The following is a 55,762-nucleotide window of genomic DNA, read 5'->3' on the forward strand; positions in this document are numbered from 1 at the left end:
AACTCCCGCAGGCCACCGGCGGGAAGGTCGTCGGTACGGGCGCCTCGACGGCCGTCGCGCTCGGATCAAAGTGTGCGCACCCGGATGTTGCCGCTGCCTTTCTCGATTTCCTCGCCGGCCCGCAAACCGCGCAGTACGTCGTCGAGGCCGGGCTCCTCCCCTTGCTCAATGACGTCAAGGCGCCGGCGGACAACCCGGAATTCGGTACCGAGATCGCTGGTCAGCGGTCGCTCGACAAGGACAACGGATACGTCCCGTACTTCGACTGGTCGACGCCTTCGATGCTCGACACGCTCGGCGGCCAGGTGCAATTGCTGCTCGCCGGCCGGAGCACACCGGATGACCTGGTCAAGGCGGTGCAGGCCGACTACGACAAGTTCCAGGCCGCGCGATGAGTGTTCTGGCGATCGGTCGCACGAAAGCGCGAACCCGAACCGTCTCGCGGCAAACCCGCAAACGGCGCTGGATCGGTCTGCTCTTCCTCTCCCCCGCACTCCTGCTGTACGGCGTGATCGTGCTCGTGCCGCTCCTCCAAACGGTCAACTACTCGTTCTACAAATGGGATGGCGTCAGCGAACCGACCTGGGTCGGGCTGCGCAACTACCTTGAATTCGGCCGCGATCCACGGATGTACGCCGCCTTCGGCCACGTCCTGGTGCTGATTCTGATGTTCGGCCTGATCCCTCTCGGCCTCGGACTGATCAGCGCGGCGCTGTTGAGCAGAGCGAAGATCCGCGGCGAAGGCATCTACCGGTGGTTCCTGTTCCTGCCGCAGGTGCTCACGAGCGTCGTGGTGGCGATCATCTGGAAGCGCATCTACGCGCCGGACGGCCCGTTGAACAGCCTCTTGCGCGGAGTCGGCCTCGGCCACCTCACGCGCAACTGGCTCGGTGACTTCACCTGGGCGCTGCCGTCGCTCGGCATGATCGGTGTCTGGGGCGGTTTCGGGTTCACCATGGTGCTGTTCCTGGCCGGCATTCTCGCGATTCCGGACGAGCTGTACGAGGCCGCGCGGCTGGACGGTTCGACACGTTGGCAGGAGTTCTGGCTGATCACGCTCCCCAGCCTGCGCGGGCAAATGGCAATCGCCCTCACCCTGACGATCACCGGTGCGCTGAGGACCTTCGACATGGTCTACATCACCACACAAGGCGGGCCCGGAACGGCCACGACTACACCCGCGCTTCTCCTTTACCAGTTGGCCTTCGTCAATCCTGATGTCGGTAGGGCATCCGCAACTGGCGTCGTACTGGCCGTTCTGTGCCTTGGCATCGCGGTCGGTATCACGCGGATCATGGAGAACAAAGACCGATGATCTCCAGGTTCGAACGCGTCTCGAATTACGTCATCGTCATCGCGCTGACGGTCGGAGTGCTGTTCCCGGTCGCGTGGTTCGTCCTGACCTCGCTCAGCCCCAACACGTCGGGAGCGCTGGACTTCTCGAACATTGCCTGGAGCAACTTCACGGCTGCCTGGCACGACGGGAACCTCGCCCACTCGATGTATGCGTCGCTGGTCATCACGGTGTCAGCGGTGATCGGACAGACCATCCTCGCGATTCTTTCCGGGTACGCGTTCGGCGTCCTCGGGGTGGTCGGCGAACGTTTCCTCTTCCCGGTCATCCTGCTCGGAATGATGGTCTCGACCGAAGTCATCGTCATCCCGCTGTACTACGAGTTCCAGCGCATCGGGCTGACCAACTCGTGGCTCGGACTCGTCATCATTCAACTCGGAATGGGCGTGCCGTTCGGGACGTACTGGATGCGGGCCACATTCCGGGCACTCCCCCGCTCGGTGATGGATTCCGCCGCTGTCGACGGTGCGGGAGTGTGGAACACGTTGTGGCGCATCCTCGTCCCGATGGCGCGTCCTGCAGTACTCACACTGGTGCTGCTGTCGTTCATGTGGACCTGGAACGACTTCTTCCTTTCCCTTATTTTCTTGGGAGATCCGGACAAACAGACCGCTACCGTTGCCCTGGGCGCCTTCCAGGGACGGCATGTGCTGCAGGTCAATCTGATGGCGGCCGGATCGTTGATCGTGTCGCTTCCGGTCGTGGCTCTCTACCTGTTCTTCCAGCGCGAATTCATCAGTGGCGTCATGGCCGGCGCGGTCAAGGAGTGACGTGACAACGCCAATCACCGTGCTGCCCGACGCCTCCCAACTCGGTGAGACCGTAGCGCAACGGATTCTGGACCAACTGGCCACAGGCCGGGCGATCATCGGCTTTCCCGCCGGCCGCAGTGCCACTCCAGTCGCAGCAGCACTGAAGCAATCCGGAGCCCACCTGGACGGCCTGCAGATCGTGATGATGGACGAATACGTCACCAGGCACGGAAGCAGTTGGCGACTACTGGACCCGCACACACCCCACAGCTGCATCGGCTGGGCCCAACGGAACCTGCTCGGCCCGCTGGGCCTTGGTCCGACCAGTCTCCTCACCCCGGACCCGAACGAGCCCGAAGCCTTCAAGCAGGAGATCCTCGACCGCGGCGGAATCGACCTCTTCCTACTAGCCAGCGGTCAAGGCGACGGCCATGTCGCCCTCAACGGACCCGGTACGCCGCGGCACGCGCCCACGCGGGTCGTCGAGCTGCCCGAGTCGACCCGCCGCGACAACATGTCCACCTTCCCCCATCTGCAGTCCCCCGCCGACGTTCCGACGTACGGCGTCACTATCGGTACTGCGGAACTCGTCGAGCTCTCGCACTCCGCGGTGATGCTGCTCTGGGGCGAGAACAAGGCGCACGCCTTCGATCGCATCATTCAGGCCGACAGCTACGACCCGTTGTGGCCGGCAACCATCGTGCACGACTGCCGCAACGCCCTCATCTACGCGGACGAAGAAGCCGCACAAAAGTCAGAACGAGAAGGAGTCTCCTAGACATGGCTCGAATCAAGATGGCCTACATCGGCGGCGGATCCTCCCGGGCGGCCGGCACCATGGCGTCGTTCTTGTGGCACGGGCCGGAGTTCGCGGGCTCGGAAGTGGTGCTGATCGACAAGGATCCGGAGCGGCTGGAGGTCGTCCGCCGGATCGCGGAGAAGCTCGCGGCGCAGAGCGGCGACGACATCACGGTCACCGCGACGACGGACCAGCGCACTGGTCTGACCGACGTCGACGCCGTACTGACGAGCTTCCGGCCCGGCAACTTCGACGCGCGGGCACTCGATGAGCGCATTCCGATCAAGCACGGTGTGATCGGCCAGGAGACGCAGGGGCCCGGTGGGTTCTTCATGGCGCTGCGCTCGATCAACGACATGCGCGGCATCACCGACGACCTGCAGGCGGTCGCGCCGAACGCGGTGATCTTCAACTACACCAACCCGGTCAACATCGTCTCCCAGGCGGTCGCGAGCTATACGTCGGTCCCGATCTACTCGATGTGCGAAGGCCCGCTCGTGTTCCCGCCCGTCGTACTGCGGGCCGCCGGCCTCGACCCCGAACGGGCCAAGGTCACGATGGCCGGCGTGAACCACAACTGCTGGAGCTACGAGCATCTGTACGACGGCAAGGACGTCATGCCCCTGCTCGAGGCGGCGTGGGAAGAGCGCAAGAACGACCCGGCGCTCGACGACAACTCCAAGCGCGCGCTGCATCTGGCCGTCGTCATGCAGTCGATCCCGTCGGACTACTTCAACTACTACTACTTCCGGAACGAGGTGTTCCGAGCGCAACAGGCGGCGCCGCGGACCCGTTCGGAAGTGATCATGAACGAGGTTCCTGGGTACTGGGAGCACTATCGCGAGCAGGCCGAGTCCAGCCACCCCGAGCTCGATCCGGCCCGGTCGCGCGGCGGCATCCACGAACTGGAGTTGGCCATCGACGTGATGAGTGCCTACTACAACGACACGGGCGCGCGCCTGCCCGTCAACCTACCGAATGCCGACGGGGCGCTGCCCGGCTTCGATGCCGAGACTGTCGTCGAGGTGTACTGCAACGTGAACCGCAAGGGTTGCCACATCGAGCCGCAGCAGCCTCTGCCACTTGCGGTGAGAGGCATCACGCGCCAGCTCGCCGACTACCAGATGCTCGCGGCGAAGGCTGCGTGGGAGGGCAATCGGGCCGACGCGATCCGTGCTCTCGTCGCGAATCCGCTGGTGCCCGACCTGGCCATCGCCGAGCCGCTGTACGACGAGATGGCCGCGGCGCACTCGGCGTACCTGCCGGAGAGACTTCTGCGGTGAAGGACGTCTTCCTCGCTGTCGACGCCGGGAACACCAAGACCTGGGCTGGTCTGACCAGTGCCGATGGTGACCTGATCGCCCTTGCACGTGGCGGCGTCGGCGACATCTACGCGCCGGCGGGGCCTGAGGCGGCGAGATCGGTCGTGCTCAGCCTCGTCGACGAGGTACTGGCGTCGGCGGACCTACGCAAGTCCGACGTGAAGCATGCGGCGTTCCGGTTGGCGGGAGTGGACTGGCCAGTCGACGAGCAGTTCTGGAGCGCGACGCTGGAGCCGCGCTTCGGCAGTCTCAGCATCAAGAACGACGGGTTCGCGCTGATCCGGTGTGGGCGGTTGGACGGGCAAGGCATCTCGGTCGTACTCGGCACCGGTGCGGCGCTTGCGGGCCGCGGCCCGGATAAGGAGTGGGCGCTGTCGTGGTGGCTGCAGCACCCGCTCGGCGCGGCCGGGCTGGTGACCGAGGCGCTGCGGGCGGTGTACCTCGCTGAGCTCGGGATGGGCGAGGCGACGAAGCTTTCCGCCGTACTGCCGCCGTTGTTGGGGGCGTCCACGCCGGACGAGATGCTCGAGCTCACCACCGCGCGTGGCAACCAGTTCAACTTCGCGGCGCAGGCAGCTCATGCGCCGGCCGTCCTGGCGCTGATCGACGACGACCCGGTTGTGGCCGGGTTGGTCGATACGCAGGCGGAACGGCTGGCGCAGTACATCGGCAGTCTCGCGCGGACGTGTGGACTGGGTGGACCGGGTCGACCGGGTGGACTGGTCAGACCAGTAACCGTAGTTGTAGGAGGCGGCTTAGTACCGGAACCGGACGCGCCGATGTTCGTCGCGCTCCGTCGTACCTGCGATCCCCGGGAGATCGAGCTTCGGCACGCCCAGGCGCCGGCACTCGTGGGAGCGCTGCTCGACGCGATCGCCGAGGGCGGCGCGACACCGACGGAAACGGTTCGCGCCAGACTGACTCAGAAGCTCAGCTGATCACACTGTCCTGATTCTTTTGTTGGAAGAGTTGAGCCAGGCGAGCAAGGGTGGTGGGTATGGACTTCACTCATCTTGGGCGTACTGGGTTGTCGGTTAGTCGGATCGTGCTGGGGACGATGAACTTCGGTCCCCACACCGAGGTGGGGGACGCGCACGCGATCATGGACGCGGCGCATGACAAGGACATCAACTTCTTCGACACCGCGAACGGGTACGGGCGGGCCATCTACCCGGGGCGGACCGAGGAGATCATCGGCGAGTGGTTCGCCAAGGACCCGTCGAACCGGTACAAGACCGTGCTGGCGACCAAGGTGTACGGCGACATGGGCGACGGCTGGCCGAACGAGGGCAAGCTGTCCGCGCTCAACATCCGGCGCGCGCTGGACGCGTCGCTGAAGCGGCTGCAGACGGACTACATCGACCTGTACCAGTTCCACCACGTCGACCGCGCGACGCCGTGGGACGAGATCTGGCAGGCGATCGAGGTCGCGATCCAGCAGGGCAAGATCCTGTACGCCGGGTCGAGCAACTTCGCCGGCTGGCACATCGCGCAGGCTCAGGAGGCTGCGGCGCGGCGCAACTACATCGGCCTGGTCAGCGAGCAGTCGATCTACAACCTCCTCGTCCGCGACGTCGAGCGCGAGGTTCTGCCGGCCGCGCAGCACTACGGCCTCGGCGTGATCCCGTGGTCGCCGCTGCAGGGCGGTCTGCTCGGCGGCGTCGTACGCAAGGAGAACGAGGGCGTACGCCGGCTCGAGGGTCGGGCCAAGGAGACGCTGGAGCGTCTGCGCCCGCAGATCGAGCAGTACGAGGCCCTCGCGGACGAGCTCGGCCACGAGCCCGGTGAGCTTGCCCTCGCCTGGCTCCTCCACCAGCCCGCCGTCACCGGCCCGATCGTCGGCCCGCGCACGATGGAACAGCTCAACTCCGCCGTCCGCGCCGTAGACGTCAAGCTCGACGACAAGGCCCTCGCCCGCCTCGACGAAATCTTCCCCGGCTACAAGACCTCCCCCGAGGACTACGCCTGGTAAGACCGCTCCACACAGCCGGCCGCATGAACAAACGCGGCCGGCTGTTCTATGCGTGGACCGCGGTTGTCGGGAGCATGCCGATGAGGGCGTCGGCGGCTAGGGAGGCGGCGGGCCCGGTGGGGACGGCTACTGAGACTTGCCAGTCGGAGGCGGTGCCGGGGGCCAGGGGGACGGTGACATGGTCGCCGCGTTTGGCGGCGATGCGTTCGGGGACGAGGGCGACGCCGAGGTCGTAGGCGACGAGGGCCAGGAGGGTGTGTACGTCGTTGACCTCGATCGTCACCGGATGAGCGACCCCGGCCGTCGTGAACGCCCGGTCCGAGATCGCGCGGGCGCCCCAGGTCGGGTCGAAGTCGACGAAGGACTCGCCGATCAGGTCGTCGAGCGTGACGCGGGACGCCTTCGCGAGGCGGTGGTCCGGCGCGCAGACGAGCACCATCGACTCGCGGGACAGCGGTCGCAGATCGAGCCCGTCGACCGGATCCCCGGCGGTGGCGACGAACGCGACGTCGAGCCGGCCGGAGGCGAGCTCGTCGAGCATCGGCGTGGAGCCGGCCTGCCGGACCTCGATCTCGACGGACGGGTACGCCGACCGGAACTTCGCGAGCAGCGCCGGTACGTCGACCACCCCGAGGCACTGCTCGAGCCCGACGGTCAGGTGCCCGCGCAGCAACCCCTGGACCGCGGCGACCGCATCCTTGGCGGCTTCGGCGGCGGCGAGAGTACGACGGCCCTCGCACAGCAGCGCGCGCCCCGCCTCGGTGAGCTCCACGCTCCGGGTGTTCCGGACGAACAGCGACGCCCGGAGCTCACGCTCGAGTGCGCGGATCGAGGCGGACAACCCCGACTGCGAGATCGACATCGCCTCGGCGGCCCGCGTGAAGTGTTTCTGCTCAGCCACCGCCACGAAGTGTTCCAAGTGCCTCAGCTCCATGACTAAGAACTGTAGTCGATCGAAGGAAATCGATTCACCTGTCCCGCATGTTGACGCTGTCAGGCGGCCCTCGCAGCGGATCGCCAGGCCACCACAAAGCCCGCACCGAGGACATCCCAGGCGGAAGTCGGCTCCGAGGGCGCGATTGTGATGGCCTGGCGATCCGCGTCCGGCGGTACGGCTGAGCTGTGCGACTCATCAGCCCGACCGAGCGTCAGGCGTGGCAGACATGCTCAAGAGATATCCACAGCAGCAGATCGGGCCTCATTCCAGCGGGCTCCGCGCTGGAGCGGAGGTTGCGATCGGTAGGGTGGGCGGCATGGCGGATGAGGAGTTTCGGGTTGAGGTTGTGCTCAGTGACGAGGGGCACGGGTTGACGTTCTGGGATCGGTTGCGGGCGTTGGATCTGGATGACGACGCGCAGAAGCGGCTCGGGAGTCAGGTGACGGTGACCCGGGACGGGAACCGGATGCTGATGTACACGCATACGCTCGAGGACGCCCAGGAGGCTGAGCGGACCGCCAAGGAGCTGGTCGCCCACGACCGCCTCGACGCGACGTACACGGTGACGCGGTGGAATCCGGCCGAGCAGGACTGGGCCGACCCGAGCGTTCCGGTCGGCCCGCACGACGCGGCCAGCGACGAGGCGAAGAATGCCGGCATGGAGGTCCCCGACCCGCGGTACGTCGTGGTCCAGGCGTACAAGCCGGAGTTCCTGCGCGACCTCGGTCTCTAACATCTACGCAGGCGTGTAGCCGGAGCGTTCGAAGAACGCGTCGGCTGCCTGCTGGTGCGCGAGGGCCTCGGCCGGGCGGTTCATCGCCGTACATTGCCTGCAGCGCGATGCAGGTGTTGTAGCTGCTGTCGATCTCGCGGCTGATGCGCAGTACGTCGACCGCCACCTCGCGGGCGACCTCGTGATGCCGGAGCCGATTCTCCACACCGGCTTTCGCCAGGCCCCATTGCATTCTCGCGAACTCGCCGGCGGCCGGAAGACCTCGAGCTCTTCAGCGAAAGCCTCAGGGGCCTTTCGTAGCTGCCCTTGAGCGTTGTAGTTGACCGCGGGGTTGCAGCGCAAGGCACCCTCGCCCAGTGCGAAACCGCCTGCTCGGTAGAGGCCGGCTGCCTGCTCGTAGAGCGCGATCGACTCTTCGTTCCCGCCTGCCGTCCGGGCCAGCGCCGCGCGTGCATGCGTACGTAGGTGCACGCTACGAGTCGGATGCGGTGCCGTCAGGCCAGAGCCCGTCGATCAGCTCGCCCACCGGCACCGGCCGATGCGGATGCAGCAGCAGGATCGCAAGCAGCGAACACACCGCGGCGCCGGCGTGAGGACCGCACATCCGTCGACGACGATCTCGAGCGGACCGAGAATGCGGAACTCCATCGACCTCTAGTCTGGCAGGCATGGATGTCGTCCTGGGGCCTGTCGAAGAAGCAGATGTGGCGTTGCTCAAGCGGTTCGTGGTTGAGCCGGGGCTGATCGGGCTGGACTGGAACGGGTTCCGGGATGCGCAGGCGCCGGTGCGGCGGTTTGCGCAGGACGGGTTCCTCGGGGACGACGACGGACGGCTGATGGTCCGGACCGGCGCGGATCCAGGTGCAGAGACGGCGGGGCTGGTGAGCTGGCGGTCGGGGTCTTTCGACGGGCGGACGAAGTACTGGGAGATCGGGATCGCGCTGCTGCCGGAGTATCGCGGGCGTGGGATCGGGTGGCGGGCGCAGGCGACGCTGACGGCGTACCTGTTCGAACATACGCCGGTGCAGCGGATCCAGGCCGCGACGCATCCGGAGAACCTGGCCGAGCAGAAGTCGTTGGAGAAGGCGGGTTTCCGGCTCGAAGGGGTGATCCGCGGGTGCGAGTTCCGGGCCGGGCGATTGCGGGACGGGTACCTCTACAGCCGATTGCGGGACGACCCGGCGCCGGACCTCGGCAACGGTTCGGTGACGGCGAGCGGATTGAACCCTCTGGCGCACTAGTCTCGGCGGGTCGCTGCGCGCTTACTCGGCGTACTTCTGCGACATTGAAAAAAGCTGAGGGATAAGGGGTCGCCCGTGTCGCGTCGTCGTGGTCTGATTGCCGGTGCCATCGGTGCCGCAGTGCTGTCGTTCGTGCTTGCGGGCTGCTCGGACGTAGCCGCCAGCGAGACGACTCCTGCACCTTCGGCGACGACCGCTTCCTCGAGTGCAACCCCGACGGCGACTGCGACTGCGACTGCGAAGCCGACGGTCAAGCCAACGGTGACGCCGAAGCCCAAGGTGAAGCAGAAGCCGGCGTACTACGCGCTCCGCGTGGAACGGCAACTGGACAAACTCGGCTACCCGGTCGGCGACATCGACGGTGACATCACCGCGCGCGCCAAACAGGCGCTGTGCGCGTGGCGTGAGACGAACGGGCTTCCGGTGAGCCGCGCCGGCCTGACGCTGAACGACGCGTACTCGGTGCTCAACGCAACCAAGCGCCCCACGCCGACCCGCTCCCCCGGCATCTACGTCAACAAGACCTGCCAGATCCTGTACCAAATCGTCGGGAAGACCTATAAGCGGATCGTCTGGATCTCCACCGGCCAGCCCGGCTACGACACCCCGAACCGCACCGGCAAGGTCTGGCGCAAGTGGGCCGGCGCGCACGAGAGCAGCCTGTACGAGGACGCGTACATGTACGACTCCTTGTACTTCCTCAAGGACCGCCCCGGCATCGCGCTGCACGGCTCCCGGGTCAACTCCCTCATCAAGCCGTATCCCGCGAGCCACCGCTGCGTCCGCGTCATGCGCCCCGAGATCCACGAGATCTACGCCGACACCCCCATCGGCACCAAGGTCCAGATCTACGGCGAGTACTAGGCGAGTTCGGTCCTCGATACAAGACGGACCGCTCAAGCTTTGTCGCGTCGCACGAGACGGGCGGGGCATCACGCTGGCAAAGTCTTCTCTATGTCTCTCCCCCTCCAGGACGAGCAAGACCTGGCCTCGGTCACCGCGCTCGCGGCCACCGCGGTCGATCCCGGCGGCGTGCTGCGCATGAAGCTCGTGCCCCTCGACCGCATCGCGCAGGCAGCGTCGTCCGGGCTGGGCGCGGCGCCGAGCTGGCACGTCTTCTGCGTCGACAACGGGATCGCGTTCACCCCCGACGTCGGCGTACTCGGCGATCAGCGGCTGCGACCCGATCTGCACGCAGCGCGGGTGCTGGACGACGGGCTGGCGTGGGCTCCGGCGGAGTTCTACGAGCAGTCGGGCGAGCTCTCTGCGCTGTGCACGCGTGGCCGGTTGCGCGAGACGGTCCGTGATCTGGCAGCGCTCGGGGTCACCGCGACAGTCGGCTGCGAGGTCGAGTTCGTGCTCACGGCCGCCGATGGATCAGCGCTGGGCGAGCGGCCGTGGAACTGTTACGGGGTCACCGCGGCCTTGGATCGGGAGGAGTTCCTGCTGAGCCTGCTCGACGACTTCCGGGTCGCGCGCCTCGACGTCGACCAGTGCCACGCGGAGTACGGCGACAGCCAGTACGAGATCTCCTTTGCCCCCGCCGATCCGCTCGCGGCAGCCGACGCAACTGTGCTCGCCCGGATCGTGATCGGGCGTGCGGCCCGGCGCGCGGGGCTGGCCGCGTCCTTCTCGCCGGTGCCGTTCGCGGGCGGCAGCGGCAACGGCGCCCACGTGCACGTTTCGCTCGACCGCGACGGCGTACCACTGTTGTCCGGCGGGCACGGGCCGCACGGGCTGACCGCCGAGGGCGGGGCGGCGATCGGCGGCATCGTCGCCGGGCTGTCCGAGGTGATCGGTGTACTCGCCGGATCGGTGCTGTCCGGCGGACGGCTGCTTCCCGATCACTGGTCCGGCGCCTTTCCCTGCTGGGGCCTGGAGAACCGCGAGGCGGCGGTCCGGCTGTGCGCAGTCGAGGCGGGCAACGCGAACATCGAGGTCAAATGCGTCGACCCGTCCGCCAATCCCTATCTCGCGATCGCGACGGTGCTTGGCCTGATCGCGGACGGACTGCGGCGCGAGGCGCCGTTACCCGCCGAGGTGACGACACATCCCGCGGACGCCGGGCACCCGACGCTGCCTGCCGACCAATCCACCGCGCTCGACGCACTCCAGGATTCGGCGCTGGCCCGTCGGATCCTCGGCCCGGACCTGCTGTCCGCGCTGCTCGCCGTACGGCGCCACGAGGTCGCCGTCTTCGCCGACCGGGATCCGTCGGCAGTCGCCGACCGGTTGCGATTCTCGTGGTCGGCATGAGCGCCGAAGGAACCGCCACGGAATCGTTCGCGGAGTTCGTGGCCGGACTGCCGCTGGTCGACCATCACTGCCACGGCGTGCGGACCGGCACGACCACGGACGCCGATTTCGAACTGCTGGCCACCGAGTCGGACTGGCCCGCCCCGCCCGGCACATCGGTGTTCGATAACCCGTTCGGCATCGCCGTACGTGCGCTATGCGCCCCGCTGCTCGACCTGCCGCGACACTGCACGGCCGAGGACTATCTGAGGCGACGCGGCGAACTGGGCGACCAGGAGGTCAGCGCTCGTCTGCTGGCCGCGAGCGGCACCGAGAAATACCTGCTCGACACGGGTTTTCGCGCCTCAACCATCATGACGCCGCCCGAGATGGCGCAGTTGACCGGCGCCGCCACCCAGGAGATCGTGCGGCTGGAGGCGCTGGCCGAATCGATCGCGCCCGACTGCACCGCGGCCGGTTTCTCCAGTGCCTTCGAGGACGCGCTGGAACGAGCGCTCGAGCATGCCGTCGGCGTCAAGTCGATCATCGCCTACCGGTACGGACTCGACTTCGACCCGGCTCCGCCGACGAACGCCGAGGTGACGGCGGCCGCCGGCCGGTGGCTGGCAGGAATCGAGGCGGGTGGCCTGGTCCGACTCACCGATCTGGTGCTGCTGCGGCATCTCCTGTGGCGCGCGGTCGGGTTCGGCAAGCCCATCCAGCTGCACGTCGGCTTCGGCGATGCGGACATCGTGCTGCACCGCTGCGATCCCTCCCACCTCACCGAGTTCGCGCACGCGACCCGCGAGACCGGCGTACAGCTGATGCTGCTGCACTGCTACCCGTACATCCGGGAGGCGGGGATTCTCGCGCAGCTGTTCCCACACGTATGGATGGACACGTCGTGCGCGGTCTCGCACACCGGCCCGTCCAGCGAGACGCTGGTGCGGCAGTCACTGGAGAGCGCGCCGATGCACAAGGTGCTCTACGCCTCGGACGCGTTCGGCCTGCCCGAGCTGTACCTGTGCGGCGCTCAGCTGTGGCGCCGGGCCGTGGCCAGGATCCTCGGTGAGTGGGTGGCCGAGGGGTTCGCCGGCGAAACCGACGCCCGTCGCTATGCCGAGCTGCTGGGGCGCGGCAACGCGATCCGCGCGTACGGTCTGGAGTAGCCACGGACCTGGAAGAGGCACGGACCTGCGATCGCGGTGCTGAGCTGTCGAGCCACGACATTCGCGCTTTCCTCGGCGTACACCTGCAGCCGCGTCTCGCCGACGGCCAGTTCTCCGCAGCGCCTAGCCTCTGATCCGCGGCTGCCACATTTCGTAATTTCCGCATTCCGCGGTGATCTCGGCCGTTTCCTGAGCTGCGGCGAGAAAGTCGTCGACCATTCGCGAGCTGCGCGATTCCGCCACCGCGAGGTAAACCTGTTCAGGCGACAAGTCCGGGATCGGCACATAGCTGATATCGGGGCGTGAGTAGAACACGGTCTCCGACCGTCCGACGAACGAGATGCCCCGGCCTGCCGCGACGTGCTCGAGCTTCTCCTCCACCCCGCGCGCCCGGAGTCCGGAGTCGGGGTGCGGGCGCCTGGTGGGCTGCGTGCTCGGGTCGGCGTGCCAGACCACTGGCTCACCGTCCAGGTCAGCTTCGGAGACCTCCTCCTTGCCGGCCAACCGGTGGTCGCCGGGCAGCGCCACCATGAGCGGCTCGGTGTAGAGCGGAGTCAGGCGCAGCCCGGTCTCATCGACAGGCAGCCGCACGTAGCCGACGTCGACGCGACCGTCCAGCAGCATCAGGGCCTGGTCGTCCCATTCCATCCGCTGCACGTCCACGACCACGTCCGGATTCCGGGCCTCGAACGCCCGCGCCGCCGGGATGACCGGGATTCCGGTCCGGAAGCCGATCACCAGCCGCCGGCTCCCGCGGCCGGCCACGGACACCCGGCGCTGGATCGCGCGCACCGAGGCCAGCAGCGGACCAGCGTCGTCCAGCAACTGTCGACCCGCGTCGGTCAGCTCCACGCCGTGGCTGTCCCTGGCGAACAGCGAGGCACCGAGATCCTTTTCCAGAGCACGGATCTGCCGGCTGAGCACCGGTTGCGCGATGTGCAGCTCCTCGGCGGCGCGACCGAAGTGCAGCCTGTCCGCGACAGCGACGAAGTAGCGCAGCTTGCGCAGGTCCAGATCCATCGAGCCTCCCGGTCCGGCGATGCCTTCAAGGTATCACCACGGCTGAAAGAGGTCTTGGACACGCGCTCCGGCCAGTGGCATTGTCAATGGGGCACGAGCGAATTCGATCGAGGAATTCCGCACCGGATTCTTACCGGGAATGGGCGGGAATGCCGTGCTGTCCAGCTCCAGAAAGCAGGAACACCATGAGCAGCGTCAGTTTTATCGGCCTGGGCGGAATGGCCCGCGCAATAGCGGCTCGCGCGATCGCGGGCGGCAATTCGGTCGAGCTCGTCGGCCGCGATGCCGCCAAGGCTAAGGACCTGGCTGCGGAGTTCGGCGGCGGGGCCACGGTGGGGACGTTCGGCACGGTCCCTGCGGGCGACATCGTCGTACTCGCTGTGCCGTACACCAGCGCTGTCGCGGTCGTCACCCAGTACGGCGATGCGCTGGCCGGCAAGGTCATCATCGACATCTCCAATACCTTCGACGCCGACGCAACCGGACTCATCACGCCCGACGGCACGTCCGGAGCACAGGAGATCGCCAAGGCCGCACCGGCAAGCGCGCACGTCGTGAAGGCGTTCAACACCGTCTTCGGCCACGTCCTGGCCAAGAACCGTCCGTTGGACGTGCTCTTCGCCGGGGACGACGCGCGGGCCAAGGCCGAAGCGTCGACGTTCATCGAGAGCCTCGGGCTGCGTCCGCTCGACGTCGGCGGCCTGCAGATGGCCCGCTGGCTGGAAGGCGTCGGGCCGCTCCTGATGGGCCTGGCCCGCCACGGCGCGGGCACCTTCGACATCGCCCTCGGCGTCAACGTTCTCGGCTGAGCCCACCACCTACCCGCACAAGGACACACCATGCGCGTTTTCGTCGCCGGCGGGACCGGCCATTCCGGTTCGTACATCATTCCTGAGCTCCTCGCCACTGGGCACGAGGTCACTGCCCTGGCCCGGTCTGACACGGCCGCGGCGGCACTGTCCGCGCTCGGCACGAAGGTACGTCTCGGCGACCTCCAGGATCTCGACGGGCTGAAGGAGGCGGCCGCGGACGCCGACGGCGTCATCCACGTCGCGCACCGGCAGGACCTGCTGCTCTCCGGCGGGATGGACGCCGTGGCCGCGGCGGAGGTCCCGATCATGCTCGCGTACGGCGAGGCGCTGGCGGGCACCGGGAAACCGCTCGTCGCGGCCGGGAGCATCGGCTCGCCGGGGAACCTGGGCCGGCCGGCCACCGAGGACGACCCGGCCCTTGCCGTCGGCAACGAGCACAGCGGCACCCTGCGGGCTCGCAACGTCGTGGAGACCGCCGTGGTCGGCCTCGCCGAGCGGGGAGTGCGTGCATCGGTCGTGCGGCTTGCCAACATCGCATACAGCACGACCGATGGTTCCGGCTTCCTCGTGCAGCTGATCGCGCTCGCGAAGGAGAAGGGCTTCGTCGGCTACCCCGGAGACGGTACGAACCTGTGGAACGCCGTGCATGTCCGCGACAGCGCCTCCTTGTTCCGGCTGGCGCTGGAGAAGGGGCCGGCCGGCAGATACTGGCACGCGGTCGGAGACGGGGGCATCCCGCTCCGCGCGATCGCCGAGGCCATCGGCAGCCGGCTGGGCCTGCCCGTCGTGAGCGTACCCGTCGACGAGCTGGTGCTACCGGGGTACTTCGGGTTCCTCGCGAACATTGTCACGCAGACCTACCCGGCCTCGAACCTCATCACTCGCAGAACCCTCGGCTGGGAACCCATCCAGCCCAGCCTGCTCGCCGATCTGGACAACGGCCACTACTTCTCCGCCGGCTGACGGCCGTTCCGGATATTCATCAATTCAAGGAGTAATCGTGGGAAAGCTCGATGGCAAGGTAGCTGTGATCACCGGCGGATCAACCGGTATGGCGCTGGCCGGCGCCGAATTGTTCGTAGCCGAAGGAGCCCATGTCTTCATCATGGGCCGGCGGAAGGACGCGCTGGACGACGCCGTACAGCAGATCGGCCGCAACGTGACCGCCGTACAAGGCGATGCGGCCGACCTGGACGACCTCGACCGTTTGTACGAAACGGTCAAGAACGAGAAGGGCTCGATCGACGTCCTGTGGGCCAGCGCAGGGATGGGCGAACCGGGCAAGCTCGGTGAGATCACCGAGGAGCAGTTCCATGCCGCGTTCTGGCTGAACGCACGCGGGACGCTGTTCACGGTGCAGAAGGCCCTGCCGTTGATGAACGACGAGGGCTCGATCTTCATGACTGGGTCGAACGCCTCGCTCGGCGCCTTCCCCGGCTGGAGTCTGTACGCCGGGAGCAAGGCCGTGCAGCAGGCCTGGGCCCGCGTGTGGCTCAACGAGTTGAAGGACAGGCGGATCCGGGTGAACGTGCTCACCCCCGGCCAGGTCGCGACAGCCAAGCAGGAAGAACTGTTCGACGAGGAAACGAAGGCGGCGTTCGAGTCGCTGATCCCGCGGGGAAAGATGGGCCGCCCCGAGGAGATCGCCGCCGTCGCCCTGTTCCTCGCCTCCGACGACTCCAGCTACGTGAACGGCCTGGAACTGGTCGCCGACGGCGGCACCACAGCAATCTGAATCGAGGACCAGGAAGAGAGGGCACATCATGAGCGGCATCAGCATCATCGGCTCGGGGAACATGGCCAGCACCATCGGCACCCTGGCAATCGCGGGCGGCCATACCGTCGAAGTGATCGGCCGCGACGCGGCCAAGTCCGCGGCTCTGGCCAAATCGCTCGGCGGCGGCGCCACGGCCGGGACATTCGGTATCGCGCCGGCAGGCGACATCGTCATCCTCGCGGTGCTTTTCGACAGCGCCGTGCCGGCGGTCCGCGCGTTCGGAGACACGCTGGCCGGCAAGATCATCGTCGACATCACCAACCCGTTCGACGCCACCGGCACCGGGCTGGCCGTTCCTCACGACACCTCGATCGCGCAAAGGGTGGCCGAGGCCGCGCCCTCGAGCGCCAAGGTCGTGAAGGCGTTCAACACCCTGTTCCGCCACGTGCTGGCCCAAGGCGGCCCGGTGGATGTGTTCATGGCCGGTGATGATGCGCAGGCCAAGGCGAGCGTGTCAGCGTTCATCGAGAGCCTCGGACTCCGCCCGCGGGACACCGGCGACCTGCGCATGGCCCACTGGGTAGAGGGAGCGGGCGTGTTGACGATGGGCTTGGCCCGCCACGGTGTGGGGAACTTCGACTTCTCCCTCGGCATCAACAACCTGCCCATGAACCCTTAGAAATAAGGCTCCCGCTAACAGACCCAGGTGCCGCCGAAGGGTTGGGCTGCCGCGCTGTGCCACCTTCAGCGGGACGCTGGAAGGCGAGACGTTCACGTCGTTCGCACGGCAACTGCCAGTGCCCGGTTTGCGGGACGGCATCGCGCTCCGGTTCGGGGACCCGAAGGATCGGAAACTGACGTCCGAGTCCTACCGCGCGTACGTCGCCAGAGGTGGCACTCTACTGACGCTGAAAGCCCGCAGCGAGACCTTCCCGACCGACGCCGCGTTCATCCAGTTCCTCAACACCGCAGTCGCTCGGCTCGACGCTGTTGACTAGTGGCGGCGCTCTATGTGAGGTCTGAGGGTGCCGTCGTAGGGGTTGGGTGGGAGGCCTTGGAGGAGGTCTGGTAGGTGGAAGGTTTGGAAGAGGGAGAGGTCGAAGAAGGCGACTGCGTGGATTATTGCGGTCGCGGTGAGGGTGAGGACCTGGATCTGGAAGGCGCGGTGGACGTTGTCCTTCGGGTCTCGCATGTAGACGGCGAAGGCGGGTAGGCCGTTGGCTTTCAGGGGGACGAGGTACTGGTCGCCGGGGCGTTCGGCTGGGCAGTGGGTGGAGATGAGGCGGCCGATGTCGCGGGCGCCGCGGAACCAGGAGGTGAACGGCGGCATCTCCCAGATCGCGTCGTCGGTGAAGAGCGTGACGATTGCGGGTACGTCGTACTGCTCGAACGCCGCGCGATACCGGGTCAGCAGAGCTTCGTCGGGTACGACGGTCGGCGCTGCGACGACCGGCACGGGACGTACGTCGCCCAGCAGGGTCGTGATGCGAGCAGTGGGCCAGCCCTCGATGTCGTGGAGGATGGTGGCGGCGCGCGAGAGCGGGGCGACGCGTTGGAGGGCGGCGACCAGGCCGAGGTCGATCGGGCGGCCGTCCATCAGGTGCTCGGGGATGGGCTCGAGCCAGAGGATCTCCGGGCTTTCCGAGAGTGCGCCCTCCGGATGCGCGCTGGGAGCGGCCAGGTCGGACGGAAGCGGACGGGTGCCGGCGCGAGCGAGACAGGCGAGAGTGGCATCCCCGTAGTTGGATACGCTGCCGGCGATCTCGACGGCGTCCGTGATGGAGCCGAGCATGCGGTAGCAGTGCGCGATCAACCCGGAGTCGTCCATACCTACTCCATCTGCGGTCAGTTCGGGGTGTGCTTCTGTTCGATGGCGTCGAGCAGCCAGGCAAGGCCTGGTTCGAAGCTGTCGGACTGGGCGGCGAACCCCTCGCGCAGGAGAGGGGCTATATGGGGGTGGTCGCCGCTTTCGGCGCGTTCGGTCAGGTAGGTGTTGACGGTCGTGGTCCACTCCCCGGCGGCGTTCGGATCCGTCGGTACGGCGCGGCGTTGGGCAGAGATGCGGGTGACGTATCCGACGGTGTAGTCGTTGACGGCTGTCGCGATGCTCCAAGCCTCGTCCGAGGTAACCGACAGCGGCGCCAGCGCGCGGATCCACTCGTCGAGGACGCGGAGCGTGTTCGGTCCCAGCTGGATGCGGTCGACCAGCAATTCGACCGACCACGGGTGCGCCAATCCCTGGTCCCTGGTACGCCGGGCAATCGCCTCGAGCGCACTGCGCCAGTCGTCGGGCAGATCCGCACCGAGCACGCTCTCCCCGGCGAGCTGGTCGAACATCAGGTCGAGCAGGTCGTCCTTGCTCGACAGGTGACCGTACAGACTCATCGGCCTGACGCTCAGCCCCGCCGCGACGCTGCGGATCGAGACGGCGTCGAGCCCGTCCCGGTCGGCGATCGCGATCGCCGCTTCCACGATGGACTCCCGGGTGAGCGTCCGCCGCCGCGGCTGGCGATCGTTCCGCGCCCAGACCGGTCCCGCGGGCTGGGGTTTGTCGTCAGCTGACGAGGGGAGCGCCATGTCGGGCATCGTACGACCCCGGTACGGCGACATCGAGCCGCCCGGTCACGGGACCTTCGCCGGCGGCGGCACCGGGTACCCGCCCGCGAAGGCATCGAACTCCGCAGCATCGAACTCCGCAGCATCCTCCGCGGCATCCGACTCCTTCTTCTCGGCAACGAAGAACAAACTGCCGATCACCACCAGGCACACCGCGATCGCCGCGAACAGCCACTGCCGCTCGATCCCCCCGCGCAGGTCGATCGTGCGAGCCGTCGCGACCGCCAGGATCCACAGCAACGACAACGGCATCAGCCGCGTCCAGCCGAAGTGCATGAACTGGTCGTACCGCAGCCGCGGCAACGACCCCCGCAGCCAGATGAACACGAAGATGAAGCACATCACCTTGCCCATGAACCACAGGACCGGCCAGTAGCCGCTGTCGGCGCCGTCCCAGAAGCTGATCGGCCAGGGCGCGTGCCAGCCGCCGAGGAACAGAGTGGTCGCCAGCGCCGACACCGTCGCCATGTTCACGTACTCCGCGAGGAAGAACAGCATGAACTTCGCCCCCGAGTACTCCGTGTGGAATCCGCCGACCAGCTCCCCCTCGGCCTCCGGCAGGTCGAACGGCGCGCGATTGGTCTCGCCGACCATCGAGATCACATAGACCACGAACGACGGCGCGAGGATCAGCCCGTACCAGATCCGGTCCTGCGCCGCGACGATCTGCGAGGTCGACATCGATCCGGCGTACAGGAAGACGGCGACGAACGAGAGGCCCATCGAGACCTCGTACGAGATCATCTGGGCGCTCGAGCGCAGCCCGCCGAGCAGCGAGTACGTCGACCCGGACGACCAGCCGCCCAGCACGATCCCGTAGATGCCGACCGATGCCATCGCGAGCACGAAGATCACGCCCACCGGCAGATCGGTCAGCTGCAACGGCGTGTGGGTGTCGCTCCACGGCAGCCGCGCCGTCGGCCCGAACGGGATCACCGACCAGGTCAGGAACGCCGGAACCACGACGATCAGCGGCGCGCACAGGAAGATCACCTTGTCGGCCGTCTTCGGGATCAGGTCCTCTTTCAGGATCAGCTTCATACCGTCGGCCAGTGACTGCAGCAGGCCGAACGGACCGTTGACGCTGGGACCGATCCGCTGCTGCATCCGCGCGACCACGCGACGCTCCGCCCAGATGTTGAAGAGCGTCAGCAGCATCAGGATCACGAAGATCAGGACCGCCTTGAGCAGCATGAGCCACCAGGCGTCGTGGCCGTACTGCGTCAGCCCGGGCATGAGAGATCACCTCGTCAACTCGACTCCCTTAACAGATACGGTGTATCAGTTAAGGGAGTCGAGTCGCAAGCCTGGTGAACGGTCAGCTGGTCGGCCACTCCCGCTGCTGGTGGTTCTCGAGGTGAGCCGCCAAGGCCAGCGCGGTCAGGTCCTGGTGGTGAGGCACGGCCAACTGAGCGCCGATGGGCAGGCCCGACGAGGACCAGCCGGCGTTGACGGTGGTCGCGGGGTGGTGAGACATGTTGTAGGGGACGGTGAAGGCGATGTGTTCGAACGGCTTGGAGGGGTCGTCGGTCGGATACGCGAGCTCGGCCGGGAACGCGGTGATCGGCGCGACCGGCGACAGGATCACGTCGTACGCCGTGAACACCCGCCCGACCGCAGCCGCCATCGCCCCCATCTGGCTGTAGCCGTGGAAGACGTCGAATCCGGTCAGATCGCCCGCCGTCGACACCCACTCCCGGATCTGAGGGAGGACCTTCGCGCGCCGCTCCTCAGGCAGGGCCGCGATGTCCGTAGCCGAGCGAATCCGCCAGAAGCGATCCAGTCCGTCGAGCATCTCGCGGGTGATGATCGGGTCGATCGGCTCGACCCGAGCGCCGGCCTTCTCGAGCTGATTCGCGGTCGACGAGACCGCCGCCGCGACCTCGGGATCGACGGGCAGGCCAAGGCCGGCGTCCAGCAACAGAGCGACCCGAAGGCCCTCGACCCCGATCTCGTAGCGGTCCGAGGCGGCCGGCAGCGACGTGTAGTCCCGCGGGTCGTACCCCGAGATCACCGACAAGGCCAGCGCCGCGTCGGCCGCCGTACGGGTGAGTGGTCCGATCGCCCTTCCAGGGTAGGGATTCCCGACCGGGACCCGCCCATGGGTGGGCTTGATGCCGACCAGCCCGCACCACCCCGCCGGCAGCCGGATCGAGCCGCCGATGTCGGTCCCGAGGTGGATCGGACCGTAGCCGGCGGCCGCAGCAGCCGCCGCACCCGCGCTCGACCCACCAGCAGTCTTGCTGACATCCCACGGATTGCGCGTCAGGTGATGGAACGTCGACACCCCCGACGAGAGCATCCCGTACTCCGGCATCGTGGTCTTGCTAAAGATCACCGCCCCGGCGTCCCGCAACCGCGCCGCAGCGGGCGCATCCTCCACGGCCGGGATCAGCTCCGTTGCCGCCGTCCCCTGCGGTACCGGCGTACCCCGAGTCGCGATGTTCTCCTTCACCGTGACCGGTACGCCGTCCAGCGCGCCCGCCGTACCGTCCCGCCAGCGGCGCTCCGATTCCTGGGCTGCTGCCCGCGCTCCCGCCGGATCCAGTGCATAGAGCGCGCAGATCCGAGGCTCGAGCTGTTCCACCCGAGCCAGCACGTCGTCGATCACCTCGACGGGTGACACCGAGCCGTCGCGGTACTTTGCCAGCAGTTCAACGGCTGTCAGGTCGGCGAGATTCATGCACACCCCTCAGTTCGGTGGGTCGAAGCGGCCGTCGACCGCGGTCCAGCCGCCGTCGACCGCGAGTACGCTCCCGGTCACGAAGCTCGCGGCGTCGGACGCGAGGTAGACCACCGCGCCCGCAAGCTCGCTCGGTTGGGCCCACCGACCGAGCGCGCCCTTCTGCGCATACGCGTCGTACCAGCCCTGATCGGCCTTGATCTGCGCGGTGAGCGGGGTCTCGACGACACCGGGTGCGATCGCGTTCGCCCGTACGCCGGACGGCCCGAGCTCGGCCGCCGCCGTACGCAACAACTGCACGAGCCCGGCCTTGGTTGCCGCATACACCGATTGCCCCGGCTCGACAGTCGTCCCGCGGATCGAGCTGAACCCGATGATGCTGCCGCTCCCCCGCTCCGCCATCCCCCTCCCGAACGCGCGGATCAGGTCGAACGACGCCCGCAGGTTCAGCGACACGACCCGGTCGAACTCCTCGCGGCTGTAGTCGAGGATCCGCTTCCGCACATTGGTCGCCGCCGTGAACACCAGCACCTCCACGGGATCCAGCTCGTCAACCGCCCGCGCGATCGCCGCGTCGTCGAGCACATCCAGCTCGTACGCCGTGAGGGCGCGGCCAGCCGTTTCAGTGGCAGCAGCAAGGTCCCGGTCCGCGCACGTGACCTGCGCGCCGTGCGCCGCCAGCGCCAGCGCGCTCTCCCGTCCGATCCCGCTCCCGGCGCCGATCACCAGCGCATGCTTACCGTCGAGCCGGAAGAGGTTGGCGTAATCCGTCATCCAGGGTCAACTCCTTCGACGTTGTGCACCAGAGCCGTACTGCGGAGCGCCCGCGATGCGGCACTGGTGCACAAAGTGGGGTTCATGGGCGTGGGCGGATGATGGCCATCCGGGTGGTGGTGAGTTCTTCGATGGCGAAGCGCGGGCCTTCTCGGCCGGTGCCGGAGTGTTTGACGCCGCCGTACGGCATCACATCGGAGCGGAATCCGGGGACGTCGTTGATCACGACTCCGCCGACGTCGAGGCGATCGATCGCGGCGAAGGCGGTGTCCAGCGAGGACGTGAAGACGCTCGCGTGCAGGCCGTACCGCGTCTCGTTCACGGCCCGCAGCGCGCTGTCGATATCCGGCACCGACCGCACCGCGATGACGGGGCCGAAAATCTCCTCGTCCCAAGCGGGCAGACCGTCCGGCACGTCGGTCAGCGCGATCGGCCCGAGCATCTCGCCGGGTGCTTCGTAAGCGATCGATGCGCCGGCCTGGACTGCGTCGCCGACCCACTCGCGAACGCGTGCGGTGGACGCGGGGTTGATCAGCGCGGACACCCGCGTCTCCGGATCTCGCGGGTCCCCGACCACGACGGTCGGGAGGCGAGCGCCGAGTTTCTCCAACAATGCTTCCCGAACGGACTCGACCGCGATCACGCGTTGGACCGAGATGCACGCCTGCCCGGACGCGTAGTACCCACCACGCACGATCGCATCGGCGGCCGCGTCGAGATCGGCGTCCTCGGCAACGACCAGCGCAGAGTTCGAGCCAAGCTCGAGCAGGACTTTGGTCGGAGCCGCATCACGCGCGATCCGATGACCGACCGCAGCGGATCCGGTGAACGAGACGGCACCGACGCGATCGTCCGTGGTGAGCGTCGCGCCGACGTCAGCCCCGCCGGTCACCAACTGCACCGCGCTCTCCGGCGCTCCCGCGTCGGCAAGCGCCGAGCGCATGAGATGCACCAGCCACAGCGTGGCGAGCGGCGTTTGCGGCGCGGGCTTCACGATGATCGGACAGCCCGCTGCGAACGCCGGCGCGAGCTTGTGTGCCGCGAGCAACAACGGGTAGTTGAACCCGGTAATCCCGACGACCACACCGATCGGCTTACGCACCCAGAAACCTTGCAACCCTTCGCCGCTCGGCAGCAGATCGAGCGGCACCGTCTCGCCATGCAGCCGAGCGACCTCCTCGGCCGACGTCTCCAGCGTGAGCAGGGTCCGATCGATCTCCATCCGGCAGTCGACCAGCGGCTTGCCGGTCTCGAGCACCAGCAGATCCACGAACTCGTTGCGCGCGGCAAGGACCGCGGAATGCACGCCCTGCAAGACTTTCCGGCGCAGGTACGACGGAAGCCGGCCGACCGTATCACGGACGGACAGGGCGTTGTCGAGCGCCGCCCGTGCCAGCTCGACGTCGCCGACCGGCGCGTCCGCGACCGTCGAACCGTCGTACGGGAAGATCACCGGAGCCGTGGCCGGCGCCTCGATCCAGGCCTCACCGATCGGCAGGCCGGCTGGGAACTTCACGCTGGATCTCCCTTCGCGAGCAGGTCGGATGTGGTCGCCCCGGAGAGGGCGCGCTGAAGCGTGGGGATGGCCGAGACGAGGCGTTGCGTGTACGGGTGCTGCGGGGCGGCGTACACGTCACCGGTGTAACCGGTCTCGACGATCTGGCCGGCGTTCATGACGGCCACGCGGTCGCAGACGTGCTTGATGACGGACAGGTCGTGCGAGACGAACACAAGCGTCAGGTTGAGCTCGTCGACCAGGTCGGAGATCAGGTTGAGGACCTGGGCGCGGACCGATACGTCGAGGGCGCTGACCGGCTCGTCCGCGATCAGGATGCGTGGACGGGGCGCGAGCGCCCGCGCGATCGAGATGCGCTGACGCTGGCCGCCGGAGAACTGATGCGGGTACCGGCCGCCGGCGTCCGCAGACAGGCCGACCGCCTCGAGCAGCTCGCGAACACGTTCGCCCGAGGCGGGATGGCCTTGGACGACGAGCGGCTCGGCGATGATGTCGCGGACACGCATCCGCGGGTCGAGCGAACTCATCGGGTCCTGGAAAACGAGTTGGAGGTTCTCGCGGAGGAAACGTAGCCGGCGATCGGACAACCGGGTGATATCGGTGCCTTCGACAATCACATTCCCCGACGTCGCGCGGTCGAGGGCCGCGATGATGCGCAGCAGCGTGGACTTGCCGCAGCCGGACTCGCCGACGATGCCGAATCGCTCGCCCTGCTTGACTTCCAGGCTCACACCACGCAGCGCATGGACGACTGGAGCCGGCTGGAACAACGAGGTCCGCGGCCGCGGGTAGTCGCGGACGAGATCGACGACCTGGATGGCGGTCGGCGTCTGGAGCTCGTGCGTCGTCGGGATGTGTTCAGGCATCGGTCACCCCCGCGGGGTGGTGGCAGGCGAAGCCCTCCGCCTCGTCGCCCGACCATGGCGGCGACTCTTCGCACAGGGCGGTGGCGTGGGCGCAGCGGGTACGGAAGACGCAGCCGGACGGGAACCTGCCCGCGGGTGGCACGTTGCCGGGGATCGTGGTGAGTCGACGGGACGTCGTGTCGAGGTCGGACGCCGCGAGCAGGCCTTCGGTGTAGCGGTGGCGTGGACGCGTGAACACGTCCACGACCGGCCCGGATTCGACGACGCGTCCGCCGTACATGACGAGCACGCGTTCGCAGACGGTCGCGACGACGGCCAGGTCGTGCGTGATGAAGAGGAGTGCGGACGACCGGTCCATGACGCCGCGGACGATCAGGTCGAGGACGAGGGCCTGGACGGTGACGTCGAGCGCGGTGGTCGGCTCGTCGCAGATCAGGAGGGACGGGTCGTTGGCCAGGGCGAGCGCCAGGACGACTCGTTGACGTTGCCCGCCGGAGAGTTGGTGCGGGTACGCGCGCAGGGTGTCGGTCGGGAGTTGCACGCGTTCGAGGAGCTCGGCCGCGGCGGCGCGGGCCGCGGACTTGGGCTTGGTCTTGTGGATCAGCATCGCTTCGGCGAGCTGGTCGCCGATCCGCATGGTCGGGTTGAGCGCGGTCATCGGCTCCTGGAAGACCATCGCGATGTCGCGGCCGCGGACCTGCGACATGCGGCGTTCGTCAGCGCCGATCAGCTCGTGGTCGACACCGTCGAGACGAACCGAGCCGCCGGCGTACACATCCTCGGGAAGCAGCCCGAGCACACTCAACGCCGTCAGCGACTTGCCCGACCCCGACTCCCCGATCAGCCCGACCCGCTCCCCCGCGCCGACGGTCAGGTCGACATCGGACACTAGCGCCGTGTCGCGAACTGTCACGGACAACCCGCGGACCGTCAGTACGTCGCTCATCGGCGGTCCTCCAGTTTCGGGTCGAAGCGATCGCGGAGGCCGTCGCCGAGGAGGTTGAAGCCGAGGACGGCGATGGCGATCGCGATGCCGGGGAAGATCGCCAGCCGCGGGGCGCTGAACAGGAACTCCTGGCTCTCCTGCAGCATCCGGCCCCACGATGGTGTCGGCGGCGGCGTGCCGTAGCCGAGGAACGAGAGCGCCGCCTCCGCGAGTACTGCGATCGCGAACGACACCGAGGCTTGCACGGTGATCAGGCTGGTCACATTCGGCAGCACGTGCCGGACCGCGATCGGCAACGGTCGTCGTCCGGCGGCGCGGGCCGCGAGTACGTACTCCGTCCGCATCACCTGCAGCGCGCCGCTGCGGATCACGCGCGCGAAGCTCGGCACCGAAGCGATGCCGATGGCAATCATCGCCGTCAGCGTGCTCGCCCCGAACACCGCGCCGAACATGATTGCCAACAGCAACGCCGGGAACGCGAGCAGCAGGTCGTTCGCGCGCATGATGGCCTCGCTCGGCCACCGCCGGACCATCGCCGCCAGGATCCCGAGCGGTACGCCGATGACTGCGGCGACGCCGACCGCGACCACGCCGACGAACAGCGTCGTCCGCGAGCCGACCATGATCTGGCTGAGCACGTCCCGCCCGAACTTGTCGGTGCCGAACCAGTGCGACCACGACGGCTCCAGCAACCGGGACGCGGGCGTGACGAGCGTGGCGTCGTACGGGGTCCAGACGAAGGAGATCAGCGCCATCAGGACGATGACGCCGACGATCACGCCGCCGACGACGAGGCTCGGGTTGAGGCGCTTCATGACGCCGTCCTCAGGCGCGGGTCGAGGGCGACGTACAGGAGGTCGACGATGAAGTTGACCAGCAGTACGGCCAGGACGAGGACCATGACTACGTCTTGGACCAGGAGAAGGTCGCGGTTCGAGACGCCGTCGAGGAGGAGGCTTCCTAGCCCGGGGATGACGAAGACTCGTTCGACGACGACTGCGCCGATGAGGAGCGTCGCGAGCTGGAGGCCCAGGACTGTTACGACAGGGACGGCGGCATTGCGGAGGCCGTGTCGCCACAACGCCTGGAACGGCCGGAGCCCCTTCGCCCGCGCGGTCCGCAGGTAGTCCTCACGCAAGACGTCGAGGACTGCGCTGCGAACGTAGCGCGTGAGGACTGCGCCTTGGACGAGGCCGAGCGCGAGGGCCGGGAGGATCAGCTGCTTGAGGAACATCCCGGGGTCTTGTGCGGGCGGGGTCCAGCCGTTCGCGGGTAGCCAGCCGAGCTTGACCGCGAACACGACGATCAGCAGGATCCCGGCCAGGAACGCCGGTACGGCGACGCCGACCTGGGAGACCGCGGAGAGCGCGAGGCCGGACAGCTTGCGATGCCGCGCAGCCATCAGCGTCCCGGCCGGCACAGCGACCACCAGCGCGATGATCATGCCGGCGACGACCAGCCACAGCGTCACCTGCAGGCGGTCGAACACCTGCGGCCCGATCGCAACCTTCGACACGTACGACGTACCGAGGTCGCCGTGGAGCAGTCCGCCCAGCCAGTCGAAGTACTGCGTCGGCAGCGGGCGATCGAGGCCGAACTGCTGCCGCAGCTCCGCCACCGCCTGATCAGATGCGTTCACGCCCAGCGCAACCCGAGCCGGGTCGCCGGGCAGCACCGCCATGAACGCGAACACCAGCACCGAGCTCACCGCAAGACTGACCAAGAACACGCCGGTGCGCTCGATCAGGCGGAGAATCATCGGGCGAGCTTGGAGAGATCGAAGTTCTCGGTGATGGCGTTGGTCGGCAGGCCCTTGATGTTCTTGTCGGCGACGATCAGGTTCGGCAGCAGGAACAGCCAGTCGCCCGCAGCCTGCTCCGACAGCCGGCGCGCCGCCTTCTTCATGTTGTCGACCTGCGCGGCCTCGTCACCGGAGTCCGCGGCGGCGAGATAGCCCTGCAAGGTCGGATCGTCGTACCGCGTGTAGTACTTCGCGTTGAAGACCGCGCCGAGGTCACGCGGCTCGACGTGGGCGATGATCGACATGTCGTAGTCGGCGTTCTTGAAGACCGTGGTCAGCCAGGCCGCCGGGAACTCGAGCTGGTCGATCTGCACCTTCAGCCCGGCCTGCTCCAGCATGCTCTTCACGACCTGGCCGCAGGACGTTGCGTACGGCAACGTCGGCAGCCGCAGCCGCAGCGTCTTGCCGGCCGCGCCCGATGCCTGCAGCAACGACTTCGCCTTGGCCAGGTCGAACGGCGCGACGCCGGTGAGGTCCTCGTACCACGGGTCGGTCGGCGGGACCATGCTGCCGATCAGCTTGCCGCGACCGGCCCAGCACGTGTCGAGCAGTGCCTTGTGGTCGATCGCCATCCGGATCGCCTGACGGGTCCGGAGGTCCTTGAACACCGGGCGCGAGTTGTTGAACGAGAGCAGCACCTCGCCGTTCGTCGTACCTTCGATCACCTGGTACTTGTCGTTGCTGGTGAACTGGCTCAACGCCTCCGGCGCCTGGACCGTGCCGATCACGTTGATCGTGCTGGTCAGCAGCGCGTTGTTGAGCGCGGTCGCGTCCTTGAAGTACTTCAGCGTGATCTGCTGGAAGAACGGCTTGCTGCCCCAGTAGTCGTCGTTGCGGACCATGACGATCGAGTCGCCGCGGTTCCACTTCGAGAACTTGAACGGGCCGGTGCCGACCGGGTCGGTCGCCAGCGCGCTGACGCCGCTCTCGGAGAACATCGCGCCGATCCGGGTGGTCATCCGGAACAGCCAGTCGTTGCTCGGCTTGGCCAGCGTGACCTGCAACTGGGTCGGGGACAACGCCTTCGAGGACGCGACGACGTCCATCGCTGCCTTCAGCGAGATCGTCCACGCCGTCTTCACCCGGTTGATGCTGAACACCGCGTCGTTCGCGGTGAACTGCTTGCCGTTGGTGAACTTCGCGTTGTCGACCAGGTCGAACGTGTAGGTCTTGCGGTCCGGCGAGACCGTCCACGACTTCGCCAGCGACGGCACGATCTTGCCGGAGTCGTCCTGCTTCACCAGCGTCTCGTACACATTGCCGAGCAGCGCCTGCGGAATCGCGGCGCCGTCGGTGGTGGTGAAGTCCAGGCTGGCCGGCTCCGCGACCAGGCCGATCGACAGCTTCTGGTCCCCGCCGGGCGAGCTGCCGGACCCGCCGCCCGACGTACTCGAACCTGCTGAGCAGGCGGTCAGGGCCAGCACCGCCGCGGAGGCGACGAACGCGACCGCCCGAATGCGAAACGACGACTTCACGCCAACTCCTTTAGAGGCAGTACCACTACTGCGACTACTCCGGTTACTGGTCCGACCAGTGGACTAGGTATCACTGGGCCACTAGATTTGTCCCTGCTCAAGTGCCTGTCAAGCGACTAGGGGGTGCGCCGGATGACAACTGGACCGAAGTTCAGCCCGGTACAGCCCGTGCGCGCGTACGAACGGATCGTCGAACAGGTCGAGGACGCGCTGGCCAGCGGCGACCTGGTCCCGGGTCAACGGCTGCCGAGCGAGCGCGAGCTGGTCGCGCAGTTCGCAGTCAGCCGCTCGACCGTCCGCGAAGCGCTGCGGGTGCTGGAGAGCAACGGCGTGGTCCGCTCCCGCCCCGGCGACCCGAACGGGCCGGAGATCCTGCCGTTCTCGCAGTCCGCGCTCCGCAAGCAGATGGTCCGCCTGGCCCGGGTCGACGAGCTGACCCTGAGCGAGCTCATCGGGTTCCGGATGATCATGGACGGCGCCGCGATCCAGGTCGCCTCCAGGTTGCGTACGCCGGAAGAGCTCGACGAGCTGGAGGAGACGCTCGTCGCGATGCGCGCCGCGATCGACGTCGACTTCGACGCGTTCAGCCAGGCCGATCTCGCCTTCCACGAGCTGATTGCGCGGATCAGCCGCAACTCGCTGATCCAGACCTGCAACGAGGTCGTCCGCGGCGTCGTACTCAGCCTGATCTCCGACAAGATCTCCCACGCGCCGAACAGCCGCGCCCTGATGCTCGAGTCCCTGCACCACCACGCCGACGTCGTCGACGCGATCCGCACCGGCAACGGCCACGCCGCCGCCCGCCTGGCCCGCCAGAACATGTACGACTACTACGGCGGGTACGTGCCCGACTCCGAGCAGGAAACGTTGCGCGCGCTCGTAGAGGACTGAGCAAGTCCCATGGCATTCTGACGGGACCAGTTCATGGGTGGGGGGCACCGCGTGAGCAAACCTGCGATTCTGAGTGTCGACGACGACCCGATGGTTTCGGCGGCAATTTCCCGTGACTTGCGCCGTCGGTACGGCGACGACTACCTCGTCGTGCGCGCAACCTCGGGCGACCAAGCGCTGGCCGCGCTGACGAAGCTGGCCCTGCGCAACCAGCCGATCGCGCTGATCGCCACCGACCAGCGGATGCCAGGCATGACCGGTATCGAGCTGCTCGAACGCGCCCGCGTACACGCACCGAGCGCGAAGTACCTGCTGCTCACCGCGTACGCCGACACCGAGGTGGCCATCCGGGCGATCAATGACATCGGCCTCGACTACTACCTGCTGAAGCCGTGGGATCCGCCCGAGGATCAACTGTTTCCAGTCGTCGACGACCTGCTCGGCGACTGGCAACACGCCAACCCCGACCACGTCTCGGATATCCGTGTCGTCGGCAACCGCTGGTCGGACCGGTCGCACGACATCAAGACGTTCCTGGCCCGCAACCACGTGCCGTACCGCTGGTACGACATCGAACGCGACCCGGAAGCCGAACGCCTGAAGGACCTGGCCGATGCCTCCGACAACGATCTCCCGCTGGTCCTGATCCCGGAGAGCGACACCCTCCGCTCCCCCAGCACTCTCGACCTCGCGTCGGCGCTCGGCCTGCGCACGCGAGCCGAGCAACCGCTGTACGACGTCTGCATCGTCGGCGGCGGACCCGCGGGACTCGCGGCCGGCGTCTACGCCGCGTCCGAAGGCCTGAGCACCGTGATCGTCGAACGCGAAGCGCCCGGCGGTCAGGCCGGACTCAGCGCCGCGATCGAGAACTACCTCGGCTTCCCGCGCGGACTCACCGGCTCGGACCTCGCGCAGCGGGCGGTCGCGCAAGCATCCCGCTTCGGCGCCGAGATGGTGCTCGCGCGTTCGGTAGTCGGGTTCGAGTCGCGCGGCCCCGTCCACGCCGTCCTGCTCGAAGGATCCGGTGAGATCGAGGCTCGCGCGCTGATCGTCGCGACCGGCGTCTCGTACCGCAGTCTCGACGTCGACGGCCTCGCTGACCTCACCGGCCGCGGTGTGTACTACGGCGCGACCGCCAGCGAGGCCAGCCAGGTCCAGGACGACGAGGTGTACGTCGTCGGCGCGGCGAACTCGGCCGGTCAAGCGGCTCTCAACCTCTCGCGCTACGCCAAGCGGATCGTGCTCCTCGTCCGCGGCGAGTCGCTCGAGAGTTCGATGTCGCGGTACCTGATCGACAAGATCACCAACGCGCCGAACATCGAAGTACGGTGCCGGACCGAGGTGGTCGGCTGCCGCGGCGACGGTCACCTCGAGGGTCTGACCTTGGCCGACCGCAACTCCGGTCGCGTCGACGAGGTGCTGGCCAGTTGGTTGTTCATCTTCGTCGGAGCGATCCCGCGGACCGATTGGCTCGGCGATTCCGTCGTACGCGACGAGAAGGGCTTCGTGGTGACCGGGCCCGACGTGGTCGCCTTCGATCGGTGGGCGTTGCCGAGACCGCCGTACGCATTGGAGACCAGCGTGCCCGGGGTCTTCGCCGCCGGCGACGTACGGCTGGACTCGATGAAACGGGTGGCCTCGGCGGTCGGCGAAGGCGCCATGTCGATCTATCTCGTCCACCGCTACCTTGCGACCGTCTGATGCGCGCCGAGGATCTGCGGGACATCCCGCTGTTCGCCGGGCTGACCGACGCGCAGCTGGACGAGCTGATCGACGGCAGCAGCGAGGTCGCGATCGAGCTCGGCTCCGACCTGTTCCACGAAGGTGAGCCCGCGGACTTCTGGTGGGTGCTGGTCGACGGCGTGATCGCGCTGCACCGCAAGATCGGCCGCGAGGACACCGTGATGGGCAAGATGGACGTCCCGGGACGCTGGGCCGGCGGGTTCCGCGCCTGGGACGAACACGGCGTCTACCTCGCCAGCGGCCGCGGCCTCGCCGAGGGCCGGGTACTGCGGGTGCCGACCGACGTACTGCGGGAGCGGATCGACGTGTGGTTCCCGCTCGCCGGGCATCTGATCAGGGGCGTGTACGGGACCGCGCGGGCGATCGAGTCGACGGCCCGGCAGCGGGAGTCGCTGATCACGCTCGGCACGCTCGCGGCCGGGTTGGCGCACGAGATCAACAACCCCGCCGCGGCCGCGACCCGTTCGGTCAGCGCGCTCGACACCGCGTGCGTCACGCTGCTGTCGGCGCTCCGCCGGCTCGCCGAGGGCGACGTGACGGCCGTGCAGTTCGGTGCGCTCGACGAGCTGCGGCTCGAGCTCGCCTCCGGTACGGCGGCACCGGATCCGGTCGATCTGGCCGATGACGAGAACACGATCTCGGACTGGCTCGGCGATCACGGCGTCACCCAGGACTGGCTCATCGCGCCGCCGCTGGCCGCCGCGGGCGCCGGCGTCGAGTGGTGCGAACGCGCGGCCGACGTACTCGGAGATGCGCTGGAGCCCGGTCTCGAATGGGTCGCCAGCACGCTCTCCGCGGCGACGTTGATCGGTGAGGTGAAGGAGTCGACGCGGCGGATCACCGAGCTGGTGGCGGCGGTCCGCTCCTACTCGCAGATGGACCGCGGTTCGATCCAGACCATCGACGTGACCGAGGGCATCGAGAGCACGCTGGTCATGCTCGGGCACAAGCTGCGCGGCGGCGTCGAGGTGATCCGCGAGTACGGCGCCGACGTACCGCGGATCGACGCCTTCGCGGGCGAACTCAACCAGGTGTGGACGAACCTGATCGACAACGCGGTCGACGCGATGGACGGCGCCGGCACGTTGCGGATCATGACGCGGATCGACGGCGACCGGATCGTGGTCGAGTTCACCGACACCGGTCGCGGCATGCCGACGGAGGTCGCGGCGCGCGCGTTCGAGCCGTTCTACACGACCAAGGACGTCGGCAAGGGCACTGGCCTAGGCCTCGATATCGCCCAGCGGATCGTCGCCGAACACCACGGCGGCACGATCACCATCACGTCGCAGCCCGGTCAGACCACGCTCCAGGTGCGGTTGCCGCGGCAGCCCAGCCCGGCTGGTTAATTCGTACCGAACGACAGGAGTGGTGGCGGTGCGCGCCATGACGCCGCGGAGCCGCCCGCTCCGGCGTGAACTACGTCCTGTCGTTCGGTACGGGTCCTCCTCAGGTGTCGTGCTCGAGAATCCGGACCCGCGGCACCTTCAGCAGCTTGCGGGCCTTGGCGGACCAGTCGGAGCAGACGAACCGGGCCGCGGTCTCCGGCCAGGCGACCACCACGACCTCCTGGCTACCGGTGCTCTTCACCATCTGCATCAGCGCGAGCATGATCTCGCCGTGCGTGATGGAGACGTGGACCTGGTACCCGCTCGCGGCCCGGAGGCGGCGCGAACTGTGTTCGATCACCGACGCGAGGTCGACGGCCGGGTCCGCCAGGGTGGCCGTCGGTGTTCGGCTCGGAGCGGCCACCGGACCGACCCGCGCCGACGGACCGATCGCCGAGCCGACCACGGCCGCGCCACCGGTCATACCGGCCACGTCCGCGAACGTCGAACCCAGCAGCGCCATCGGCCCGCCGAATCCGCTGTCCGGATGGCTGGAGACCAGCAGGTGGTAATCAATGGCTTCTTCATGTCGTGCGTACAGGGCGGCAACGCGGCGCGCGTCGCCCTCGCTCATCTCCCGCTCGATGAGCACCACCACGTCGTACGTCATTCGTGGCTCCCTTCGCGTCAATTCCGTTGTACTCCTGCACCGGAGCGCGCCAAAGCGACACCCCCGCCTCCGTCACGGAACTGTCAACTATTTCTCAGGCCCTTGCCAGACTCGCCCGAGCGCAGGGGCCGCATCTCAGCGGGGTCTCCGGCCGGGCGCACGCTGCGGGTCTCAGACCGGGCGTAGGGTCGCGCGGGCGCGAGTGTCCGGAGCCAGGACGGCGAGCAGGTGCGGCGCGTCGATCAGGGACACGCTCGCGTGGTCGAGCAAGCGCGGGTGCAGCGCATACACCTCGGCACCGGATCGCGGGGTGACATCACCGGCTAGGACCGCGACGAAATCCGCCCGGTCGGCGGCGTCCTCGTCCCACCGCCGGTCAGGCTCCAACCGAGCCGTGACCCGCCGCGCGAACGTCGCGAGCTCCTCGGACGGCTCCCGCCGGTACCCGACGACCGATCCGTCGGCGCACCGGACCGCGATCTCGTCGGCCCGCGCGGCCGCGTGCCAGCAGCAGACCTCCCACAGGCTGACCCGATCGCCCGACCCGTGCACCTCTTCCAGCGTCGCAGCCATCAGCCCGAGCCGACCGCCGTACTTCGCGACGTTGTGACCGTATCCGGCCGCGCCGAGGTTCACGTCGTACCAGCGCAGCTCCTTGGTGTGCAGGTCGACGCCGAACGGCATCAGGATCTTCGCCGGCCCGGACAGGTCGAACCGATCCTCGACCGCGGCCGGGTCGAACAGGCCGTTCGGTTGCCGCATCACCCCAACGAACCCGCGCTCCAACTGATCGAAACCTACGTCGTTGTAGCTGAACACGACCGGCAGCACGTACCGCCCGTCGACCCGGCGCACCGCGCGCAGATCGATATCCACGAACTCCGTCGACCCCTGCGGAGCCGGCGCCGACGTCAGGTCGCCGGAGTGCACCAACGCGTCCTGGTCGAACCGCAGCCGCGTGTAATCGCACAGCCCGACGAAGGCCCACTCCTCGTCGAACACCGCTACGGACAGATCGAGATCGACCCGCCGACCGGCCGGCTCGACCCAGTGCAGGAACAGCCGCAGCAGCTCGTCCTGCGGGATCGGCACCGCACTCCCCCGCGTCATCCGCAGCAGGCTCGACGACGCGCCCCGCTCCGAATCGGGCGCCGTCAGCCGGGTCAGCTCCTCGTCGAGGAACGCCCGCCGCCACCGCGGCAAATCCGTTGCCCGACGCAACATTTCACCGGTGAGGACGGCGGACAGCTCCATGGCCAGCTCACTCGGCAACGGCTCGCGCTCGTCGACCGACGTCCAGATCCGGGCCGTCCCACCGCGCGGGAAGAACAGCCGCAGATCGCCCGGCGGAGTCCGGACCTGACCGAGCGCGGCTGTGATCACGACTGGCGAGACGTCCGACACCGCGGTCGTCAACGCCTCGACGAGAACCGCGTGCTGGTCGGGCGGAAGCACGCGCGCCAAGTGCACCAAGCGGCGCACCAACTCGCCTGGACGTTCACGCAGCAGATCAAGCGCCTGCTCTGGCCGGCCATGCGCGAAGGCGCCCTCGACCCGCGCGGCGAACGTGCTCATCACGAGCCGCCCGTCCTCGACGCGAATCAGCGGATGCTGCGCGGCCTCACTCGCCACCGCCCGCCCCGCCGGGGTCGCGAGGTCCAGATCGGTACGACGAAGGATCGCGAACGCGAGCGCCGCCACCGGGAAGCGGGTCGCGAACTCGAACGGGTGCAGATTCTCCGCGATCCGCTTCCAGGCCCGCTCGTGGCGCAACAGATCCTCGGTCAGCGTCAGCACCGGCAGCCGGTCCAGCCGTTGCAGCACGAGCCTTCGTGTTGCCCGCGGCAACGACTTCCGCCGGGCCGGCGGTGTCCGCAGCCCGGGGTCGGCGTCCATCAGCGCATAGATCAGGCGCAGTACGTCGGTCGCAGTGTCGGTGCGATCGATCAGCTCCGGATCGTCGCCGAGGAAGTGCGCGATGACGAGCGCCCAGGTCTCGCGGACCGGGATCTCGTCCGGCAGCCACGACGGATCGGCTCCGTCGAGCAGCGCCAGCAGGTCAGCTCGATCCGTCGCCGAGAGCGGAGCGCGCCGTGCGAGCAGGGACTCAACTGTCTCGCGGGCCGAGTCATCCGTTGCGACCGAGAGCAGGCGAAGGCGCTCCGAACGGACGTGCGCCGGCTGCTCCTCGTCGAACGACGGCTTGAGGAACGGGTCCTTGCGATCGATCCGCCGCAGGCAGAGCGGGCACGCGCTGAAGTCCGACCCGTCCCAGCACGTCCGGCAGACCAGATGGGCACACGGCGAGACCGGATGCACTGCCTTGGTGTCGCCGCAAAGCACGCAGGGCTGGTCAGGCTCCTGGAGGAGACGAGCGAAGACCCTGTTGATGTAGAAGGTCTCGGTGTTGCCCGGCACGCTCTCCGGGAAGCCACGGAACAACGGCGTGTGGTGGACGTCGTGCCCGGACTCCGCATCGAGCAGGTCGAGCAGTGCACTGCCGAAACCGGCAAGTGCGGGCGCGGACAGCGAGGCGCAGTACCGATAGAGGCCGACGGACAGCAGGAGGCCCCGCTGGATCAGGTCGGCCTGCAGCGCGGACAGTCCGGTCTGGATCGTGAGCGGACGGCGGAGCCATTGCCAAGCCGTACGACGAACCGCCGGGGTCAGCGTGGTGACGTCGACGAGCCGGCGGCGGCGCAGCAGGACCTGCGCTGATTCTTCCGGCATGGCGTCTCCCCCGGCTGGCGTCCTGTGATGCTGCGTCCTTTGATGACGGCGCCAGGGGCGGAGAGTGGACGCGCTACTTGGCCTGGTGAAGGAGAAGGAAGCACGTCCAGGAGCCGCCCCTGGCACTGAGAACGCTATAGGGCCCCACCGACAGTTTCGGGCTCGCACCGGACAACACCGGCCCCACAAAGAAGAGCTCCGGTAACAGGGTCGGGGCCGCCCCGCCCAGACCCCGCTACCGGAGATCTACAGAGTAGAACGTTCACCCAAATACTGCGCTACTGGGTCCCCCCATCTGGCCGTGAACTGGCACAGATGCGCCGCAAGTAAACCCTTGAGGTGCCGGCGGACACGACGTTGATCACCCTCGGGAGGTGTCGGGCCACAGAATGTGGTTAACGTCGTTGGTATGTCGGTTGCGGCGGTCGAGCGGGCGCGTTGGCGTGACGTCTTCGGGCACGCCGAGTTCCGGGCGTTGTTCCTGGCCGGGGTGCTGTCGGTGGCCGGTGATCAGCTCGCGCGGGTGGCGTTGTCGGTGCTGGTCTTCGACCGGACCTCGTCGGCCGGGCTGACCGCGTTGACCTATGCACTGACCTACGTACCGGACTTGTTGTTCGGGCCGCTGCTGGCCGGGTTCGCCGACCGGTACCCACGACGTACGGTGATGATCGTCACCGATGTCGCACGGGCGATTCTCGTTGCAGGTATGGCGATTCAGGCACTTCCGCTGCTCGTGGTGATCCTGCTGCTGGTCGCACTGCAGGCGTTTGGCTCGCCGTTCAACGCGGCCCGCGGGGCGACATTGCCCGCCGTACTCCCGGGTGACCACTACGTCCTCGGCAAGGCCGCGAACGACATGGTCGTCCAGTTCAGCCAGGTCCTCGGCTTCGGCTTCGGCGGCGCCGTCGTGGTCGCCGTAGGAACGTCCGGCGGCCTGCTCCTCGACGCCGCCACGTTCGTCCTGTCGGCCCTCCTGATCACCTTCGGAGTACACCGACGACCCGCCCCGACAAGTGGCACAGATGCGCCATCAGCAAGCTATCTGAAGGATCTGACCGCCGGCATCGCGCTGGTCGCCCGTACCCCGAAACTCCGCACCCTCGTCCTCCTGGCAACCATCGCCGGCTTCTACGTCACCGTGGAGGGCCTGGCAGTCCCCTACGCCCACGAAATCGGCTACGGCACCACGACTGCGGGAGTCTTGCTCGCCGCGAGTCCGGCGGGGTGTGTGCTCGGGATGTGGCTGATCACGCTCTGGTCGCCGGAGCGGCGGATGAAGCTGCTGGGACCGCTAGCGGTCGCGGCGTGTGTTCCGCTGGCCTTCTGTGCGCTCCAGCCTGGCCCCGCGGTGACGTTCTGTCTCTGGGCGCTGTCCGGCGCCGCATCGGCGTACCACCTGCCGACCAGCGCCGCGTTCGTCCAGGCCGTGCCCGATCGCCAGCGCGGCAAGGCCTTCGGCGTCGCGGGCACCGCACTGAAGGGCAGCCAGGGCCTCGGAATTCTGCTCGTGGGGTTGCTGGCCGGACCATTCGGCGCATCCGGCGCACTCGCCGTGATGGGCGTCACAGGGGCATTGCTGGCGGTCGCGGCGGGCGGCGCCTGGGCGCGCGCCCGCCGAATCGACGACCATTCCGGAGAATTGCGGCCGGGATAAAACTCCGGGCTGTCCGGTTATCTCGTGAGTGAGTTCTCCGGAATGTAAGGCGGAGGTAAAGATTTACCTTTCGTCACCAATCGTTACCGCCGTTGGCGGTGTGCGGCGCGAACCAGTCGTTACCGCCGCGGAACCAATCGTTGCCGCCACCGGTGAACCAATCGTTCCCGCCGGTGAACCAGTCGTTCCCCCCGTGGAACCAGTCGTTGCCGCCGGCGAACCAGTCGTTGCCGGTGCCGTTACCGCGCGTCGTCTTCTGCATGATTCTCGACCCTTCTGATGTGCCCAACTGGTGGAATGACCCGGCCACGGGCGTGACGTGACGTGAACAGGTCGTTACGATGAACGCATAACCGCTCAGATCGACTGTGTGTGAGGCTCATATGATTCTGATCGGTCGGAGCAGTTGGGGGCCACCCCGGCAATGGAAGCTCTGGTCGTTGCCGAGGACCGCTTTGGCTTATGTGCTCGCGATTGATGTGATTGCGGTCACGATTACCACATTGGCGGTTCGCAGCACGTTGGTCGGGCCGAACTCCGGCGTCCGGCACTCGGAGTGGGTCGCCTTCGTCGTCCTCGCTGTCGCGTCGACCCTGCACCTGGAGTGTGCCCGCGGAATCGAGCGCCGACGCGAAACTGCGGCCAACACTTCACCGCACACGAATCTGAAGTGCCTCTGGATCTTCGCGGCCCTGCTGCTGCTCCCGCTGTCGCTGGTGATCCCGCTGGTCGTGCTGGCGTACCTGTACTCCTGGTTCCGGGTGTACGGGCGGACCGTTGCGCACCGCAAGGTCTTCTCGACGGCGACCTACATCCTCGCCAGCGCCGCCGCAGCCGCCGTACTGCGAGCCGGCGGCCTGCTGACCGAGCCGCGCGTGCCGACCGGCCTCTGGTCGCTGATGGTGGTGATCGCCGCAGCCGGGACCTGGTGGCTGGTGAACTACGCGCTGGTGATCGGCGCCATCCTGCTCGCCTCTCCGGAGGCCACCGCGCGTGAGGCGCTCGGTGAGCTGTCGGATCAGCTGGTCGTGTGCGCCGGGCTGGGGCTCGGCGTAGCGATCGCTGCAGTCCAGTCGTCGTACCCATGGGTCGTCCCTGTGCTCATGGTGACGGTGATGGCGCTGCACCGGGATCTGCTGCTTCCGCAGTACCAGCGGGCTGCTGGGACCGACTCGAAGACCGGTCTGGCCACCTCGTCGTACTGGGCGAGCGCAGTGCCCGCTGAGCTGGCCCGCGCGGACACTCTGCGCAGCACGGTCGGTCTGCTGATGCTGGACCTCGACAGGTTCAAGGAGATCAACGACACCTACGGCCACCCGGCCGGTGACGAGGCACTGCGTGCAGTCGGCGAGGCGATCCGGGCCGAGGTCCGGCACGGTGATCTGGTCGCACGGGTCGGCGGAGACGAGCTGGCGGTGCTGCTGCCCGGCGCGTCCGAGACCGAGCTGATGGAGATCGCGGAGCGGATCAGAGAGCGGCTGGTGACCCTCGCAGTGTCGGTCGGTACGACGAACGGCGGCACCGCGGCGATCACCGGCGTACCGGCGTCGTTCGGTGCGGCGATCTACCCGCATGTCGCGAACACCATGGACCAACTCGTCCTCGCCGCCGACGACGCACTGCTGACGGCCAAGCGGGCCGGGCGGAACCAGATCGTCGCCGCCCTCCCGAACCCGCCGGCCGTCACCGATCACCTCGACCACACCGAGCGCTCTGACCGCGCTGAGCAGTCAGAGCGTTCTGACTCGGACCAGCACGTCAGCGACTGACTCTGATCAGCGCCTTGCCGCGGAGAGTGCGGTTCTCCAGGGCTTGGTGGGCAGCGGATACGTGGTCGAGGTCGTAGAGCTGGTCGACGACGGGAACGAGGTCGCCGGCGGCTGCGCGGGTGATGACGTTGGCGCCGGTGACTGTGGTGGTGGTTGAGTCGGCGCGGAGGTCCATGATGCCCTTGAGGGTTACGCCGCGGCGGGCGGCTCCGGCGGGGTCGATGGTGGCGAAGTTGCCGCTGGGCGCGCCGTGGGCGGAGAACCAGCCGCCGTCCTTCACGACGCTGAAGGCGGCCGCGCCGAGTTCGCCGCCGGCGCCCTCGAAGACGATGTCGGCGCCGCGGTTATTGGTTGCCTCAAGCACCGACTTCTCCCAGGACGGCTTGCTGTAGTCGATCAGTACGTCGGCGCCCTGGGCTCGGCTCAGCCGGAGCTTCTCCTCGCCGCGGGCGGCTGCGATCACGTGTGCGCCGGCCTGGTGGGCGAGCTGGATCAGGAGCAGGCCCATCCCGCCGGCCGACGCGGTGATCAGTACGTCGCGGCCGGCCATCGACGGCGCGAGTTCCTCGAGCATGAGCGCGGTGAACCCGTCGCCGTACACCGCGACCGCGGTTTGCAGGTCCAGCTCGGGCGGTACCTCGACCAGGTCGGTCGTGGTCAGGGCGAGCTCGGCATCCGCACCGAAGCCGTCCGCTCGCCCGACGACGGTCTTGCCGATCCAGTCCGTCGGTACGCCGGGACCGACCGCGCGGACCCGTCCGCCGAGCGTGCCTCCCGGGACGTACGGCGGCTCGACGTCGAAGAACTTGCCGTGCTGACCGCGGCGGATCGCGGTCTCGACGAAGATGACGTCCGCGAACCCCACCTCGACGAGCACCTGGCCTGCTCCGGGCTCGGGGTCCGGCAGGTCGCGGGTCTCGATCACGTCCGGGTCGCCGAACTTGGTCACTACTGCTGCACGCATATCTGCACTCTCTCCGGTTGTCTTCGGGGTTACGAGACTGCAACCTCAACGTTGGTTCAGGTCAAGCTCAGGAGTTGTCGGTGGTCCGGCGTACTGTGCTGGGCATGCTCGACGCCGTCTTCGTCCCGGCCGACCCGCCGCGCGCGGGCCGGCTGGCGCTGTATGGCGACCTCGCCGCGGCCGGCGAGCAATCTGACGGCACGGTCGACCTCGTGCTGCCGCGTGGCTCGACGGTCCGCCGGACGACGGTGCCTGCTCGGCTCCTGTCCATGCCCGAGTTGCTCGCCCGCCTGACGGCCCCCGACGTCGACTCGGACGGTTGGGCCACAAGCTGGGCTGCGTGGCGGGCGGCTGGGCTGGCGGGACTCGTGCTGATCGGGCGCGGGCGGCTGGTGCCGGATCACAGCCCGGAAGGGTACGGCGCTTGGCGCGTCGCTCCACTCGATCCCATCGACCGCGCCTGGCTGCGGAACCTGAGCGCCGCCATGCCGGCGTACGGTCATGCCCTGCCGATCGAAGGCACCCGACCGGTCCGGCTGGTCGACCCCGAGCAACTCGTCCGCGCGTTCTGGGACGCGCTCGCCGACAGCATCGTTCGCACGCCGGCAGCCGCCGTCGCGACCCGCCCCGGCGCCGCGCCGTTCGCCGCCACCGATCCGACCGCCCTGATCGGATCATCGAGCTGGCTCGACGAGACCGCGCTCGCCGAAGAGGCGGGCGCTCGCCTCGTTCTCCGGATCGAGCCACCCGAGCTGGCTGAGGAAACGTTCCGCGGCGTCCTGCAGCTACGCAGCGGGCTCGATCCGAGTCTGCTGGTCGACGTCGCGGACATGTGGAACGCACCAGCCGCCGTACTAACAGCCCTCGGCGAGCGTGCCGAGACCGACCTCCTCCTCGCGCTCCGCCGCGGCGCACGAGTCTGGCCGCCGCTGGGTGCCGCGCTGCGCGACGCAGCGCCGGAAGAGGTCGGCATCGACGATGTGGCGCTGGAAGAGCTCGCCGAGGGAAGCAGCGAGTTGGAAGGCGCAGGCATCGAGGTCCTCTGGCCGACCGACCTGTTCGCCGGCGAGCTGGCCGTCCGCGGCTCGGTCGCCACTCCGACTCCCGGCGCGATCACCGGTCCGGACTTCAGCCTGAACGACCTGGTCGCGTTCCGCTGGCGACCGACGCTCGACGGCCAGGACCTGACCGAAGCCGAGGTCGGGGCGCTCGCGGAAGCAAAACGGCCGATGATCCGCATGCGCGGCCGCTGGATCCGCGTCGACCAGGACATCGTGCGGCGACTCCGCAACGGCTCCACGCGCAAGCTCACGGGCGCCGAGGCGCTCGGTGCGGCGCTGACCGGGACGATCGATGTCGACGGTGAGCTTGTTCCTTTCGACGCTGACGGTTCGCTGGCTGCGATGCTCGCCCGGTTGCGGACGGCGGAGGAGCCGGCTCCGTTCACCGATCCTGTCGGCCTGCGCGCGACCCTCCGCGACTACCAGCGACGCGGCGTTGCGTGGATGGCGCAGCTCGCCAACCTCGGCCTCGGCGGTTGCCTCGCTGACGACATGGGCCTGGGCAAGACGATCCAGGTGATCGCGCTGCACCTCCAGCTGGAGCGGCGCGGCCCGACGCTGGTCGTCTGCCCGTCGACCCTGCTCGGCACGTGGGAGCGCGAGTTCGAGCGGTTCGCCCCCGACGTGCCGACGCGGCGCTACCACGGCGCGGGCCGGACGCTCAGCGACATCGCGCCTGACGAGGTGGTGCTCACGACGTATGGCGTGGTGCGTCAGGACCACCGTGTCCTCGGCGAGGTGCCGTGGGGCCTGGTCGTTGCGGACGAGGCGCAGCATGCCAAGAACCCGTTGTCCCGCACGGCTCGCGCGCTGCGAACGTTGCCATCAGCAACCAGGATCGCGCTGACAGGTACGCCGGTGGAGAACCGACTCTCCGAGCTGTGGTCGATCCTCGACTGGTCGGCGCCCGGGCTGCTCGGGACGCTCGACCGGTTCCGCCACGACGTCGCCGTGCCCGTCGAGCGGTTCCACGACGAGGAGGCGACCGCGCGGCTCGCTCGGGTGACGCGGCCGTTCCTGCTGCGGCGGCGCAAGAGCGATCCAGGGATTGCTCCGGAGCTGCCGCAGAAGTCGGAGCGTGACGTCGTCGTGCCGCTGACGGTCGAGCAGGCCACGCTCTACCAGGCGGTGGCGAAGGAGACGCTCGCCAAGATCGAGGAGGCGGAGGGCATCGCGCGGCGTGGGCTCGTGCTCAGTCTGCTCACGCAGTTGAAGCAGGTGTGCAACCACCCGGCGCAGTTCCTGCACGAGCCCGGTCCGCTGGAGCGACGCTCGGGCAAGCTCGCCGCGCTGGACGAGCTGCTCGATGTGATCCTGGCCGAGGGCGAGTCCGTGCTGATCTTCAGTCAGTACGTCGAGATGTGCCGGCTGATCGAAGCGCACCTGGCGGCGCGGCAGATCAAGTCGTTGTTCTTGCACGGCGGAATCGGGGTGCGGAAGCGTGAGCAGTTGGTCGCGGATTTCCAGTCCGGCGCAGCGCAAGTGTTCTTGCTGTCGTTGAAGGCCGGCGGGGTCGGGCTGACGCTGACGCAGGCCACGCACGTCGTGCATTACGACCGCTGGTGGAACCCTGCGGTCGAGGACCAGGCGACCGACCGCGCATACCGGATCGGCCAGGACCGCCCGGTCCAGGTCCATCGCCTTGTCACCGAGAACACGCTGGAAGACCGCATCTCGACCGTCATCAACGCGAAGCGCGACCTCGCCGATGCTGTGGTGGGCTCGGGTGAGGCGTGGCTGAGCGAGCTGTCGGATTCCGAACTCACCGAGCTGGTCGAGCTGTCGACGACCCCGGCCAAGTCCGGCTCGGCGAGTGCTTACAACCCTTCTGCCGTTGGGAAATCCGGTGGCTGACGAAGATCGGGTGCCGTGGCAGGGGTGGCGGCGGAAGGGTGAGGACGCCGGGCTGCCTGCAGCGAAGGGGCCGGGGAGTCGACGGCCGTTCGGGGCGACGTGGTGGGGTCGTGCCTGGTTGGAGGCATTGGAGCAGCGGGCTCGGCTTGATCCGGGGCGGTTGTCGCGTGGACGGTCGTATGCGCGGCGCGGAAGTGTCGTCGAGCTGACGGTGAGCCCGGGCGAGGTTGAGGCAATAGTGCAGGGCAGCCGCGTCACGCCGTACCAGGTGACTGTGCGGATCCGCGCGTTCTCAAGCGCCGAGTGGGACTCGGTGCTCGAGGTGGTGTCGGCGCAGATTGGTCGGGTCGCGGCGCTGCTGGATGGTGAGCTGCCGCCCGAGGTTATCGACGACGTGCGCGATGCCGGGCTCGAGCTCCTGCCCGGAGCCGGCGAGGTCCTCACGCATTGCACCTGCCCGGACTTCGCCGTTCCCTGCAAGCATTCTGCGGCTGTCTGCTACCTGATCGCGGACGCGCTGGACGACGATCCGTTCGCGCTGCTTCTTCTGCGCGGTCGGCGTAAAGACGAACTCCTGGCAACCCTCCGCACCCGCCGCGGCTCGCCGGCCACGCCTGTCGCCGCACCCCGCACTCCCCCGCCGGCAGGCATCCCTGCAATTGCCGCGTTCGCGAGCCCATCAAGTGTTCCCGTGCCAGCACCACCTCGACCGCTCGGTGCGCCCGGTGTGCCGGCAGCGGTGCGAGTGCTGGACCCGCCACGCTCGTCCGGCGTCGACGTACGAGATCTGGTCACCCTGGCAACCGATGCCGCCCAGCGCGCTTGGGAGCTGGCGTCCGGCGACGGAGACGGCGGCCTCAGCCTCACCTTCGAGCAAGACCTGGCCCGCAGAGCAGCCAATGCACTCGGTACGCCGGATCTAGCCGACCTCGCGCACCGCGCCGGCATCTCGTCCCGCCGCCTCACCAGCTGGGCCGTCGCCTGGCGCGAAGCCGGCCCCGGCGGCCTGACCGTCACCCTCGACGACCCGGTCACCGTCAGCCCGGACGTCCTGACCGAGGCTCTCGAGGCCCTGCCGAACGCCACCATCGAAGCCAACCGAGTCACGTCAGGCAAACTCCAACTCCGCCTAGGACCCGATAACCTCTGGTACCGCTTCAACCAGCAATTCAATGACTGGACCCTGAGTGGGCCCCCATCCCCCGACCCCAAGGACCTGCTCTAAGCTCCGACCGCCGTACGTCCTGGGGAGGGTGCACCACTATGCGTCGAATCGCGGCCGCTGCAGCCGTCGTTCTGCTCGGCCTGGTCGCCTGCGACAGCCACACCACCCAGCAGGTCGTGCCAACACCGACATCAGCCGGAAACCTGTGCGAGCGGCTTGCCCCGCATCTCACCGGCTGGAAGGCCGCGGAGGCAGGGTCGCGCCTCACCGCGCCGCTCGCGGACAACTGCTCGTTGGTCGACACGACGCAGGAGCTCCATCGGGTCTGGGTCGGTCTGTCCGCGATCCCGGTCACCGACGCGCAGTTCGCCCAGTCCCGCAAGGGCGACATCGAGTGGGTCAAAGGAATGCAATACGCGGCTGAAGTCATCGACGGCGAGGTCGGCCCGGGGTCATGGGCCGTCAACCCGGCGGCCGCCGCTCCCTGGCTCGTCTTCCGCGCCGGCAACCGTCCGGTCGAGCTTCGCATGGTGAACGACGGCTCAGGCACGCTGGACGAACTCCGCTCCATCGCGGAGACGATCGTCGGTCTGCCCGGCGGCCTTCCCACAGCGCCGACGATCATCGCGCAGCCGGAGTGCGCCCGCGGCACTGCGGCAGCCGAGCGACTGCTCGGCGAGAAGGCGATACTGCGGCGAGACACCCTGACCGACGGCTACTTATGGTGCCAGTGGGGCTCGGCGACCCGCTCGGTTGCGGTCAGATCCGGTGGCCTCGGCTCGGATCCGGCGCTCGACTTCGGCTACGTGAAAGGCGGCTTCACGTCGCACCGGGTGAACGTCGGCGCCGAGGGCTGGCAGCAGGCAGACGGTCAATTGGGGTTCCGCACCGCCAAAGGCGCTTACATCGAATTGATGGCAACCCCTGGCAGCATCCTGCGCCCAGCCCTGCTCGTCGCCCTCGCCCAAGCGATCGCCCCGGCGTACGCCTGAGTCAGCAACCGTCATGGACGGCGCAGGTTTGTGTGTTCTTCGAGGGCTGGGATCAGGTGCTCGGCGATCTTGGCGTGGCCGGCGACGGTCGGATGCACCTGGTCGGTGCAGTCGTCTTCGGTGATCCAGCCGGTGGAGTCGATGTAGACCAGGTTGGGGTCGTCGAGGGACTTCACCGCGGCCTGGATCGTGTCGGCGTGCTTCCCGTTGAACGGCGTCAGCGACACGATCGTCGACTCCGGGTACGCCGCGCGCACCCGCCGTACATAATCCGCGTACTCCTCGACCTCCAGCGTCGGATCGTTCACGCCGAGGTTGATCACGACCACGTCCGACGGCTCGACGCGCTCGGCCGGTGAGCCGGCGAAGTTCCAGCCGAACGAGTCCACGCCGGCCGGCACCTCGCCGTTCCCCGGCTTGCTGATCCCCTGGCTCCCGAATCCGACCTGGTACGACGTCGCGCCGAACGCCCGAGCGGTCAGATACGCGTACGACGTCGTACCGTCCGCGCCCTCGGACTCCGGGTGCACGCTCAGCGACCGCACACCCTGCGTGATCGAGTCGCCGTAGAACTCGATCCGCGGACCGCCGGGCCGACCGCTCAACCGGAGCCGCGTCTTCACGTCGAGCACGAGACCAGCGAACACGACCGCGCACTCGAACGGCGGGTTCCACCGGTTCGCGTGCTCGTTCACGTCCTTCACCACGACCTCGACCTGGTGCCGGCCGTCCGGCTCCGACAGCTCGACGACCGGTCCCTCGATCACGTGCAATTCCGGCTCGCCGTCGTCGACCGTGATCCACACGTGCGGCGCGACCGTCAGCCCGTCGGTGTCGAACAGCAACTGCAGCCGCTCACCGGCGTACGAGAACGAGATCCGCGAACCGGAGTTCACGGTGATCGCGACACCGGGCTGGTGTCCCCACTGTCCTTCCAGGACGATGCGCGGATCGGACGGGGCGACGACCTCGCCAGGCTCGAACGGCACAGCACACTCCTCGGTCTCGGTTGCTGTGCCATTCTGCCTGGCCGTCCTGTCTACGAGGTCACCATCCCGCCTTCCGGGCCCGCGCCTCGAACAGCAGGATGCCCGCCGACAGCGCGACGTTCAGCGAGTCCGCCTGCCCGAGCATCGGGATCGACACCGCGTCGAACCCCTCGTCATGCCACTCCCGCGAGAGCCCCGAACCCTCCGAACCGACCACGAACGCCGTCGGCCCGTCGTACTGCGGAACGCGATACGTCCCCGTTGCCGCCGGGTCGGCGAGGTGGACGCGGAAGCGGTGGCTCCGCAGCCACGCCGCGGCGGACGGGATGTCGTCGAACTCCAGGATCGGCGTCGAGAGGACGGTCCCGCGGCTCGCGGAGTACACGGACGGATGCGTCGGCCGGGCTCGCTTGCTCGTCAGCACGAGACAGTCGGCGTTGGCGGCGTCCGCCGTACGGATCAGGGTGCCGAGGTTGCCGGCGTACTCGACGCCGTCCGCGACCAGCACCAGCGACTCGTTGGTGAACTCGAACGTGTGCGGCCGCCACTCCGGGAGGCGTGCGATCGAGATCAGGCCGTCGGACCGGGTCTTGCGGGAGAGGCGGGCGAGCAGCTTCTCCGAGATGCGGTACACCTCGGTGGCGCGCTCCGCGATCCGATGGACCCCGGTCGTGGCCACCTCGGGGCACCAGAAGAAGGCGTCGATCGAGGCCGCGGTGGTGAGTAGGCGGTCGTGTTCCCAACTGCCTTCGACCATGATCCGACCGGGTGAACCGTCCTTCCGCAGGGTCAGCAGGTCACGGACACGGGGGTGTTGCGCGCCGATGGAACGCGCGTTGTGCACAGTCATGTGCAAGCTCCGAATGGAGAGAATCAGCAAGCGCGCCGGGGACCCTGCGACAGGGTCCGCACCGGCGGGGCGACGCCCGTGGGGCGCCGTGGTACTGACGCGGCCTATCGACCGCGTCAGCCAAGGATTCTCATCACATCTCGGATGGTAGGCAGCCCGGCCGCGGGCGTCATCCGGTTTTCCACAGCACCACCCGCGATCCGGTTATCCACAGGCTCCTGGCGGGTGAGTTTTGGTCTGTCGGTGCGGGTGGTTAGAGTCCTTTTCTCTGGTAGCCCAGCTGCTATCACACGGGAGGGAGTGCGGGGATGGACGCGACACTGCTCGACGCCGAGGCCGAGGCGGCTGTGCTGCGCGTCTACCGTCAGGTCTTCGCCGTGCTCGCCCGCGAGGCCGGCGCGATGATCGTCGACCCCGACCTGCTCGACGCCGATCAGGCCATCCTGGACGCGTTCGCCGAGGCCGGCAGCGACGGTCTCACGGTCGAGCAGGCCACGCTCGCCTGCCGGGCGTATCCGCACGACGTGATCGTCCGCCGCTTCGAGGTGCTCCGGCAGTACGGCGCGATCACCAAACTCGTCGACCGTCCGAACGAACTGCGTCACCGCGCCGCCTTCGCGCCGTATGTGATGCTGATGTTCTTGCGCCGGATGTCCGTCCAGGGCGGTCAGGCCGAGCTGCACCAGCTGCTCACCCTCGAGGCGCACAGCGTCAGCGACCCGCAGGCGACCGCCGACGAGGGCAAGGCATCGATCGGGCGGATGACCAAGGTTTTCCGACTCCTCGGGAACGAGCTGGCGATCCTCGTCTCGACCAGCACCACGGCACAGCTCCGCGAGAACGCCCAGCTCGCGTGGGGTAACGAGCGCCTGATCGAGCAGGCCGAGAAGGTCCACCGCATCGTTCTGGAGCGCTGGCCCGAGCTGCACCGAGACTGTACTTCGCTCCGCATGGCCCTCGCCGCGTATGCCGACGCCGTGCAACTCGCCGCCGGCCGCCTGGTCGAGCGAGCCGGTACGACCCGGGCGCTCGGGCTCTTGCCGATGGAGACCTGGCTGACGTTCACGCGCAGCAGCGAGCCTGATGCGCTGGCCGCCGTACTGGATGGCCTTCTCTTTGATGCTGCTGCGCCGGACTTCTCGCCACAGACGATGGTCGAGGCGGTCGAGACAGGACGCCGGTCCGGCAGCGCCCGGATGGCACCGCCGCGTCCGACCGCGGATGCCGACGCGCCTGAGTCCGCGGCCGCGACGGATCGCGAGGACCTACGCGCGGAGGCCGAGCGGGTGCTGGCCGGACGGTCCGAGGTTGACATCGTGGAGGTCATCGACGAGGCCGGCGACTGGATCACGGCGCGACGCGTGCTGGCCGAGCTGACCGCGGCGCACTTGCACGACGAGCTCGACTACGAGCTGGTCTGGTCCGACGGCATGCGCATCGACCCGTCCGCGGGGACGCCGTGGGCGACCGAAGGTGTCTTCCGCCGGGTGGCGCGATGAGCACCGAAGCCGTGGAGCGGCGGCTCTACAACGCGCTGTGGTGGGCGAAGGTGCAGTCGGCCGGGCCGCTCGAGGTCGACCCTGAGACGCCTGCAGTAGCCGGCCTCACCCGTGCGGCATCACCGGACGGATCGACCGTCTGGCTCGTGCCGACGCTCCCTTCGGGCGCAGGTCACAGCGTCCTCGAGGAGCTCGGCGCTCCCCCGGTCGCCGTCGAGCAGCCGAACGAGACCGCCCGCCTGCTCGCGATCTGCGTCACCTGCTGCTGGACGGACCGCAGCGCACCGGCTTGGCCAGGTGTGACCGGCACACTCGCCCAGATCAGATCCGTGTACGCCGGGATGCGCGGCCGCGCCGAGCAGTCAAGCGACCTGACCCTGATCATCGGCAGCCTGCGGCGCCTGCACGCCACGCACTGGATCCGCTGGGACGAGAAGACCGCCGAAGTCCGGCTCGGTCCGCGTGTCGTCACCTGGACCGCGACCGACCTGTCGACCCTCCGCGATCTGTGCCGCCATCTCCCCGAGCCACCGCCCGCCGAGCTGTCCACCCGGCCTGAGCCGGTCGAGCGCCAGGAGGTGCTGGATGACTGAGCCGCACGCCCTGTTCGACTCGTTGCTCCAGGACCTCAGCGACCGCGCACGGGACGAAGTGCTCGCCGCCTTCAGCGCAGTGCAGTACGCCGCGCATCCGGTCGCCGAAGTACAGCTGGCCGGCCTCCGCGACGTGACCCTGCGCCGCCAGGTGCAGCGGATGCTCAAGCTCATCGGCCGTACGCTCGTCCACGTCGACGGCACGCATTGGACCGCCGGGTACGACGACGACATCGCCGCGAGCCTGGTCGCACAGGGCTGGCAGCCGTTGTCGGTCATCGACCGCGCAGTGCTGGTGCTGGTGCTCGTCCATTCCGTCGCGATCCCCCGCAGCGAAGGCATCCTCACCGGCGACAGCTGGAAGTCGGCGCGACCCACGACCGTCGACGAGTTGCGGACGACGCGGATCAGCGGCGAGGAGCGACGCCTGTCCCTGCAGCGATTGCGCGCCGCCGGGTTGATCCAGCTCTCGGGCGATCACTCGGGCGGCCCGTCGTACATCCCGGGTCCGCAACTGCAGCGCCTGACACCGGCAGCACGCCGACGACTGCAGGACCAACTGATCCTCGCCGCCGCCCCGGCCAGCCCGATCGCCGAAGCCATCCGCGCCCGCAACGGCAGCCCCGTAGTAGTAGGAGATGAGTCATGAGCGAGCGTAGCGAGCTCATCATTCAATACAGCGCGCATGGTGCCTCATCCGCGCCCGGAGCGAAGCGAGGACGTGGATGAGTTTCGTAGCCGAGGACGGGCCGTTCGACATCCTTGGGTCCAAGGTGCTGCTCGGGGTGCAGGTCGTCGACCTGTCGCGCCTGTCGACGCACCCGATCCCGATGATCGGCCGCGGCCTGATCACGGTCGCCGGCCAAGGCCCGACCGACTCCAACGGCGCCGGCAAGTCGTCGTGGATCGCCGCGCTCAGTCTCCTGCACGCCGACGACCAGTGGCGCCTCACCAGCGGTGCTCCGGGCGCGGCCGAGTTGCTGTTCACAGCTGAAGCGGCCGGCCAGGAAGGCAACTGGTCGAATGTCGACCGCGGCTACATCGTCGGCGTCTTCTCCGATCCCGAGCTGACCGACCTCGACGAGGTCGAAGCGGCCGCAATCACCGTGTGGATCCGCATCAACCGCAAGGCGTCGTACATCGATCTCCGGTGGAAACAAGGCCTGCACATCCCGTACGGCGCGACCGAGGCCGAGCGTGCCGCCGGCGCCGACGCGCTCTGGGCCGCCCTCCCGCACTCCAACGGCCGCACCGACTTCCACGCCAACAAGCTGTCCCAGGTCCTGTACGGCGGCCAGGTCCGCTGTGTCTCGTTCTTGTCGACGTCGGTGCGCTCCAGCCCGACGGCCAACCTGCTCGCGGAGCCGCTCAATGAGCTTGGCCCGGCCCGGATCTTCAACGCGATCGCGACCCTCACCGGTCTCGACCACGAGCTCGAGCAGGAGCAGGCACACCGCTCCGCCGAGCACACCCAGCGCGAGGCGACCAAGCAGGCGACGGCCGACCTGCAGCGGTGGGAGCAGGAGATGGCGACCGTCGAGGCCGGCATCCTGCAGCGCGCAGCCGCGCGGGAAGCGCTCGCGGCGGCGAAGGAATCGTGGCAGGCCCGCAACGCCCGGCACCTGATCGACGGCGACGCCCGCAACCGCGAGATCCTCCAGGAGCTCGGCGTACTCGACGAACGGGTCGCTGAGCAGGAAGCCCGGAAGGAATCTGTCGACACGGAGATAGATGCCTTTGGCAACGAAGAGGGCATGCTCCGGGACGTCCAGCTGACCCGTCAGGAGCGGGACAAGCTCGACGCCCGCGACCGCGAACTCGACCTCGCCCAGCGTTCGGTCCGCGAGCAGCTCGAGCGACTCGGCCAGGAGCATCGGCGGCTTCTTGAAGCGGGTCGTTCGGCGGACGGCCGTGACCTTGCCGCGGCCGGCGAGGAGCAGGCCGAGGCACGCGAGGTGCTGGAGGAGCACATCGGCCGCGACCATGCCGCGCGGGTGGCCGTCGAGCACACAGAGGCTGAGCTTCGTGAGGCCGAGAGCGGACAGACCGTGTCCGCGACCCAGCAGCAGGTGCTGGAGACTGCGGGCCTCGAGTGCGGCGCGCTGACCGACATCACCGAGCTGCCGGAATCCGACCGGGCCGAGTGGGAGCCGCGGCTCGCGCCGTACCGCGAGGCCGTGGTCATCGACGCCGGTGATGCGACTGTCGCGACGACCGCGCTGGCCGACGCCGGGTATCCCGGATTCCTGCTGGTACTGGCGAATCGCCCGGGCGCTCCGAAGTCGCGCCGTGGGCCAAAGTCGGCGGACAAGCGGTTCACATTAGACGGATTCTTCGCGGCCCTGGGCGAGCGTGCGACCAAAGAGAACATCGACGAGGCCGCCGGTGTCATCTCGGTCGGTCAGTTCGACGAGCCGATCACCGGCCGGACCGCGCGGATCCAGGCGGCCGGGCGTCGCGTAGAGGCAGCGAAGGCAGCCCGCGCGGTCGCATCCGCCGCGCTGGAGCAGGCGCGATCCCGGGTCGAGCAGGCAGAGCGCCGGACCGCGGCCGCCCAGGCCCTGGCCGACGCGGACACGGTCCAGGAGCAGATCCTGCAGCTTCGCGAGTCCATCGACCGGCACGAGACCGACCGCGACTCGCTCGCGCCACAACTCCAAGCAGCAAAGGAATCTGCGGAGGCGGCGGCCGGCCAGCAGTTGGTACGCGACGAGCGCCTGAAGAACCTCGAGTCGACCCGCCGCGACCACGACCGCATCCTCGACGACCTGACCGGCCGTCGGCTCGCGCTGCTGGAAGAGCAGACCACGCTCGACCTCACCACGCGGACCACGGCATGGGGCGGCACGCCCGCGGAGGCGGAGGAGTTCATCCTCGGCCTGCCGGACGACGCACAACGCCGTACGACGGCCGACTGGAACCACCAGGCCTGCACGCAGCTCGACGACGTCATCCGCCGCTGCTTCCCGAATGCTCGCTCGCGCGAGGAGATCCCGACCGAACTCTGGGAGATCCTGAACGGTCCGGACGGCTGGACGAGCGGCACTCTCGGCGACCGCGTCGGCCTGGTGCCGGCGCTGCACCGGACGCTGAGCAGCCACCTCGCGCAGCACGAGACGTTCGACAGCTTGCAGCAACAGCAGATCGCCAGCCAGCGCGCCGAGCGGAACGCCGCTCTCGAACGCGCCCGCGAAGGTCTCGACGAAGCGGAGAGCACGGCCCGGGCCCACCGCACGTCGCTTGCCGACGGCATCAAAGCGCGACTTCGCCTGGTATCGCAGGAGTTCGACCGCCTCGACCAGCAGTACGGCGGGTACGGCGCAAAGCTCGAATTCCCTGAGCCTGACCCGCCGGCCGAGCCGGACAAGCCGTGGCGCTGGACAGTCACGCCGAAGTGGCGTCGGTCCGAGGGCGGTCCGTTCTCCGCGTTCAACGTCAAGGGCAACACCGCCCAGATGGACGAGAAGGCAGTCAAGCTCGTCTGCGCCGCGGCGCTCGCCGGCGGTTCGGATCGTCCGCTGCTGCTGATCCTCGACGAGCTCGGCCGCAACCTCGGTTCGCAGCACCGTCGTGAAGCAGTCGCTTTGTTCGAGCAGATCGGCCGCGACCGGAACATCACGGTCATCGGCGCGCTGCAGGACGACATGGAGCGGTACGCGCTCGCCTCGTCCCGGCTGTACGTGAAGCTCCGGCGTAGCTCGGACACCATGGCTTACAACCAGGCGCCGGTCGTGAAGGGCAACGAGGACAACGCCGCCCGAGTCGAGCTGCTCCGCGAGTGGATGACGTCGTACCGCGGCTCCACCCCGACCCTAGAGCTGACCTCGCCGACGCTCGCATAGGTGCCGGTGCTGCTATTGGGGCGCGAGGTCTTCAACTGGCGGCCGCGATCCTCATACTCACGAGGTGAGAGCGCTCTCTTCCCTACCGCCCCAGGGAGATAACATGCTGTCACGCCAGGCTGCGCTGACCGCGGCCCTCCGTCTATGACTTCTACTGGCTGCTGTCGTTGGGCTTGCGTTGTCCGCGGGCGCACTTACGGCTGAAGCGCGGGTGCAGGCGGACCAGGTCGCTCGGTTGCGTGCGACACGCTCGATCAGTCGAAGGCGCTATCTGATGGATCTGGCTGGCTCCACGGGCGATGCCTCGTACCGGACCGTATGCGCAGCGGCCGGCCGACTCGATCTGGCAGAACGATCGCGAGTCCCTCAACAGACTCGCCGGTGGCGGCGCCAACGTTCGACGGTGTACGCAGGCGAGCGCCTTGAGCGGGCTGCTGGCGGCGACCTCGAAGAGCTGAATTCTTTGACAGTTGTCCAGATTTCGCTGGGTGGTTACCAAAATCCGACCCCGGTGCTGACCACTGACCGGTAGGTGCAGCAGACTGGTCCGGTGACGCTTCCAGAGCTCGATATCACCCGCTCACACCGAGTAGGCGGACCTCTGGTCAAGCGGTCGTATCACGGCGTACCGTCACCTGCATCCGGCGCCGCAGTGTCTCCTCCGCAGATCCGGCCGCCTCATGATCGGAGGGCGTGAATGGCTTCCTGGCTGCTCCGCGCCCAGTGGTCGCACCGTGACGAGACCGTCGAGCAGCGTGCCCTCCGTGTCGGCCGCACGCTGACCGCCGTCGCCGTCGCGTTCCCCGACGTCCACAACTGGACCCAGGACGAGCGCTGGGGGTACCACGTCCTCGAGGCCGACGGCTCCACTCCGCTGCAGGAGATGGTCGAGGCCACGACGAAGGTGCTCGCGAACGGCACGAGTACGACGCGCCTGCACCTGCAGAGCACCGGTGAGCTGCCGTGGCTATTCGACCTGTCTATGGGCGGGACGATGACCACCATCTCCGACCAGCTCACTCTGCACTGGAGCGACGAGGACGCGCTGAGGCAGTCCGAGCGCTTCGCCCAGGTGCTGCGTGCGGTCGTCACTATCTGGGGGCCTGACTGGGCCAGCATCGCCGACACCGAGCTCGCCGCCGCGGCCGGCGTCTTCCGTCGCGGCATCCCGATGATGGGCTGGCTGACGTATGTCCGCGGCATGGTCGCCGGCGCGCCCGGCATCGACATCACCCTCACGCCGTACGAGCGTGGCACTCTGCTCCAGGCTCCGGTCTCCCCCATCGACCTGACACCAGTCCACATCTGCGCTGCAGCCGCACTCGTGGGGATCGCGCCCGAGTAGAAGTTAGCTGGTCACCACAAGGTGGTGATCCCAGCGACGAACCTCGTCAGCCGTCGGCACCTCAAACATGCGGTTCCACTCCTCAAGCTCCTCCCGAGTGACCGGGAACGTCGCATCCGGCAAGTTCTCGTTCCGCTGCTCAAGCCGCTCCCACAGAACTTGCAGCGGAAGATCCAGTACGACGATCTCCGCGCTCGCGCCCAACTGCTGCGCCCGCGTCCGGAACAGGTCTCGCTCCTCCTCGGACCAACAGCCATAGTCGAGGATCACGTCGACCCCAAGCTCGAGCGCCCGCGCCGCAACGCCCCAGAGCATCTCGGACTCCAGCACCCAGCGTCGTCCATCGACCTCGCTGGCGTTGAAGAGCGCATCCATCCACTCGTCCGGCGTCAATCGAATCGCCTTGCGTTCCTCTTCCAGTCGCCGAGCCCACGACGTCTTGCCGGCGCCCGGCAACCCTACGATCAACACCATCACAGCCACCCACCGATCCTAAGTGGGCGCGGTGTCCGATCCGTTCAAGACGTGTGGCGTGCTGCCGAGGCATGGTCGAAGCATGCCATCCAAGCAATCGAGCGATCTAACCAGCCTGATGAACGTGGGCGCGGCGGTAGCCGGCTATCTGGGCCGTGCTGGGATCACGCAGATCGACGACCTGGCCGGCCGCGATCCCTTCGAGATCTACGAAACGATCTGTGAACGGGACGGCGTACGGCACGACCCGTGTCTGCTCGACACGATCATGTCGGCGACTGACCAGGCCAACGGCAATCCGGGCCGTCCGTGGTGGTCGTACACGCCACAGCGCAAGCAGCTCCTCGAGGGAAAGCGCTAGACGCACGACAAGTACCGATAGAAATGTTAAGGGCCACCCCGTGTGGGGTGGCCCTTAACAGTGTGAATGTCCGGCGGCGTCCTACTCTCCCACGACCTCCCGGTCGCAGTACCATCGGCGCTGGCGGGCTTAACTTCCAGGTTCGAAATGGAGACTGGGTGTTTCCCCGACGCTATGGCCACCGAAACAATATGAGAACACTATCAACCAACCAGAGCCACATGGGCTGGGGTGACCGTATTCCGGGA

Annotated in this window: 52 protein-coding genes and 1 rRNA gene (1 of these 53 running past the window's edge); 31 read left to right on the top strand and 22 right to left on the bottom strand. The window is 68.1% G+C overall.

All coding sequences use genetic code 11. The annotated features are described in order from the left end of the window. The 7 genes in view from EV645_RS01885 to EV645_RS01915 are tightly spaced (at most 59 nt apart) and all read left to right on the top strand, a layout consistent with a single transcriptional unit that may run on beyond the window. On the top strand, positions 1–395 hold the final stretch of the coding sequence (locus EV645_RS01885; protein ID WP_130439082.1) for an ABC transporter substrate-binding protein. Its footprint begins 946 nt before the window's first position; the window shows 395 of its 1,341 coding nt (coding positions 947–1,341); its start codon lies off the left edge, out of view; its stop codon occupies positions 393–395. Further along, positions 392–1,315 (top strand): carbohydrate ABC transporter permease, encoded by a 924-nt coding sequence (locus EV645_RS01890; protein WP_130439084.1) that lies wholly within the window; start codon positions 392–394, stop codon positions 1,313–1,315. Before EV645_RS01885 ends, EV645_RS01890 begins: the two co-directional genes overlap by 4 nt. After that, positions 1,312–2,124 (top strand): carbohydrate ABC transporter permease, encoded by an 813-nt coding sequence (locus EV645_RS01895; protein WP_130439086.1) that lies wholly within the window; start codon positions 1,312–1,314, stop codon positions 2,122–2,124. The genes EV645_RS01890 and EV645_RS01895 overlap by 4 nt, the downstream gene beginning before the upstream one ends. Position 2,125: 1 nt before the next feature. Further along, positions 2,126–2,884 (top strand): 6-phosphogluconolactonase, encoded by a 759-nt coding sequence (locus EV645_RS01900; protein ID WP_157996991.1) that lies wholly within the window; start codon positions 2,126–2,128, stop codon positions 2,882–2,884. Positions 2,885–2,886: 2 nt separating this feature from the next. Further along, the gene (locus EV645_RS01905; RefSeq protein WP_130439090.1) at positions 2,887–4,188 is read left to right on the top strand and encodes a family 4 glycosyl hydrolase; all 1,302 of its coding nucleotides are present in this window, start codon (positions 2,887–2,889) and stop codon (positions 4,186–4,188) included. Next, positions 4,185–5,165, top strand: coding sequence for a hypothetical protein (locus tag EV645_RS01910; protein WP_130439092.1), 981 nt, complete (start codon positions 4,185–4,187; stop codon positions 5,163–5,165). Before EV645_RS01905 ends, EV645_RS01910 begins: the two co-directional genes overlap by 4 nt. 59 nt (positions 5,166–5,224) lie before the next feature. Continuing rightward, positions 5,225–6,199, top strand: coding sequence for an aldo/keto reductase (locus tag EV645_RS01915; RefSeq protein ID WP_130439094.1), 975 nt, complete (start codon positions 5,225–5,227; stop codon positions 6,197–6,199). A 46-nt stretch (positions 6,200–6,245) separates the two neighbouring features. On the opposite strand, the gene EV645_RS01920 is transcribed toward EV645_RS01915, so the two are convergent. Next, positions 6,246–7,133, bottom strand: coding sequence for a LysR family transcriptional regulator (locus tag EV645_RS01920; RefSeq protein WP_130439096.1), 888 nt, complete (start codon positions 7,131–7,133; stop codon positions 6,246–6,248). A 319-nt stretch (positions 7,134–7,452) separates the two neighbouring features. Here EV645_RS01920 and EV645_RS01925 point away from each other — a divergent pair, with 319 nt between their 5' ends. Beyond that, positions 7,453–7,869 (top strand): hypothetical protein, encoded by a 417-nt coding sequence (locus EV645_RS01925; protein ID WP_130439098.1) that lies wholly within the window; start codon positions 7,453–7,455, stop codon positions 7,867–7,869. Between the two features lie 472 nt (positions 7,870–8,341). Here EV645_RS01925 and EV645_RS42110 read toward each other — a convergent pair whose 3' ends face one another. Next, complete coding sequence (locus tag EV645_RS42110) at positions 8,342–8,473, bottom strand: helix-turn-helix domain-containing protein (RefSeq protein ID WP_130439100.1); 132 nt, start codon at positions 8,471–8,473, stop codon at positions 8,342–8,344. Between the two features lie 64 nt (positions 8,474–8,537). Here EV645_RS42110 and EV645_RS01935 point away from each other — a divergent pair, with 64 nt between their 5' ends. From EV645_RS01935 to EV645_RS01950, 4 genes are all read left to right on the top strand, one after another. Then, positions 8,538–9,110 carry a GNAT family N-acetyltransferase gene (locus EV645_RS01935; RefSeq protein WP_130439102.1) on the top strand — a complete coding sequence of 191 codons (573 nt, stop codon included), beginning with the start codon at positions 8,538–8,540 and terminating at the stop codon, positions 9,108–9,110. A gap of 75 nt (positions 9,111–9,185) precedes the next feature. Next, complete coding sequence (locus tag EV645_RS01940) at positions 9,186–9,974, top strand: L,D-transpeptidase family protein (protein WP_242000147.1); 789 nt, start codon at positions 9,186–9,188, stop codon at positions 9,972–9,974. A 90-nt stretch (positions 9,975–10,064) separates the two neighbouring features. After that, entirely contained in the window at positions 10,065–11,366 is a 1,302-nt protein-coding gene (locus EV645_RS01945) for a type I glutamate--ammonia ligase (protein ID WP_130439104.1), read from the top strand. After that, complete coding sequence (locus EV645_RS01950) at positions 11,363–12,514, top strand: amidohydrolase family protein (RefSeq protein ID WP_130439106.1); 1,152 nt, start codon at positions 11,363–11,365, stop codon at positions 12,512–12,514. Before EV645_RS01945 ends, EV645_RS01950 begins: the two co-directional genes overlap by 4 nt. Before the next feature lie 123 nt (positions 12,515–12,637). Here EV645_RS01950 and EV645_RS01955 read toward each other — a convergent pair whose 3' ends face one another. Further along, a complete protein-coding gene (locus EV645_RS01955; protein WP_130439108.1) occupies positions 12,638–13,534 on the bottom strand; it encodes a LysR family transcriptional regulator in 897 nt (298 codons plus the stop codon). Between the two features lie 185 nt (positions 13,535–13,719). Here EV645_RS01955 and EV645_RS01960 point away from each other — a divergent pair, with 185 nt between their 5' ends. The 5 genes from EV645_RS01960 (at position 13,720) to EV645_RS01980 (ending at position 17,061) form a co-directional block, all read left to right on the top strand. Continuing rightward, the gene (locus tag EV645_RS01960) at positions 13,720–14,343 is read left to right on the top strand and encodes an NADPH-dependent F420 reductase (protein ID WP_130439110.1); all 624 of its coding nucleotides are present in this window, start codon (positions 13,720–13,722) and stop codon (positions 14,341–14,343) included. Between the two features lie 30 nt (positions 14,344–14,373). After that, positions 14,374–15,309 (top strand): SDR family oxidoreductase, encoded by a 936-nt coding sequence (locus EV645_RS01965; protein WP_130439112.1) that lies wholly within the window; start codon positions 14,374–14,376, stop codon positions 15,307–15,309. A gap of 37 nt (positions 15,310–15,346) precedes the next feature. Next, complete coding sequence (locus EV645_RS01970; protein ID WP_130439114.1) at positions 15,347–16,081, top strand: SDR family NAD(P)-dependent oxidoreductase; 735 nt, start codon at positions 15,347–15,349, stop codon at positions 16,079–16,081. Positions 16,082–16,109: 28 nt separating this feature from the next. Continuing rightward, positions 16,110–16,742, top strand: a complete 633-nt coding sequence (locus EV645_RS01975; protein WP_130439116.1) for an NADPH-dependent F420 reductase — start codon at positions 16,110–16,112, stop codon at positions 16,740–16,742. A gap of 118 nt (positions 16,743–16,860) precedes the next feature. Continuing rightward, positions 16,861–17,061: a hypothetical protein gene (locus EV645_RS01980; protein ID WP_130439118.1), complete on the top strand. Its 201-nt coding sequence runs from the start codon at positions 16,861–16,863 to the stop codon at positions 17,059–17,061. Here EV645_RS01980 and EV645_RS01985 read toward each other — a convergent pair. The 11 genes from EV645_RS01985 to EV645_RS02035 form a co-directional block, all read right to left on the bottom strand. Further along, positions 17,058–17,891 (bottom strand): sigma-70 family RNA polymerase sigma factor family protein, encoded by an 834-nt coding sequence (locus tag EV645_RS01985; RefSeq protein WP_130439120.1) that lies wholly within the window; start codon positions 17,889–17,891, stop codon positions 17,058–17,060. The two genes, EV645_RS01980 and EV645_RS01985, sit on opposite strands and share 4 nt — an antisense overlap. Positions 17,892–17,908: 17 nt before the next feature. Beyond that, the gene (locus tag EV645_RS01990; protein WP_198681421.1) at positions 17,909–18,640 is read right to left on the bottom strand and encodes a TetR/AcrR family transcriptional regulator; all 732 of its coding nucleotides are present in this window, start codon (positions 18,638–18,640) and stop codon (positions 17,909–17,911) included. 45 nt (positions 18,641–18,685) lie between these two features. After that, entirely contained in the window at positions 18,686–19,915 is a 1,230-nt protein-coding gene (gene nuoH / locus EV645_RS01995) for an NADH-quinone oxidoreductase subunit NuoH (RefSeq protein ID WP_130439124.1), read from the bottom strand. Positions 19,916–19,997: 82 nt separating this feature from the next. Next, a complete protein-coding gene (locus EV645_RS02000; RefSeq protein ID WP_242000148.1) occupies positions 19,998–21,362 on the bottom strand; it encodes an amidase in 1,365 nt (454 codons plus the stop codon). Between the two features lie 9 nt (positions 21,363–21,371). Further along, entirely contained in the window at positions 21,372–22,136 is a 765-nt protein-coding gene (locus EV645_RS02005; protein WP_130439128.1) for an SDR family NAD(P)-dependent oxidoreductase, read from the bottom strand. 82 nt (positions 22,137–22,218) lie between these two features. Continuing rightward, the gene (locus EV645_RS02010) at positions 22,219–23,652 is read right to left on the bottom strand and encodes an aldehyde dehydrogenase family protein (protein ID WP_130439130.1); all 1,434 of its coding nucleotides are present in this window, start codon (positions 23,650–23,652) and stop codon (positions 22,219–22,221) included. Further along, positions 23,649–24,518, bottom strand: a complete 870-nt coding sequence (locus EV645_RS02015) for an ATP-binding cassette domain-containing protein (protein WP_130439132.1) — start codon at positions 24,516–24,518, stop codon at positions 23,649–23,651. Before EV645_RS02015 ends, EV645_RS02010 begins: the two co-directional genes overlap by 4 nt. Then, positions 24,511–25,464 carry an ABC transporter ATP-binding protein gene (locus tag EV645_RS02020; RefSeq protein ID WP_130439133.1) on the bottom strand — a complete coding sequence of 318 codons (954 nt, stop codon included), beginning with the start codon at positions 25,462–25,464 and terminating at the stop codon, positions 24,511–24,513. Before EV645_RS02020 ends, EV645_RS02015 begins: the two co-directional genes overlap by 8 nt. Continuing rightward, positions 25,461–26,279, bottom strand: a complete 819-nt coding sequence (locus EV645_RS02025) for an ABC transporter permease (RefSeq protein ID WP_130439135.1) — start codon at positions 26,277–26,279, stop codon at positions 25,461–25,463. Before EV645_RS02025 ends, EV645_RS02020 begins: the two co-directional genes overlap by 4 nt. Continuing rightward, positions 26,276–27,223, bottom strand: a complete 948-nt coding sequence (locus EV645_RS02030; protein WP_130439137.1) for an ABC transporter permease — start codon at positions 27,221–27,223, stop codon at positions 26,276–26,278. Before EV645_RS02030 ends, EV645_RS02025 begins: the two co-directional genes overlap by 4 nt. Next, on the bottom strand, positions 27,220–28,740 hold the full coding sequence (locus EV645_RS02035) for an ABC transporter substrate-binding protein (protein WP_242000149.1): 1,521 nt from the start codon (positions 28,738–28,740) through the stop codon (positions 27,220–27,222). Before EV645_RS02035 ends, EV645_RS02030 begins: the two co-directional genes overlap by 4 nt. 132 nt (positions 28,741–28,872) lie before the next feature. Between EV645_RS02035 and EV645_RS02040 the strand changes: the two genes are divergently transcribed. From EV645_RS02040 to EV645_RS02050, 3 genes are read left to right on the top strand one after another with little or no spacing between them, the layout of a single operon-like run. After that, entirely contained in the window at positions 28,873–29,631 is a 759-nt protein-coding gene (locus tag EV645_RS02040; RefSeq protein WP_130439139.1) for a FadR/GntR family transcriptional regulator, read from the top strand. Positions 29,632–29,682: 51 nt separating this feature from the next. Next, positions 29,683–31,332: an NAD(P)/FAD-dependent oxidoreductase gene (locus EV645_RS02045; protein WP_130439141.1), complete on the top strand. Its 1,650-nt coding sequence runs from the start codon at positions 29,683–29,685 to the stop codon at positions 31,330–31,332. After that, entirely contained in the window at positions 31,332–32,723 is a 1,392-nt protein-coding gene (locus EV645_RS02050; RefSeq protein ID WP_130439143.1) for a sensor histidine kinase, read from the top strand. Before EV645_RS02045 ends, EV645_RS02050 begins: the two co-directional genes overlap by 1 nt. A gap of 100 nt (positions 32,724–32,823) precedes the next feature. On the opposite strand, the gene EV645_RS02055 is transcribed toward EV645_RS02050, so the two are convergent. Beyond that, a complete protein-coding gene (locus EV645_RS02055) occupies positions 32,824–33,372 on the bottom strand; it encodes a hypothetical protein (protein WP_130439145.1) in 549 nt (182 codons plus the stop codon). A 171-nt stretch (positions 33,373–33,543) separates the two neighbouring features. Then, complete coding sequence (locus tag EV645_RS02060; RefSeq protein WP_130439147.1) at positions 33,544–36,102, bottom strand: MXAN_6230/SCO0854 family RING domain-containing protein; 2,559 nt, start codon at positions 36,100–36,102, stop codon at positions 33,544–33,546. Positions 36,103–36,511: 409 nt separating this feature from the next. On the opposite strand from EV645_RS02060, the gene EV645_RS02065 reads away from it, so the two are divergent. Continuing rightward, the gene (locus tag EV645_RS02065) at positions 36,512–37,756 is read left to right on the top strand and encodes an MFS transporter (protein ID WP_130439149.1); all 1,245 of its coding nucleotides are present in this window, start codon (positions 36,512–36,514) and stop codon (positions 37,754–37,756) included. Positions 37,757–37,829: 73 nt separating this feature from the next. Here the strand turns inward: EV645_RS02065 and EV645_RS02070 are convergent, their stop codons facing one another. Next, positions 37,830–38,018: a DEAD/DEAH box helicase gene (locus EV645_RS02070; RefSeq protein ID WP_130439151.1), complete on the bottom strand. Its 189-nt coding sequence runs from the start codon at positions 38,016–38,018 to the stop codon at positions 37,830–37,832. A gap of 241 nt (positions 38,019–38,259) precedes the next feature. On the opposite strand from EV645_RS02070, the gene EV645_RS02075 reads away from it, so the two are divergent. Further along, entirely contained in the window at positions 38,260–39,525 is a 1,266-nt protein-coding gene (locus tag EV645_RS02075) for a GGDEF domain-containing protein (protein WP_242000150.1), read from the top strand. Here the strand turns inward: EV645_RS02075 and EV645_RS02080 are convergent. Next, positions 39,515–40,489, bottom strand: coding sequence for a zinc-binding dehydrogenase (locus tag EV645_RS02080; RefSeq protein ID WP_130439155.1), 975 nt, complete (start codon positions 40,487–40,489; stop codon positions 39,515–39,517). The two genes, EV645_RS02075 and EV645_RS02080, sit on opposite strands and share 11 nt — an antisense overlap. A gap of 80 nt (positions 40,490–40,569) precedes the next feature. Between EV645_RS02080 and EV645_RS02085 the strand changes: the two genes are divergently transcribed. From EV645_RS02085 to EV645_RS02095, 3 genes are read left to right on the top strand one after another with little or no spacing between them, the layout of a single operon-like run. Continuing rightward, positions 40,570–43,404, top strand: a complete 2,835-nt coding sequence (locus tag EV645_RS02085; protein ID WP_242000151.1) for a DEAD/DEAH box helicase — start codon at positions 40,570–40,572, stop codon at positions 43,402–43,404. Further along, positions 43,397–44,629 carry an SWIM zinc finger family protein gene (locus EV645_RS02090; RefSeq protein ID WP_242000152.1) on the top strand — a complete coding sequence of 411 codons (1,233 nt, stop codon included), beginning with the start codon at positions 43,397–43,399 and terminating at the stop codon, positions 44,627–44,629. Before EV645_RS02085 ends, EV645_RS02090 begins: the two co-directional genes overlap by 8 nt. A 38-nt stretch (positions 44,630–44,667) precedes the next feature. Next, entirely contained in the window at positions 44,668–45,561 is an 894-nt protein-coding gene (locus EV645_RS02095; protein ID WP_130439157.1) for a hypothetical protein, read from the top strand. Positions 45,562–45,572: 11 nt separating this feature from the next. Here EV645_RS02095 and EV645_RS02100 read toward each other — a convergent pair whose 3' ends face one another. Then, on the bottom strand, positions 45,573–46,550 hold the full coding sequence (locus EV645_RS02100; protein ID WP_242000153.1) for an SGNH/GDSL hydrolase family protein: 978 nt from the start codon (positions 46,548–46,550) through the stop codon (positions 45,573–45,575). Between the two features lie 58 nt (positions 46,551–46,608). Next, complete coding sequence (locus tag EV645_RS02105) at positions 46,609–47,400, bottom strand: TrmH family RNA methyltransferase (RefSeq protein WP_130439159.1); 792 nt, start codon at positions 47,398–47,400, stop codon at positions 46,609–46,611. Between the two features lie 308 nt (positions 47,401–47,708). Between EV645_RS02105 and EV645_RS02110 the strand changes: the two genes are divergently transcribed. The 5 genes from EV645_RS02110 to EV645_RS02130 all read left to right on the top strand — a co-directional run bounded on the left by EV645_RS02110 (position 47,709) and on the right by EV645_RS02130 (position 54,679). Beyond that, a complete protein-coding gene (locus EV645_RS02110; protein WP_130439161.1) occupies positions 47,709–48,899 on the top strand; it encodes a hypothetical protein in 1,191 nt (396 codons plus the stop codon). After that, entirely contained in the window at positions 48,896–49,492 is a 597-nt protein-coding gene (locus tag EV645_RS02115) for a hypothetical protein (protein WP_198681423.1), read from the top strand. Before EV645_RS02110 ends, EV645_RS02115 begins: the two co-directional genes overlap by 4 nt. After that, positions 49,485–50,141, top strand: coding sequence for a hypothetical protein (locus EV645_RS02120; protein WP_130439163.1), 657 nt, complete (start codon positions 49,485–49,487; stop codon positions 50,139–50,141). Before EV645_RS02115 ends, EV645_RS02120 begins: the two co-directional genes overlap by 8 nt. A gap of 76 nt (positions 50,142–50,217) precedes the next feature. After that, positions 50,218–53,334, top strand: coding sequence for a coiled-coil domain-containing protein (locus EV645_RS02125; protein ID WP_130439165.1), 3,117 nt, complete (start codon positions 50,218–50,220; stop codon positions 53,332–53,334). Positions 53,335–54,031: 697 nt separating this feature from the next. Further along, entirely contained in the window at positions 54,032–54,679 is a 648-nt protein-coding gene (locus tag EV645_RS02130; protein ID WP_130439167.1) for a hypothetical protein, read from the top strand. A 3-nt stretch (positions 54,680–54,682) separates the two neighbouring features. Here EV645_RS02130 and EV645_RS02135 read toward each other — a convergent pair whose 3' ends face one another. Then, positions 54,683–55,153 (bottom strand): P-loop nucleotide/nucleoside kinase family protein, encoded by a 471-nt coding sequence (locus tag EV645_RS02135; protein WP_130439169.1) that lies wholly within the window; start codon positions 55,151–55,153, stop codon positions 54,683–54,685. 82 nt (positions 55,154–55,235) lie between these two features. Here EV645_RS02135 and EV645_RS02140 point away from each other — a divergent pair, with 82 nt between their 5' ends. Further along, the gene (locus EV645_RS02140; protein ID WP_130439171.1) at positions 55,236–55,514 is read left to right on the top strand and encodes a helix-hairpin-helix domain-containing protein; all 279 of its coding nucleotides are present in this window, start codon (positions 55,236–55,238) and stop codon (positions 55,512–55,514) included. Between the two features lie 68 nt (positions 55,515–55,582). Here the strand turns inward: EV645_RS02140 and rrf are convergent. Continuing rightward, positions 55,583–55,700, bottom strand: a 5S ribosomal RNA gene (rrf, locus tag EV645_RS02145). Positions 55,701–55,762: the final 62 nt, after the last annotated feature.

Origin of the sequence: Kribbella rubisoli, from assembly GCF_004217145.1 — a bacterium.
In the GTDB taxonomy this organism is placed as follows: domain Bacteria; phylum Actinomycetota; class Actinomycetes; order Propionibacteriales; family Kribbellaceae; genus Kribbella; species Kribbella rubisoli.

What these genes read in the sequence shown, in the direction of transcription:
- EV645_RS02120 (WP_130439163.1), top strand. Translation starts at nt 49,485, where the DNA reads ATGACTGAGCCGCACGCCCTGTTCGACTCGTTGCTCCAGGACCTCAGC.
- EV645_RS02055 (WP_130439145.1), bottom strand. Translation starts at nt 33,372, where the DNA reads ATGACGTACGACGTGGTGGTGCTCATCGAGCGGGAGATGAGCGAGGGC.
- EV645_RS01990 (WP_198681421.1), bottom strand. Translation starts at nt 18,640, where the DNA reads ATGGCGCTCCCCTCGTCAGCTGACGACAAACCCCAGCCCGCGGGACCG.
- EV645_RS01965 (WP_130439112.1), top strand. Translation starts at nt 14,374, where the DNA reads ATGCGCGTTTTCGTCGCCGGCGGGACCGGCCATTCCGGTTCGTACATC.
- EV645_RS02060 (WP_130439147.1), bottom strand. Translation starts at nt 36,102, where the DNA reads ATGCCGGAAGAATCAGCGCAGGTCCTGCTGCGCCGCCGCCGGCTCGTC.
- EV645_RS01975 (WP_130439116.1), top strand. Translation starts at nt 16,110, where the DNA reads ATGAGCGGCATCAGCATCATCGGCTCGGGGAACATGGCCAGCACCATC.
- EV645_RS01905 (WP_130439090.1), top strand. Translation starts at nt 2,887, where the DNA reads ATGGCTCGAATCAAGATGGCCTACATCGGCGGCGGATCCTCCCGGGCG.
- EV645_RS02070 (WP_130439151.1), bottom strand. Translation starts at nt 38,018, where the DNA reads ATGCAGAAGACGACGCGCGGTAACGGCACCGGCAACGACTGGTTCGCC.
- EV645_RS02040 (WP_130439139.1), top strand. Translation starts at nt 28,873, where the DNA reads ATGACAACTGGACCGAAGTTCAGCCCGGTACAGCCCGTGCGCGCGTAC.
- EV645_RS01895 (WP_130439086.1), top strand. Translation starts at nt 1,312, where the DNA reads ATGATCTCCAGGTTCGAACGCGTCTCGAATTACGTCATCGTCATCGCG.
- EV645_RS02110 (WP_130439161.1), top strand. Translation starts at nt 47,709, where the DNA reads ATGGACGCGACACTGCTCGACGCCGAGGCCGAGGCGGCTGTGCTGCGC.
- EV645_RS02095 (WP_130439157.1), top strand. Translation starts at nt 44,668, where the DNA reads ATGCGTCGAATCGCGGCCGCTGCAGCCGTCGTTCTGCTCGGCCTGGTC.
- EV645_RS01955 (WP_130439108.1), bottom strand. Translation starts at nt 13,534, where the DNA reads ATGGATCTGGACCTGCGCAAGCTGCGCTACTTCGTCGCTGTCGCGGAC.
- EV645_RS02080 (WP_130439155.1), bottom strand. Translation starts at nt 40,489, where the DNA reads ATGCGTGCAGCAGTAGTGACCAAGTTCGGCGACCCGGACGTGATCGAG.
- nuoH (WP_130439124.1), bottom strand. Translation starts at nt 19,915, where the DNA reads ATGCCCGGGCTGACGCAGTACGGCCACGACGCCTGGTGGCTCATGCTG.
- EV645_RS42110 (WP_130439100.1), bottom strand. Translation starts at nt 8,473, where the DNA reads ATGTGCGGTCCTCACGCCGGCGCCGCGGTGTGTTCGCTGCTTGCGATC.
- EV645_RS02115 (WP_198681423.1), top strand. Translation starts at nt 48,896, where the DNA reads ATGAGCACCGAAGCCGTGGAGCGGCGGCTCTACAACGCGCTGTGGTGG.
- EV645_RS02000 (WP_242000148.1), bottom strand. Translation starts at nt 21,362, where the DNA reads ATGAATCTCGCCGACCTGACAGCCGTTGAACTGCTGGCAAAGTACCGC.
- EV645_RS02065 (WP_130439149.1), top strand. Translation starts at nt 36,512, where the DNA reads ATGTCGGTTGCGGCGGTCGAGCGGGCGCGTTGGCGTGACGTCTTCGGG.
- EV645_RS02135 (WP_130439169.1), bottom strand. Translation starts at nt 55,153, where the DNA reads ATGGTGTTGATCGTAGGGTTGCCGGGCGCCGGCAAGACGTCGTGGGCT.
- EV645_RS01960 (WP_130439110.1), top strand. Translation starts at nt 13,720, where the DNA reads ATGAGCAGCGTCAGTTTTATCGGCCTGGGCGGAATGGCCCGCGCAATA.
- EV645_RS02025 (WP_130439135.1), bottom strand. Translation starts at nt 26,279, where the DNA reads ATGAAGCGCCTCAACCCGAGCCTCGTCGTCGGCGGCGTGATCGTCGGC.
- EV645_RS01925 (WP_130439098.1), top strand. Translation starts at nt 7,453, where the DNA reads ATGGCGGATGAGGAGTTTCGGGTTGAGGTTGTGCTCAGTGACGAGGGG.
- EV645_RS01985 (WP_130439120.1), bottom strand. Translation starts at nt 17,891, where the DNA reads ATGGACGACTCCGGGTTGATCGCGCACTGCTACCGCATGCTCGGCTCC.
- EV645_RS02105 (WP_130439159.1), bottom strand. Translation starts at nt 47,400, where the DNA reads ATGACTGTGCACAACGCGCGTTCCATCGGCGCGCAACACCCCCGTGTC.
- EV645_RS02125 (WP_130439165.1), top strand. Translation starts at nt 50,218, where the DNA reads ATGAGTTTCGTAGCCGAGGACGGGCCGTTCGACATCCTTGGGTCCAAG.
- EV645_RS02050 (WP_130439143.1), top strand. Translation starts at nt 31,332, where the DNA reads ATGCGCGCCGAGGATCTGCGGGACATCCCGCTGTTCGCCGGGCTGACC.
- EV645_RS01935 (WP_130439102.1), top strand. Translation starts at nt 8,538, where the DNA reads ATGGATGTCGTCCTGGGGCCTGTCGAAGAAGCAGATGTGGCGTTGCTC.
- EV645_RS01945 (WP_130439104.1), top strand. Translation starts at nt 10,065, where the DNA reads ATGTCTCTCCCCCTCCAGGACGAGCAAGACCTGGCCTCGGTCACCGCG.
- EV645_RS02015 (WP_130439132.1), bottom strand. Translation starts at nt 24,518, where the DNA reads ATGCCTGAACACATCCCGACGACGCACGAGCTCCAGACGCCGACCGCC.
- EV645_RS01920 (WP_130439096.1), bottom strand. Translation starts at nt 7,133, where the DNA reads ATGGAGCTGAGGCACTTGGAACACTTCGTGGCGGTGGCTGAGCAGAAA.
- EV645_RS02130 (WP_130439167.1), top strand. Translation starts at nt 54,032, where the DNA reads ATGGCTTCCTGGCTGCTCCGCGCCCAGTGGTCGCACCGTGACGAGACC.
- EV645_RS02005 (WP_130439128.1), bottom strand. Translation starts at nt 22,136, where the DNA reads ATGACGGATTACGCCAACCTCTTCCGGCTCGACGGTAAGCATGCGCTG.
- EV645_RS02030 (WP_130439137.1), bottom strand. Translation starts at nt 27,223, where the DNA reads ATGATTCTCCGCCTGATCGAGCGCACCGGCGTGTTCTTGGTCAGTCTT.
- EV645_RS02020 (WP_130439133.1), bottom strand. Translation starts at nt 25,464, where the DNA reads ATGAGCGACGTACTGACGGTCCGCGGGTTGTCCGTGACAGTTCGCGAC.
- EV645_RS01890 (WP_130439084.1), top strand. Translation starts at nt 392, where the DNA reads ATGAGTGTTCTGGCGATCGGTCGCACGAAAGCGCGAACCCGAACCGTC.
- EV645_RS01915 (WP_130439094.1), top strand. Translation starts at nt 5,225, where the DNA reads ATGGACTTCACTCATCTTGGGCGTACTGGGTTGTCGGTTAGTCGGATC.
- EV645_RS02140 (WP_130439171.1), top strand. Translation starts at nt 55,236, where the DNA reads ATGCCATCCAAGCAATCGAGCGATCTAACCAGCCTGATGAACGTGGGC.
- EV645_RS01950 (WP_130439106.1), top strand. Translation starts at nt 11,363, where the DNA reads ATGAGCGCCGAAGGAACCGCCACGGAATCGTTCGCGGAGTTCGTGGCC.